Genomic DNA, 57671 nt, shown 5'->3' with positions numbered 1-57671 from the left:
CGCTTCGACGGTCTCCGAAGGGGTCGCTGCTATCGTTCGGCCCGGCTCTGGCACGATCTCGTGTGCCTCTATAAGCGTCGACTCAGTCTCGCGCGGACCCGGCACCTCCAGCGGTGCGCATCCGGTGAGGATGATGGATGCCGCAAGCGCGAGGCCCGTGACCAGTGAGAGAGTCCGCTTCTTCGTGATCATTGCGTCAGTGAAACCGCTGGCGGTGGATCGACGGTGGCGCACGAATGACCGGCAGGTGAACGAGGCGGCGGAGAAGTCTCCCTTCTCTCCAGTCCTCGGGACTTCCGCGAATCGAGCCCGATCAGCGAACGGCGATTGAACGCCGCTATACGCGGGGCACATCGAATCGGCAACCGTGGCTCGAGCCGCGGCATCCGTCCCCGCCACCAGGCTCGCAACGTGGTGGCTCCGTTTGCGGGTGAGTCTGACATTGAGCTCGAACAACGCGCCATGCTCGTGCTGGCCCAATCCACGGTATTTGTCCTCGTCTGAGCGGGCGGGATTCCACGGAAGATGGCAAACTCCTACAGGCCGCCCCGCCCAGCAAGCAGATCGTCTATCGGGCGATCAGGCGGTTCAGTGTGCGACTGCGGCCCTGCGTGCTTCGACGTCGACGAGGACATCGACATTGTCGGTTCGTTGATCGACAGACCCGCGGCCGCGCGGCAAACATTGGACGCCCTGATCCACAATCCCGGCAAGGAGTTGGGCAACGATATCCGGGTCGGGGTGCAGATATGGCCGATCCCAGAATGGGATCGTTGCTCGTGTCGTCGCGGTCAATCCGAGAGCATTCTGCCGCTGGAGCAGCGACTCCAGTGCGGCGGCGATGCCGAGCTGTCGACCGGCCAAGTCGTTGGCGCGGAGTGCAGAGTCAATCGCCTCACCCACCTCACCCGCGCACTCCAATGTCTGGAAGAGCGTGCCGAACCACTTTGCGTACGGTGGCCAGCGGCGTTCCAGCATGAACGCCATGTGCATTGCGGTGTGCACCAAACGAGCCGCGATGATGCGGGAGCCTGCGTCGTCACCGACGTCAGCTGCGCGTCCCATCAGCGGGAGTTCCTGCTCGATGCGAATCCAGTCGCAGGCGAGCACGTACCGCCAGATATCGTCGGGATACCATTCGAGCGCCCGTCGAGCTGAGACAAGTTCGTCGGAGGTCTCAGCGAAGAGCGGGCCGGCGACGACTTCGAGTGCAGCCTGCCCTGAGAGCGAAAGCCAATCGCGGGCGGACGCGCCCGCACGAGGATCGAAGCCTAAATGCGCGTTCAGGAAATCGGAAACGCTACTCACTTCGACCTGGTGCCGCTGCTCCGTCTGACCGGTGAAGGCGAATCGGATCGGCAACCCACGAAAGCTGTCGGGGAGAAGCCGCTCAAGCTCCAGGTCGACGTCAGCCACTGCGGCATCAGGCACGAACAGGTTCAGCCGCAAACCCCAGTCATGATCGCGTGATACGGCGTCGTCGAGACCGAGGACATCAGAGCCAGCGCCAAGCCGACCAGCGGTGTAAGAAAGATTGGGGAACTGCTCCGCCAGCATCGGTCCCACGACTTCGAGGAAATAGGCCCGCGAGAGGGCGAGGCCGCTCGTATCCATATCGGTCACCTTCCCATCTTGCACGCCCGACCAAGACCGGAAGCCCGTAAGGGCGGTCGCGCAGCGGGCGCCAGCTGGCCGCCGAGTGCACTCGCGGGGGCCGGCGAATGAGGTGCCCATTTACCCAGCCCGGTGAAAACGCCCGCAAGGGTGCGCCTACTGCAACGGCACGGTCGGCTCGTCCATGGAATCCACTCGTTCGGCTGCGGCGACCACCCGACTCACGTCGGGTCGACGGTCACATGGCACCGGGCATTCCACTCGGTCTCGCGCAGAGCGTAGACATCCGTGTCGGCCCACCGGCCCTTGAACCAGATGTTGGCGGCGAAGTGCGCCTCCTTGCGCATTCCGAGTCGACGGCAGAGCGCGACAGATGCCGCATTCCGCGGGTCCACCTCGGCGACGATGCGATGCAGGGCGATCGACTCGAATCCCAGCCGAAGCGCTTCCATCGCCGCCTCGGTCGCGTAGCCCTGGCCTGAGTGGTCGGGGTGGAACGCCCAGCCGATCTCGGCACACCCGTGCTCGGCGCGCTTGAGGCTGAAGTACAGATCCCCGATCACGCGCGCATCATCCCTGCGTTCCACCGCGAGTTCCAGGAAGTCGCCGTCGGATGCGAGGGGCGTCTGCTGCGACCACGTTGCGATCCTCGCGGCGGCGGTCCGGCGATCGCGCGGCTGGTAGAGGAGGTACTCGCAGACGTCGGCCCGTGACTGGTAGTCGAGGATGTCATCGAGGTCGGCCTCCCGCATGACGCGTAGCCGGAGGCGTTCGGTGAGTGTCTCCTCGAACTGGAACGGGAGGTAGAAGTCAGGACGCTCGCTCACGCCGCCGAGGCTAGGGGCGCCTCGAAGCGCGCGATCAGCATTACGACGTCGTGGGCGGGCTCCCGGCATGTGTGTATGTTCCGCGCGGAGATGACGCAATGGTGCCGAATCCGCGGTACTTGTCCGCCGCGGGGACGGCGGATTCCACGCTGGATGGCAATTTCCTACACATGGCTGGCATCGGCGAGAAGCACACCGCGCCCGAAAGCGGATCGCTGCGCGTGGTTCCTGCCGTGCTGGCGGTGGCAGGCTTGCGGGATGGATATCGATGCGATGAGCCGAGTCGTCGCCTCCGCTTCCGGTAGCGACGACGTTCGCGGCGTATGAGTGGAACGTCTCCCTGCGAACGGCAGCGGAAACGAGGCCGATGTAGTCGGCCGGCGCCCGGCATCGAGCTCGTGACTATGGGGAATGTGTGTGACCCAATCGAGAGATCGTTCCGAGTGCGGCCGCAGACCGCTTCGGCAATCTCGCTTTGGGAATGATGGACTTCGGCCCCGGGTAGCTCCGTGGAGCTACCCGGATCGGATACCTGAGGGTGACGACGGGCGAGCGATGAGCTTCATAGCGTGTGCGGCATGACATCACCCCTTTCGAATCCAGCACGAACGCGTTCTCAGTCGATCGGCCGCATCACGCTTCTCGTCGCGACGTTCCTCTTCGTGATGGTTGCCGTCAACACCGTCGCCTCCGCTCTCCCGAACCCGCTCGTCTCGCTCGTCGTGGGACCCGCCATGGGCGTACTCGTGCTGTGGCTGTACGCCTGGTCCGTCAGGCGCCTCGAAGCTCGTCCGGTCGTCGAGCTCGCTCGTCCACGCTTCAGCCGGCTGGCGGTCGGTGCGCTGGGTGGGCTCGCCCTCGCCACCGTCACGATCGGGATCATCGCGCTGCTCGGCGGCTATCAGATCACCGGTGCCGGCACGGCCGCCGGGGCGCTCACCGTCGTCGGAATGATGTGCGCGGTCGCGGTGACCGAAGAGGTGCTCTTCCGCGGCGTCATCCTGCAGCTGCTCGAGCGCGCGTTCGGCACGTGGATCGCCCTGGCCGGCTCCGGGGTGCTCTTCGGGCTCGTACACCTGCTCAACCCGGGCGCGACGCTGTGGGGCGCCGTGGCGATCGCCGTCGAAGCCGGGCTCATGCTCGGCGCCGCGTTCGTCGCGACGCGGTCGCTCTGGCTGCCCATAGGGTTGCACCTCGGCTGGAACGTCGCGATCGTCGCACTCTTCGGCACCGTATCGTCTGGTTCGGACGCGCAGGGCTCGTTGGTGGACGCCGTGACACAGGGGCCAGCCTGGCTCACCGGCGGCACGTTCGGTCCCGAGGCAAGCCTCGTCGCGGTCCTCGCGTGCTCGGCCGTGACGACGGCGCTGATGGTGTGGGCGCACCGCAACGGCCGCATCGTGCCCCGCCCGCGCCGACAGTTGGTGCTGCGGTGAATGACCCCGCGGCCATCGCGACCGCACACGCCGACCAGCCCAACAGCGGCAGCACAAGCACGGAGAGCACCTGGTTCCCATCAGCCGTCGCTGCGTAGGTTGGCCGATCTGGTCATGCCGGTGCAGCGCTGGAGGCGACAGATCCGTGTGCAGGTTTCGCGTGAAGATGGCGCTATCGAGCCAGATCCACGGCGTCCGGGGCAGAGCGGGCGGTATTCCACTGTAGATGGCGAATTCCTACACATTGCCGCCATCGGTGAGGGCCCGCTCGCCGCGAGCGGATTCGCTAGGGGGCACCAGTCTCTGAGACTTGCCAGGCCGGCAGGAGCACGGCGGTCCAGAGGCCGATCACGGCGATGAGAGAGAGGAAGGCAACGGCCGTTCCGCGCGGCCGCCAAAAGCCGCGCGGCCAGCCAGTTTCCCGTTTGATCGCGATCAGAGAGAAAGCCGTGAGCACGAGTGCCACCAGCGGTGGGATGGCCGCGGCGAAGGGGATCCAGATGAGGAACCAAGTCGCGAAGTAGAGCGGCAACGCCAAGACCACCGACCAGACGACGACTGCCCATGCGATCGCGGTGCCATCCTTGCGCGACGTGATGGCGGGCACCTGGCTGCGGCCTGTAAACGGTGGCATAGCAGTCACGCTAGCTACTCGACGACGACGACGTAGGCGTCGTGCGATTCCGCCCAGTCGGTCGCCGCCGCGACCAACGCGTCTCGGTCGCTGCTGCCTGCTAGCCCGGGCCCGCCGGATTCGTCGACGGTTGAGATCGTCCCCCAGACACCGAAGCCCTGGTAGACGATGACGACGGTCCGACCAAGCTCGTTCGCGTATGAGTTTGCGACCTCGCGGATGCTTCTTGTGCCCGCCATGGGCGCAAACTCGTCGGCGGTCTGTGTCTGGGCTGCGCCGGGCGCGGCGTCGGCGGCTATCTGATCGATGACTGGCTGCGGAAGGGGCTGCCCGGGTGTCACGACGACGACGGTGCCATCGTGAAGAGTGATGTCGCGGGGAGCGTGCCTCGCGAGCACCTGCTTCTCGAACTCGGAGAGCTCACCGTCCCCGTCCGAGTCCCCTTCGATTGGCGCGGCCTCCGTGGCTGCCGCCTGTGCGTCGGTGTCGGGCAGAAACGAGGCGTTCCCAGTGGTGCAGCCGGTGAGCACGGCGATCGTAAGCAGGCCTGAGACGGCTGCGCCGGCGGTGCGGATAGTGGTCACCCGGTGGTCCCCTCTAGTTGTGTGGCGAATATGCCATCTAGATGCCAAGTGTCGCGGAATTCGCCATCTTTTACGCGGAACCTACACAAGCTGTAGGTTCCAGGCGAAGATGTCACTGTGGGCGCCGAATCCACGGTACTTGTCTGCTCTGGGCGGTCGGAATCCGCGAAAGATGGCCAATTCCTACACCTGGCCACCTTCGACGAGCGAGCCACGCACCGTAAGCGATCGTTCAGCGTCCGCGTGGGTCGCATCGGAGCGATAGATTCGCCGGATGTACGAACTCTTCAACTTCGGCGCCATTTACGGCGCAATCTGGCTGATCTTCGCACTCGCGCTGCTGGCTGTGGTCGTCTGCCTGATCGTGTTCCTCATCTCAGCGACGAAGGCCACCGCCGCTGTCGCTCGTTACCGCCGAGTCCAGACGGAGCTGCTGCTTGCAGACGCCTCGGATGGTGGACCACTCGACGGCGACGACACGAGCCGGCCCGCGACCTGATCCGGCGCGTGGTTGCCGTAAGCGGGTCGGGCAGCGGGCCTGTGGCGGTGGCCGAGTGAGTTCACTGCATCTGGCGAAGGAGGTGTCCATTTGCCCGGCCCGATGAAGACGCCCGCACGGGTACGCTCACTTCGACGGCCACACGACCAGGGTCAACGACGGCTGCCGACGATCCGTCCGCCTCGATATCGACCGGGATGTAGGTTCTGCGCGAAGATGTCGCCCTGACGCCGAATCCACGGTATTTGTCCAGGTCTGAGCGTGCCGGAGGAAGATGGCCAATTCCGGCTCGCCGAGCTCGGTCGCACCAGCGACTGAGACGCCCGGGATGGCGCGCATCCGCCGACCGGTGGATGACCGACCGGTGGATGCGCGCATCGGTCGGCTGGAGGCTGCCGACAAGCGCGCGAACGCGGCAGGCTCGGGGCATGGACATGAGAGCGCCTGCAACGGGGAGAACGAGCGGAGTGAGCACGGATGCCGCGATCCAGGCATCGCACACGGGTCATGAGCACGGGTGGATCGTGGAGTCGGCGCACTCCACATCAGAGGGTCGGGTTCTTTACGTGCGATGCGCCGAGTGCGGAGTAAGACGGATCGACGTGCAGCAGTACCCAGACGCTCCGCCCACGGTGCTCAGCGTTAAGTTGCGCCAGCCTTCCGGCGGCGCCACGCCATGAGCCCGGTGGCGTCTACTGCAACGGCGTCGGCACCGATTGCTCATCCATCAATGGGATCAGCGGAAGACGAGCGGCAACTGTCGAGGGCGCCGAGCCGAGTCTCAGATACTTGTCATTTCGCCAAGTGCGTGACAAATCATCGGAGAAAATGACAGGTTGCGCGAGAACCTACACGGGATTCCGCGACAAATGGCGGATCCGCCATTTGCATGTCAAGTACCGCGGAATCCGCCATCTTCCCGTGGAATCTACAGCAGGCGCCTACGACTGCACCATGTCGGTGAACCGCGAGAAGTGCCCGTGGAACGCCACCGTAATGGTGCGGGTCGGGCCGTTGCGGTGCTTTGCGACGATGAGGTCGGCCTCGCCGGCTCGCGGGCTGTCGCGCTCGTAGGCGCTCTCGCGGTGCAACAGGATCACCATGTCGGCATCCTGCTCGATCGAGCCCGACTCGCGCAGGTCGCTGAGCGCGGGCATCTTGTCGGCGCGCTGTTCGGGGCCACGGTTCAGCTGCGACAGCGCGATCACGGGCACCTGCAGCTCTTTCGCGAGCAGCTTGAGCGCACGCGAGAACTCCGACACCTCCTGCTGGCGGCTCTCGACGCGCTTGCCGCTCGTCATGAGCTGCAGGTAGTCGATGACGACCATCTTGAGCCCGACGCGCTGCTTCAGCCGTCGGCACTTCGCCCGGATCTCGACGAGCGTCATGTTGGGGGAGTCGTCGAGGTAGAGCGGCGCATCGTTGATGCGGCCTCGCGTGGCGGCGATGGTCGTCCAGTCGCGGGAGTCGACGGTGCCCTTGCGCATCATCTGCAGGGGCACGGATGCCTCGGCTGAGAGCAGTCGCATGGCGATCTCGCTCTTGCCCATCTCGAGTGAGAAGAACACCGAGGGCAGGTCGTTCGTGATGGATGCCGCGCGGGCGAAGTCGAGCGCGAGCGTCGACTTTCCCATGGCGGGTCGCGCCGCGACGATGATCATCTGGCCGGGGTGGAACCCGTTGGTCAGGTCGTCGAGATCGGCGAACCCGGTGGGCACGCCGGTGAACTTGCCATCGGTGTGCTTGGCGGCTTCGATCTCATCGATCGCCGCGGTCACGGCGTCGGACAGCGGCACGTAGTCTTCGGTCTCGACCGAGCCGGTGACGCTGTAGATCTCGGCCTGGGCGTTGTTGACGAGGTCGGTGACCTCGCCCTCGCCCTGGTAGCCCATCTGCACGATGCGCGTGCCGGCCTCGACGAGCCGGCGCAGCAGGGCCCGCTCTGCGACGATCGACGAGTAGAAGCCGGCGTTCGCCGCGGTGGGCACGATGCTCGTGAGCGTGTGCAGGTACTCCACGCCGCCGGCGCGCTGCAAGTCGCCCGTCTTCGTGAGCTCGTCGGTGACGGCGATGACGTCGGTGGGCTCACCGTGCGAATAGAGCGTGAGGATCGCGTTGAAGACCACTTCGTGCTTCGGCACGTAGAAGTCGACGCCGCGCACGGTCTCGATGACGTCGGCGACGGCGTCTTTCGAGAGCATCATGCCGCCGAGTGCGCTCTGCTCGGCGAGGAGGTCGTGCGGAGGAACGCGTTCGCCCCGTCGGGCGGTACCGTCGTCGTCGGCCGGTTCAGCGAGCCCGATGTGCGCGATCGACAACTTCATGACCTCCGGTTCGGCTCGAACGGGCGAGCGACCCGCGCCCATCACCCAGTCTCCCGGGAGCCGCCGACATGGCTGGCCGACCGGATCTGCACAAGGGTGGGAAGGGACGCTGCTTCACGATAGGGAAGCCCTGTGGAGTGCACAACCTGGCCTGTGGATAACTCTGGGGACAAACTGGGCGAAACGCCGTGGAAGGTGTGCACTCAGCCTGTGGACAACTGTGGAATTCGTGTGAATTACACGACCTGAATTCCAAGACGACCGGGGATTTAATCTATGCACACCTGTGAGGGAAAACTTCTTTGAAAGTCCGTCCGGCCTGTGGGTCGACCTGTGTACAACGGACTCAGCAAACTCCAATATCAACTTGCGCGATCGGGGTCCGCGGGTGTACACGCACAACGACGAAACGGCGGCCCGGGCCGAAGCCCGAACCGCCGCTTGCGTGTGTGCTGCGAGTTACTTCGCCGCGACCACCTGAAGGGTGATCGTCGCCGAGAGCTCGTCGTGCAGACGAACCGTCGCCTCGTGGTCACCGGTCGCCTTGATGGGCGCCGTGATCTCGATCTTGCGCTTGTCGATCTCGCCGAGACCGGCGGCCGACACGGCAGCCGCGATGTCAGCCGTCTTGACGGAGCCGAAGAGGCGACCGCCGAGACCCGACTTGACGGCCAGCTTGACCTTGCCCGACTCGAGCTTGGCCTTGAGGGCCTGCGCGTCTTCGAGCGAGTGCAGCTCGCGGGCGATGCGGGCCGCCTTGATCTGCTCGACCTGCTTCTCGCCACCGCGCGACCACGCCACAGCGAAGCCCTTGGGAACGAGATAGTTGCGAGCGTAACCGCTCTTGACCTCGACGACGTCGCCGGCCGTGCCGAGGCCGGTGACCTCGTGCGTGAGAATTACCTTAGCCATTGTCGTGCTCCTTAACGGCCAGAGCCCGAGTAGGGCAGAAGGGCCATCTCGCGTGCGTTCTTGACGGCGCGGGCGATGAGGCGCTGCTCCTGCACGGAGACACCGGTGATACGGCGGGCGCGGATCTTTCCACGCTCGGAGATGAACTTGCGAAGCGTCGCGACATCCTTGTAATCGATGACACCGACCTTGATGGACTTCGCCGGGGCGGCGTTCTTCGCGCCCTTCCCGCGGGTCGGCTTGCGGCGGTCGCCGCTCGACTTTCCAGCCATTGTCTTTCCTGTCTTGGTTGAGTTCGCGGGGCGAGCAGGTCGCTCAGCGACCGGCTCGAATCCTGCTGAATATTAGAAGGGAGTCTCGTCGCCGTAGCTCGTGCCGGGGGTGTTCCAGACATCGCCGCCGCTGCCGCCGCCCTGGGGGGCTGCTGCTGCGGGAGTGCTGGGTGCCCACGGCTCGTCGGCACCGGCGCCGCCCCCGAAGGAGCCGCCTCCAGCGCCGCCTGCGCCACGGTTGGACTGGGCGCGCGTCACTGACGCGGTGGCGTAGCGCAGGCTCGGGCCGATCTCGTCGACCTCGAGTTCCATGGTGGTGCGCTTCTCGCCTTCCTTCGTCTCGTAGGAACGCTGCTTGAGACGCCCGGAAGCGATGACCCGGGAACCCTTGGTGAGTGAACCGGCGACGTGCTCGGCGAATTCACGCCAGACGCTCGCGCGCAGGAACAGCGCTTCACCGTCCTTCCACTCGTTCGCCTGACGGTCGAACGTGCGGGGAGTGGACGCAATGGTGAAGTTGGCAACCGCGAGGCCGTTCTGCGTGTAACGCAGCTCGGGATCTGCAGTGAGGTTGCCCACCACGGTGATGATGGTCTCGCCGGCCATGGGGACTAGTCGTCCTTCTTGGCCGAGGCGGGTGCGGCGGCAACAGCAGCGGCGGGAGCGGCAGCAGCAGCAGCCTTCGCGCCGGCACGCGCCGAAGCGGCGGCCTTCTTGGCGGCCTTCGCCTCCTGGGCCTTCTGGTGTGCGACGACCTGGGCGATCGCCTCTTCCGCACGCAGGACCTTGGTGCGCATGACGGCCTCGCTGAGGTTCAGCTGGCGGTCGAGCTCATCGGTGGTCTTGGACTCGGCGGTGAAGTCGACGACGGCGTAGATGCCCTCGTTCTTCTTGTTGATCTCGTACGCCAGACGACGACGTCCCCAGATGTCGACCTTGTCGACAGTGCCGCCATCGTTTCGGATGACGTTGAGGAACTTGTCAAGGCTGGGAGCAACGGTGCGCTCATCGATCTCTGGATCGAGGATAACCATCAGCTCGTATTGGTGCATGACTAACCCACCTCCTTCGGACTCAAACGGCTACAGGATCTCTGCAGCAGGAGGGTTGTGCATACGTCACGTCATGGAGGCCGCACAATCGCGGCACACGGGCAACCTAGACAGCATAGCGGATGCCCCGCATCCGCACCATTCGCGCGGTCGACCCCACTCACTCCGAACGGGCGGTCCACCAGGCGAGCAAGCGCTCGGTCGCGGCATCCGTGCCGATGGGCCCCTCATCGAGCCGCACCTCGAGCAGGTACCGATAGGCCTCGCCGACGACAGGCCCCGGCTTCACGTCGAGCAGCCGCATGATGTCTGCGCCGTCGAGCTCGGGCCGCACGGCCGCGAGTTCCTCCTCTTCAGCGAGCACCGCGATGCGCTCTTCGAGGTCGTCGTAGGCGAACGCGAGCTGGTCGGCCTTGCGTCGATTGCGGGTCGTCACGTCGGCCCGCGCGAGGATGTGCAGGCGCTCGAGCTGGTCGCCGGCGTCGCGCACGTACCGACGAACCGCTGAGTCGGTCCATGCGCCGTCGGTGTAGCCGAAGAAGCGCAGGTGCAGCTCGATGAGGCGCGAGACCGCGGCGATCGTGTCGTTGTCGAAACGCAGCGCGCGCAGTCGCTTGCGGGCGAGCTTCGCGCCGACCACGTCGTGGTGGTGGAAGCTCACGGCGCCGCCGGGCTCGAAGCGCCGCGTCGAGGGCTTGCCGATGTCGTGCAGCAGCGCGGCGAGCCGAACGATGAGGTCGGGGGAGTCGAGGACGCCGCGCGAGATCTCGTACTCGATGGCCTGGTCGAGCACGGTGAGGCTGTGCTCGTAGACGTCCTTGTGCCGGTGGTGCTCGTCGCGTTCGAGCGCGAGGGCGGGCAACTCGGGCAGCACGCGTTCGGCGAGCCCCGATTCCACGAGCAGGCGGATGCCGCCGCGAGGCGACCGCGTCGACAGCAGCTTCGAGAGCTCGTCGCGCACCCGCTCGGCCGAGATGCGATCGATCTCGGGCGCGAGCATCGTCATCGCCTGCAGGGTCGCCGACTCGACGGTGAACTCGAGCTGGGCCGAGAATCGTGCGGCACGCAGCATCCGCAGCGGGTCATCGCCGAACGACTGCTCGGGAGCGGCCGGCGTGCGCAGCACGCGGGCCACGAGGTCTTCGACGCCGCCAGACGGGTCGACGAGTTCGAGCTTCGGCAGCCGGAGGGCAAGCGCGTTGACCGAGAAATCGCGGCGCGCGAGGTCGTCGTCGAGACTCGAGCCGAAGACCACCTCGGGCTTGCGCGACGCCCCGTCGTAGGCGTCTGCGCGATACGTGGTGATCTCGACCTGCTCGCCGGCGATCTTGGCGCCGATGGTGCCGAACGCCCGGCCGATGTCCCAGATCGCCTCGGCGATGGGCTTCACGATCGCGAGAATCTCGTCGGGCGTGGCATCAGTCGTGAAGTCGAGGTCGTTGACCGCTCGACCGAGGAACGCATCGCGCACGGGGCCGCCGACGAGGGCGAGCTCGTGCCCCGATGCCTCGAACGCGGCGGCGAGCCGCGAAACGGTCGGCGAAGCCGCCAACTCGCCCAGCCGGTCGAGGGCCGCCGCGACACTCTGCATGTCCCTATGTTAAACGGCCGTCGCGGTCACCTGTGGACGGCCGGGCGAACGCCCTGCAGCCACGCCGTAGAATCGCCACCATGGTGTCCGAGTCGAACCGCGCGCGCCCTCGGCGTTCACGGGTCGAATCGACGGATGCCGCGCGCCGATGTTCCACGCGCGACGCCGCTGGCCCTCGCCGCGCGATCGCAGGTCTCGGCGCGATCGCCGCGGGCATCGCGATGCTGATGACGGCGCCGCTCGCGGCCCATGCTTCGTTCGACGCCTCGTTGGAGGCTTCGACACCAGCGCTGGCCGCGGCCGAGCGTTCGGTCGGCGGCGTCATCGTGCGCGTGGCACCGACGGTCGGCACCACGATCACGCCCGGCGCCCCGATCGCGCTCGAGGTCGAGGTCGAGAACGCGACCGCAGAGACGATCGCCGCCGGCAGCATCCGTCTGCTGCGATCGGCGGGCGCGATCGACCAGGTCGCCGAACTCGACGCGTGGGTCGCGCAGGGCCGTGAATCCGAGGCGGCCGGCGCTACCGCAGCCGATTCCGCTCCTGAGGGCACGGCCCAAGACCCTCTCGACGGTGTCGTCGTCGCAGAGGCCGAAGCCGGCGCACTCGCTCCAGGTGCCGTCGACGTCATCTCCGTCACCCTCCCTCCCGAGGCGATCGACGATGTCGACGACACCGCGGTGATCGGTCTCGGCGCAGAGCTCCACGTCGACGGCATGCTCGTGGCCTCCTCGACCGAGGCCTACGCCAACGCGGCGGCCGCGGCATCCGACCCGATCTCGCTCGCCCTCGCCTACCCCCTGACGGTGCCGGCGTCTGCGACCGGTCTCCTCGACGCCGACGACCTGGCGACCTGGACCTCGCCATTCGGCCTCCTGACCCGCCAGCTCGACGCCGTCGCCGGCCGCTCCGTCGCGATCGCCATCGACCCGCGCATCATCGCCTCGATCCGCGTTCTCGGCACCGCGGCGCCGCCCTCCGCCCTCGTGTGGCTCGATCGGCTCGCCGAGCTCCCCAACGAGATATTCCCGCTCGCGTATGCAGATGCCGACGTCGCTGCACAGGTGCAGCTCGGCCTTTCCGTCCCGATCGCGCCGACCTCGTTCACCGACGTCCTCGATCCGGCTGACTTCGATGGCGACGGTGCCGGCGCCGGCGACAACACGCCGCCCACCGACGCGACGCCCGCCCCCGACGAGGAGCCCACCGCCCCGCCCGCGGGTGAGCTGCCCACCACCGAACAACTGCTCGAGTGGCCGTATACGCGCGCCGACATCGCCTGGCCGGCCGATGACACCGTCGCCGCCGGAAACCTCGGCGTTCTCGCCGCCTCCGGTCTGACGACCGCCATCCTCGCGCCGGGCAACGTCGAAGCCGGCGAACCGTGGTCGAACGCCGCATCCAATGTCGACGCGTCGACCGCCGTGGTCGCCGACGCCAGACTCACCGAACCGCTGCGCGAGGCATCCGAGGCGCTCACCGACACCGAGTGGCGCGCGGCGACCGGGCTCCTCGGCGCCGAACTCGCACTCGGCAGCTCATCGACGAGCGCTCGACCGCTCACCCTGCTGGCGACGTTCGACCGCGGAGCCGGCACGCAATCGGCCAGGGTCACCGCCACGCTCGACGCACTCGCAGCCAACCCTGCGGTGGTGCCGGCCTCCATCTCCGACGCCATCGGCGCTCCCACGGTCGAACGCATGCTCGTCGACCTGCCCGAGACCGACCCGCGCCGGGCCAATGTTGATCGGCTCGTGCGCGCCGAGGCCGACATCACCGCCTTCTCCTCGATCCTCACCGACCCGCAGCAGCTGTCGGGGCCGGCACGTCGCGACCTGCTCGCGCTGCTCGATGTGGCCTGGCTCGACGATCGCCCAGCCTGGGATGCCGCGGTCGGTGAATGGCTGTTGACGCAGCGCAACACCCTCGGTGCGGTGTCCGTCGTACCGAGCAGCCAGATCAACGTGGTCTCGAGCGAGACGGGCGTGCCCACGACGATCCTCAATGCCCTGCCCTATCCCGTGACTGTCGTCGTCGACGTCGATCCTTCGAACGGTCGGCTCATCGTCGATGACCAGGCGACCGTCACGGTGGAACCCGAGTCGCGCCGCATCGTTCGCGTGCCCGTCGCCGCAGGCATCGGCAACGGCAAGGTCAACCTCACGGTGTCGCTCACCTCTCCCACCGGAGTGCCGATCGGAGCGCCGGTCGTGATCCCCGCGAACGTGCAGGCCGACTGGGAGGGCCTCGGCGCCGCCATCCTCGGCATCGTGGCCGTCGCCTTCTTCGGCATCGGCGTGTGGCGCAACATCCGTCGTCTTCGCAAGCAGCGCGCCGAGCGCGATGCGGCTGAGGCCTCGGGCACAACGGACGCCTCGGGAACGGCGGCTGCCGCCGAGGTGTCGGGTGCCGCGGATGCTCCTGTCGTCACCGACGCATCGGGCGCGATCACGAGCCCTGCCCCCACCGGCGAATCGGGCGACGAGCGCAACGATGGCTGACGACCGCATCGGGCGGGCGAGCGTCTTCCTCGCCTCTGGAACAATCGTCTCGCGCCTGCTCGGCTTCGTGAAGACCGCCCTGCTCGCTGCCGTCATCGGCGCAAGTGGTGCCGGCGCCAACGCGTTCGCCGCTGCGAACCAGCTCCCGAACACCATCTATGTCGTCGTGGCCGGCGGCGTGCTCAGCGCCGTGCTCGTGCCCCTCATCGTGCGATCGGCAGCACATGCCGACGGCGGCTCGGCGTATATCAACAAGGTCGTCACGCTGGGGTTCACCATCCTCGCCGGCGCTGCGGTGCTCGCTACCCTCCTGACCCCGGCGTTGACACTGCTGATCGGTTCACGAATGAGCGACGGCGTCTTCGCCCTCGCGGTGGCGTTCGGTTACTGGTGCCTCCCGCAGATCTTCTTCTACGGCATGTATTCACTCCTCGGCGAGGTGTTGAACGCACGTCGGGTGTTCGGTCCGTTCACCTGGGTGCCAGTGCTGAACAACCTCGTCGCACTGGCCGGTCTCGGGGTCTTCGTGCTGATCTTCGGCGCTGATCCCGATGGCGTTCGTTCGGCGGGGGAGTGGAGCGCGGGAATGATCGCTCTGCTCGCCGGCTCCGCGACCCTCGGCGTGGCGCTGCAGGCCCTCGTGCTGTTCTGGTTCTGGCGGCACGCCGGCTTGCGCTATCGGCCCGATTTCCAGTGGCGCGGGGTCGGCCTCCGTTCCACCGCGGGCATCGCCGGCTGGACGTTCGGAATGCTGCTCCTCACGACGATCGCAGGGTTCGTCGAGACCTCCGTCGTCGGTGTCTCGGCGAACGCGGGCGATGAAGCCTCGGTCTTCGTGCTGCAGACCGCATGGCTGATCTTCATGCTGCCGCATTCGGTGATCACGGTTTCGATCGCAACGGCCTATTTCACGCGCATGAGCGAGCATGCCGCCGTCGGCCAGATCGATCGGGTGCGCGCCGACCTCTCGAGTGCGGTGCGCGGCGTCGGTGTCATCATCGTCTGCGCGGCGGCGGTGCTCATCGTCTGCGCGTATCTCTTCGCGAGGGTCTTCACCGAGGTCGAACCACTGATCTGGTCGATGGGCAATGTCATCATCGCCTACGTCATCGGCCTCATCGGCTTCAGTGTGCTGTTCATCGTGCAACGCACGTACTACTCGCTGGGAGACACGAAGACGCCGTTCTTCTTCACACTCGTGCAGGTGGTGTTGTTCATCGCCGGGGCGCTCGCCTGCATCGCTCTCCCGAGCTCCTGGGTCGCGTTCGGAATCGCGACCGTCACCACCCTCGCCGGCGTCGTGCAGCTCATCATCGCCATCGTGCTGCTTCGCCGTCGCATCGGCCCCCTCGACGGTCGGCGCATTGCCAGCACCTTCCTCCGATCCGGTGTCGCGCTCATCCTCCCGGTGCTTGCCGGCGTGACGCTGCTCCTCGCCCTCGGCGGAACGCAGGCTTCCGGATTCGCACTCTCGAGTGTCTTCGGCGCGATCGTCTCCATGGCGATCATCGGATCCGTCATGGCGACGCTGTACTTCGGGGGTCTCTGGGTGCTGCACTCGCCCGAACTGCGCGGATTCGCGGCCCCGGTCATCGCACGCATCCGCCGTGGCTGAGGCAGGCGGCCCTGATGCGCGCACGGCGCTCGGGACGCGGCATCCGTCACACACTGGCTCACCAACATGCCGCGGAATAGCGTCCGCTTAGACTGTGTTGAGCATGTCGTGGCATCCGATTCGTTGAATGCTGCGAGTCACCAGCAACGACAGGAGCGGGTTTTGCGCGACATCATCATCATCGGTTCAGGACCGGCCGGTTTCACAGCGGCGATCTATGCCGCGCGCGCGCAACTGAACCCCCTGCTCATCGCGAGCTCGGTCGAGATCGGCGGCGAGCTGATGAACACGACCGAGGTCGAGAACTATCCCGGCTTCCCCGAGGGCATCATGGGTCCCGACCTCATGACGAAGTTCCAGGAACAGGCCGAGCGGTTCGGCACCGAGGTCGTCTACGACGACGTCGTCGAGCTCGAGCTCGACGGCCCCGTCAAGCGCGTCAAGCTGGGCAACGGTGACGAGCACGAGGCTGCCGCGGTCATCTACGCGACCGGGTCCGCCTATCGCAAGCTGGGCCTGCCCGAAGAAGAGGTCCTCTCGGGCCACGGTCTGTCGTGGTGCGCGACGTGCGACGGATTCTTCTTCCGCCAGAAGACCATCGCGGTCGTCGGCGGCGGCGACTCGGCGATGGAAGAGGCGACGTTCCTCACCCGCTTCGCCGACAAGGTCTACGTGATCCACCGCCGCGACTCCCTCAAGGCGTCGAAGATCATGCAGCAGCGTGCCTTCGACAACGAGAAGATCGAGTTCATCTGGAACGCCGAGATCGCCGCGATCCACGGCACCGATGCGGTCACCGGCGTCACCCTTCGCGACACCGTGACGGGCGATGAGCGCGGGCTCGACCTCGACGGACTCTTCGTCGCGATCGGCAACGACCCCCGCACGCACCTCGTGCACGGCAAGCTCGACCTCACGAGCGAGGGCACGATCGCCGTCGACGGTCGCACATCGAAGACCAACATCCCCGGCGTGTTCGCCGCCGGGGATGTCATCGACCCGCACTACCGCCAGGCGGTCACCGCTGCGGGTTCCGGCACCGTCGCGGCCCTCGATGCCGAGCACTACCTGGCCGCCCTCCCAAAAGCGCCTGAGGACGCGTCGGAATCGTCGGTCGCCGAGGCCGAATTCGCCGCGGTGAACTGAAGCTTGCGGCATCCGCAGCTCTGATCGTCCGTCCTATTCCTGATCTTCCGACGTCCATCAAAAGGAGAACGCAATGACTGCACGTGCAGTGACCGAGGCCACCTTCGAGCAGGAGGTCCTCAACAACGAGAAGGCGGTTCTCGTGGACTTCTGGGCCGAGTGGTGTGGCCCGTGCCGCGCAGTCAGCCCGATCCTCGACCAGATCGCGACCGAGCACGCCGACAAGCTCGACATCGTCAAGCTCAACGTCGACGAGAACCCCGGCCTCGCGATGAAGTACCAGATCACCGCGATTCCCGCGTTCAAGGTCTTCCAGAAGGGCGAGGTCGTCAAGACCGTCATCGGCGCCAAGCCGAAGCCCGCACTCGAGGCCGACCTCGCCGCCTACATCTCGTAGTCGGCGGTCGAACTTCAGACCCGTCCGGCGAAAGCCGGGCGGGTCTTTCGTTTCTCCCGCGACTCCGTTGCCTGAGCCTTCGCTCGCGAACCGGCGAACGGATGTCTCTCGGCGGGAGCGCCCCCGAACGACCACCCGAATCCCAGCAACTAGCATGGAAATCCTGAGCAGAACGGAAGCACGCAGTGACATCTGACGGCGTCCCCCAGCGGACCGGCAACAATCTCGACCCTTGGTACGCGAATTATGCCGAGCGAGCCGCCGGGCTTGCCGCCTCAGAAGTTCGAGCCCTCTTCGCCGTCGCCTCCCGACCCGAGGTGGTGTCGCTCGCCGGCGGCATGCCGTTCGTCTCGGCGCTGCCGCATGAACTCATCGTCTCCTCGATGGAGAAGGTCATGCGCGAGCAGGGTGCCGTGGCCCTGCAATATGGCTCTGGTCAGGGAATTCCGCAACTCCGCGAACAGATTCTCGAGGTGATGTCCCTTGAGGGCATCCGCGGTGCCGTCGACAACGTGGTGACCGCGACGGGCTCCCAGCAGGCACTCGACCTCGTTGCCAAGCTCTTCATCGACCCCGGAGACGTGATTCTCGCCGAGTCGCCGAGCTACGTCGGTGCACTCGGCATCTTCCGCTCGTACCAGGCGAACGTCATGCACGTCGCGATGGATGAGAACGGACTCATCCCCGAGGCGCTTCGGCAGACCATCGCCGCGCTTCGCGGCCAAGGGCGGCGCATCAAGTTCCTCTACACGATCCCGAACTTCCACAACCCTGCCGGCGTCACCCTGTCTGCCGAGCGACGACCCGAGATCCTCGAAATCTGCCGGTCGAACGAGATTCTCGTGCTCGAAGACAACCCCTATGGATTGCTGCACTTCGACGAGCCGGCGCCGAACGCACTGCGCTCACTCGACCCCGACGGGGTCATCTACCTCGGATCGTTCTCGAAGACGCTCGCTCCCGGATTCCGCGTCGGCTGGGCTCTCGCCCCGCATGCGATCCGCGAGAAGCTCATTCTCGCGGCCGAATCGGCGATTCTCTCGCCCAGTTCCTTCAGCCAGTTGGTCGTGTCGGAGTACCTGGCGACCACTGATTGGCGCGCCCAGATCGACACGTTCCGCGGCGTCTATCGCGAGCGAAAGAATGCGATGATCGACGCACTGGGGGAGTACCTGCCGCAGTTGAGTTGGACGAACCCCAATGGCGGGTTCTACGTCTGGGTCACCATGCCCGACGTGCTCGACTCGAAGCAGATGCTGCCTCGCGCCGTGAAGGAGTTGGTGGCCTATACGCCGGGCACTGCATTCTTCGCCGACGGACGCGGTCGGCACGCGATGCGCTTGTCATACTGCTATCCGACGCCCGAGGCGATCCGGCTCGGCATTCGTCGATTGGCGACCGTCGTGAACGGCGAGCTCGACCTGCTCGATACCTTCGCCGGCACCGGCACGCTGCAGCTTCCACCGAGCGCCGGCTACGATTCCGCACCGCCCTCCGACCTGAAGTAGTGGAGAAACACCTGATCATGAGCGATTCTTCCAATCTTTTCGTCGTCGTGCTCGCCGGCGGTATCTCGCACGAGCGCGACGTCTCGCTGCGCTCGGGTCGCCGAGTGGCCGAAGCGCTCACGGCGGCCGGGCACCGAGTCGAGCTTCGCGACCCTGACGCCGGGTTACTCCCGTACCTGGTCGGTGAGCGGCCCGATGTCGTCTTCCCCGCGCTGCACGGTTCGAGTGGTGAAGACGGCTCCCTGCTCGAACTCCTCGCTTCCATCGACATGCCGACGGTCGGATCGTCGGGTGCGGCCGCACGACAGGCGTGGTCGAAGCCGATCGCCAGTTCGCTGCTTGCAGCGGTCGGCGTCTCAGTTCCCGAATCCATCGTGCTCTCACACGAATCGTTCCGAGAGCTCGGCGCGGCGAGCGTACTTCGGGTCGTTCGATCGTCACTCGATGGCGATTTGGTTGTGAAGCCGGCCTCGGGCGGTTCGGCGCAGGGCGTCACCATCGTCGCGGATTCGAACGATCTGCCGCGCGCCATGGTCGAGGCGTTCACCTACGCCGAGGTCGCCGTCGTCGAGCGACGCATCGTCGGCACCGAGATCGCGGTCGCGGTCGTCGACTCGGGCGATGGCCCTCGAGCGCTCCCCGCTGTCGAGATCGAGCCGACCACCGGCGTCTACAGTTTCCAAGCGCGATACAACGCGGGGGAGACGACGTTCTATGCTCCATCGCGACTTGACGAGGCCGCAGTCACTGCAGTGATGGGTGCCGCGGTGCTCGCGCACCGCACACTCGGCCTTCGTGACCTGTCGCGTGTCGACTTCATCGTCGATGCAACGGGTACGCCGTGGTTCCTCGAGGCGAATGTGATTCCCGGCTTGACCGAGACATCGCTGGTGCCGCTCGCGATCGAGGCATCGGGCACGGATGCCTCGACGCTCTACAGCTCGCTCGTGCACGCCGCCCACGCTCGAGCGCGCTGACATCACGCGAGCACGGAAGGGCCGACCCGCTGGGCCGGCCCTTCTGTCGTTTCGCCGCCGGATGAGCGTGGAACTCACCGCGCCGACGCCCGAGAATGCGCTCGTTTCAGTTCGTCAGGAACGATTCTGCGGGCGAAGCACGGTCACACGCCTTCGAGATTCTCGCCGAGTTCCGTGAGGATCCGGCGAAGATCTTGCACCGTTGCGAAATCCACTGTGATCTGGCCTTTTCGAGCCCCCAGTGCAATCTTCACGCGCGTGTTCAGCCGATCCCCGAGGCGAGTCGCCAGATCTTCGAGAAAGTCCTGTCTCTTGCCGGCCGACGGCTTGGGTCGGGTCGACTTCGGGTCCTTCGTCGCGACCGCCTCGGCCGCGCGAACCGAAAGCTCCTCGTTGACGATCTTGTCCGCGAAGCGCTGCATCTCAGCGGCGTCATCGCCGATCGAGAGGATCGCTCGAGCGTGACCCGCGGTGAGCACGCCGGCCGCAACGCGAAGCTGCACCGGCTCGGGGAGCTTCAGAAGACGGAGCGTGTTCGAGATCTGCGGACGTGACCGACCGATGCGTGAGGCGAGCTGCTCTTGCGTGATGCCGAAGTCTGCGAGGAGCTGTTGGTACGCCGAAGCCTCTTCGAGTGGATTGAGCTGCGAGCGATGCAGGTTCTCGAGCAGCGCATCGCGCAGCATGTCTTCGTTCGCCGTGTCTTTGACCACCGCAGGAATCGAGTCGAGCCCGGCGGCCTTCGTCGCGCGGAGCCGACGCTCACCCATGACGAGCTCGTACTTGCCAGCGAGCTCGGGATGGCGCCGAACGACGATCGGTTGAAGAACACCGAACTCACGAACGCTGTGCACGAGTTCGGCGAGGTCGTCGGGGTCGAACACACTGCGCGGCTGCTGCGCGTTCGGAACGATGTCGTTCGGGTCGAGGCGCGCGAGGTGCGCTCCGGGAACCGCGAGCAGTCCGTCAGTGGCGACCGCTTGCTCCACGACCGCGACTGCGGCCGTGGGCTGCGCATCTGAATCGGGGAAGAAGACGTCGACCGGGCGCGCCCGAGTAGCGTCGTCACCGCTCGGGATCAGAGCGCCGATTCCACGACCGAGTCCGGTTCGCTTGGTTGCCATCAGTTCGACTCCTCGGGTTTCGCAGCTCCGCGATGTGCAATCTCGGCCGCTGCCTCTCGGTACGACAATGATCCGCTCGATGCATAGTCGTAGCTGATCACGCTCTGCCCATAGCTCGGCGCCTCGGAAACGCGCACCGAACGCGGGATGATCGTGGAGAGGGTCTGGGTGGGGAAGTGGTCGCGCACTTCTTGAGCGACCTGTTGGGCCAGGTTCGTGCGCGAGTCGTACATCGTCAGCAGGATCGTCGAGAGGCGAAGCTCGGGGTTGAGGTGCTTCTCGATGAGTTCGATGTTGCTGAGGAGCTGGGAGAGTCCCTCGAGCGCGTAGTACTCGCACTGAATCGGGATCAGCACCTCACGAGCCGCGACGAATGCGTTGATCGTGAGCAGCCCCAGGGAGGGCGGGCAATCGATGAAGACATAGTCGTACGGGCGCTCCATCGAGGCGAGGTGAGCATCCAGTGCGCGGCGAAGGCGCTGTTCGCGAGCGACGAGCGAAACGAGTTCGATCTCTGCGCCCGCCAGGTGGATGGTAGCCGGCACGCAATCGAGCAACTCGTGCTCGGTCGACGGCTGCACGACCTCTGCAAGGGCGACATCTGAGACGAGCACCTCGTAGACGCTCTTGCGCTCTGAACGATGGTCGACGCCAAGGGCGGTCGAGGCGTTGCCCTGCGGATCGAGATCGATCACGAGCACTCGAGCACCGGATCGAGCGAGTCCGGCGGCGAGATTCACGGCGGTCGTCGTCTTGCCGACGCCACCCTTCTGATTCGAGATGGTCAGCACGCGGGTCGAGGGAGGAAGTGGAAGTACCGCCTCTTCGAGCGCGATGCGCCGGCGCGTCTCGTCGGCGAGTTCGTAAGCCAGGGGAGTGCCTCCGTGATGTGAAGACGTTTCACGTGAAACATCTGGGTCTTGGGTTGGTGAAAGCGTGGCATTCGACGGAGCCTCGTCGTCGAGGCGAAGTCCGGTGTCAGGAGCAGCCTCTACGCCTGGCCGCGCCTCGCGCAGTGTACCTGTGGCGCCAATGAGGGGTGCTTCGCGGCCGGTGGTGACAGCAGAGGCAGGCGAAGCGCTATTGGAAGGGCTGAGATTCTGCGCCTCCACTCTCGTGTCGACGGTGTCTGCATGCTCAGCACCTTCGGCGACATCGGAGAGTTCATCGGGCCGCACTGGGAGCGTCGTCGACGTCTGGTCAGGCTCAGGTGCAGCATGCTCAGAAGGTGCAACGGGCTCGGAAGATGGCGTTGGCTCAGGGGGTGCAACGGGCTCGTTGGCCGTCTGAGCGCTCGCGCTCGGGTCTTCGTCGCGTGCAGACAGCGGCCGCGGCGGATGCAGTGCTGACGCCGTATCGGCGGTTGCATCACCGACGATCTCGCGGATGAGGTCTTCGAGGAGGCGATCGGGCGCCGCAGCCACACGGCGATCAACGTGCGCTTCATCTGGCGGAACCTCGTCAGAGAGAGCAGCAGCGGTCTCGGCATCCCAATCGATGCGCCCTCTCGAAGGAGTTGCAGCGCTGGGCGCGGGAGACTCGCTCCCGGGAGTATCACTCCGCGTGATCTGCTCGCCTTCCGCGACCGGCGCCCAGATTTCTGGCGCGATCACCTGGGCGACGGGAACGGGGGACTGTTCGGTCGGAGGAGCTGCTGATGCTGCTGTCTGCGCCGTCTCGCTGGGGAGGACTCCGCCACGGGATTCCGGACTCCAGGGGGACGGTTGCCGCGAGCTCGTCATCGGGTCACCGACCTCTCGCGGCGCGATCGGCGGATTGACGTCGGCGGGTGCAATCGGCGAACTCGAGAGAGAGTGCACGGTGCCATTCGGTGACTCATCCGGGGTAGGCAGAGGGCGCTTGCGGTGAAACCAGCCACGTCCCCCGCCCTGTGCCATACCGACTGCTCCAAACCCTTGGTGTCGAAAGGAATCTCCGGCGTTTTCCGGTGGTCTCGACCCGAGAGTCCAGCCTAACCGTCGCAACCGACTCTCAACCTGTTGACTGGCGAACTGCGCGAGATCCGGACCGATCGTCCGTGTAGAGGACGCTTTCGCCGCCTCGGCTCGATGTTTGGGGGAGTGCCGGCATGAGTGCAGGAGCGTCCTCTCCGCTGCGGCCTGTGATCTGGGATTGGGCGACGACCGGCACTCAGATCCCCAACCCCCATTCGGACGAATCTTGGCCAGGGGTCGGAGGGTGCGCTGCGATCGGAGGATGGGTGTGAGGTGGCGGGCGGGGCTCGCTCGCTCACCCGGCGCTGGCAGCCGCGGAGACCTTCGCAGGGAAACGACCCGTTATCGATCCTCACGTGGCGACCGCGTCGCGAGCGATCAATGTTTCACGTGAAACGCGCTCGGTGGGGGACGCCACCAGAACTCCAGCGCCAGCATTTCCGGAGCAGAGGCAACAGCGACTCCGCGGTTTGCGGCGGCAACCCTCTTGCGAGCGGGCCACTGAAAGTGGAAGTCGACGTGGTCACTTCCCAAGCCGACGTGGGCAAGCGGCGTGGGCACCGCGCCGTGCGCCCGGGTTCTCAGAGCAAGCACGCCGGGCAGAGGCCGGCTGCATCATTCGAAGATCGCGCGCATCTCTGTGCGATGTTTCACGTGAAACGCATGCCATGTCGGGATGGGCCGATACACGCGGGGCCCGGGAGCGGAGGGCAGTGCCGACACCGAGCCGCTGCGCCGAGCCTCGAGTCTTTGTACTCGGGTCTGGCCGCGCCTCGAGTCCTCTCACGCCTGGGATCCACTCACGCCGCGAGTCCACTCACGCCACGAGTGCCATCGCGCGCCTCGGTGCTCTCGCGCCTCGGGTTTCCTCATGCCTCGTGTCTCCGCGTTTGGGTCGTCGGTCTGGGTCCTCCGTGTGTCGGACGCTCAGTGGTCGTTGATCGAGGGGATGCTGCCGCGTCGGACAGGCCGGCCTCGTAGAAAGTTCCCGGACGCGAGACTGATGGTTGAGGGAGCGTGTACCGGTATCGGTGCGGGATTTCATGGCGGGATCTTCCCGAGGTGTTCGGGCCATGGCAGACGGTGTGGACGTGGCATCACCGGATGGCGACCGAGGCACATGGGACACGGTCCTAGCCATGCTGACCGCTGCCGCCGACGCTGCGGGCTTGATCGATTGGTCGCTCCCTGAGGCGGCGGTCTCATGCAGATGGTCGACTTTCGTGCCCGCAGAGCGGGCTGCGCCTCAGCCCGGGTTGACCAGTGACGCTGGCGGCCTCCGGCGCCCAGACGTCCGACCGGTCGGCCGGCTCTATCAAGTGGTCCAACGCGTCTCCCCCTGGACTCACGCAGCTTGGGCCAAGCGGGTTGCCCAATCCATCGGGCGCGAACCGTCTGTGGCCGATCGAGGACATGACAGGCCAGCCAGCTGATGGAGCCATGAATGGATGGCGGCACGATCAACCCTGCGCCCGTTGACCCCCTCCGCCCTGGTGCCCGAGCACGGCAATGACAGAGAGGTATCGCGCATGCTCGAGACGAGGACATCACTCAGCCGAGTCGGCTCGGTCAGGGCGTTGCCCCGATCGCGGCGCGCCACTCCCCAACGCTGGATCGTGCGCGCCGAGAGAACCTCGCGACGTGCGCCACTCGCGGCGCCGCACACCTCATCGCCGTGACTAAGCCGGGCGGCTCGATCAATCTCGATCGGTTGGGTCGAGGAACTCCACCACTGCGATCCTCTCGCCCAACTTCGTCATTGCGAGGAGATCGACGATGGATCGGATCCACTCGAACCGGCGGGCAGACCCGCATGTCGGTGCAGCCGGCGGCCCGAACGCATGCCGCAGACAAGAGTCGGCATGCCGTCTTCCACATGCTGCCTTGCGGCGTGCTGCCCACTTCGCCCTATCTGCGGATCCGCGCCGTGAACCGCTGGCGCTCCAATCGTTGAATGCCTGCGCCGTGATCGCCGCCATTGAGTTGCTGAATGTGAATTGGTCGCTTCGATCAGACGCCCGTGCCTTCGGTATGACGGTGCGCCAACGGACCCGGCAGCCCACAGAACCACGTCGACTCCGCAAGCGCGTTCGCCCGCGAACCACCCTTACCGAACCGAAGGACACCCGCTGGCGTCCATTGCCACTACCTCTGAGTGTGATGGATTGCCTCGTCGGCCAGGATCCGCCGGGGCCGATCACCCAGCAGGCTCGTCGTGCTGACATGGCCATCGCTTGCAGCCATGGGGCTTGCAAGCAAGAAGACGCTGAACGCTCTGTGTCTGAGGCAGACCCACGAACACGGGTGGCCCGAGCGGCCGATGGCGTGACCCGGCCTGCACCCGAGCCTGGCCGAAGTCACACCGAGCTCCACCACGTGGACTGACTGCGCAGGCAAGCGGAGGCGACAGGTGCATTACGGGGCCGTCGGCTTCACTCCCTTTGGTGTTGAGCGACAATCTCGCCTGCACCGCGGCCATACGATCTCGAACTGCCATCCGTTTCACGTGGAACGCTATGAGGGTTGGCGTGACAGGACGGGCTCAGCGCCTGATGATCGGCGCCTCGCGTTTCACGTGAAACGCGAGCACTTCGAGCAACGCCGAAAAGGTGGGGGACTCCGCGGAATTTAAATCCTCGGGCCTTGAACGCCTGCACTCGCACCAGCGGCACGGCAGTGGCTGGGAGGTTGATCCGCACCTCGAGCTCTTCGCCGCCCTTCAGGAAAGCGCGCGGGCACGAGTCCCTAGCCAAGGTCAACGATCACATGCCCACAACGCCGTCGGGGCACGCACCGTCCGCACGACGATCTGCATGCACGCGAACCTCACGAACGTGCCGACATGACCTCGCGTGCCTGGCGAAGCGAACAGTGAGGGTCAATCTCATACGGCGAACTCGCCAGGTCGCACGAACAAAGTCACCGAGCGGTCGCGCGGAAGACCCTGGTCACCTCGGAGACAAGGTCCTCACCGAGCACGAGCACCTCGACATCGTGCAATTGGTGCTTGCGGATGACCTTCTCGGCGGCTGCAATCTCGCCGTCGACGCCGGCGCCCTTCATGAGCACGAGTTCACCACCCGGCCGAAGCAGGGGAGCGGTCACTGGAATCAAGGTTCGCAGCGCACTCACGGCACGAGCCGTCACCTGATCGAGCGAGTCGAACAGCTTCGACTCCTCGGCTCGAGCCCGGACGACCGTCACGTTCTCGAGTCCGAGCGCCGTCGCCTGGCGCTCGAGCCAGGCGACTCGGCGTTCCATCGGTTCGATCAGCGTGAAGGACACGTCCGGTCGAATGATCGCGAGAACGAGACCGGGGAGACCTGCGCCCGAGCCGACGTCACCGACTCGCCCGGGTCGAAGCAACGGCGCCACGAGCGCGCTGTTCAGCACGTGCCTGGTCCAGAGTCTCGGCAACTCGAGCGGGCCGATCAACCCGAGCTCTTCTCCGTGGCGTGCGAGCGCGTTCGTGAACGCGCGGCCCGACTCGATGTGCTCACCGAAGATCGACGCAGCTGCGGCGGGCTCGGATTCCAGCTCGAGCTCGACGTCGTTGTTCATCGTTTCACGTGAAACATCAGCCGACTCGGGTGATGACCGTGTGACGCTCGCCACCCTCGCCACGCGACTCGGAGTGCAGCCCACGCTCAGCGACGAGATCGTGCACGAGCTTGCGCTCGTATGACGACATCGGGGGAAGGGAGGCTTCGGCCGCGCCACCCTCGATGCGCTCGGCTGCGCGCTCGACAAGACTCGCGAGCTCGTCGCGCCGCGCGTCACGCGAGCCGCCGATGTCGAGGATCAGGCGTGAGAACGCGCCAGTTTTCGTCTGCACGGCGAGCCGGGTGAGCTCTTGGAAGGCGCTCACGGTCTCGGGCTTCGAGAGCAGGTTGAGGTTCGCTCCCTCACCGGCGTTCACGGACACGTACGCGCGGCCGTTGCGAGCGTCGATATCGATGTCTCCATCGAGATCCATGATGTCGAGGAGTTCTTCGATGTAGTCGGCCGCGATGTCGCCCTCTTCTTCGAGCTGCGCAGTCGATCGATCAGCGGTGTCGTTCTGTACGTCGGTCATGGGTCTACTTCCCCTGCTTCTTCGCGCGGTTCTTGCCCACGGGCTGCTGGCGCTGGGTCTTCTTCGGTTCCTGGGGCTCGGACTCGGCCGGCTTCTCTTCGACGACGAGCTTGCCCTTTCGGGCAAGGCGCTCTTCACGAGCCTTCGCCGCTTCGCTGCCCGGCGTGGGCATGTTGCGGATGACCACGAACTGCTGACCCATGGTCCAGAAGTTCGAGACCAGCCAGTAGAACATGACGCCGATGGGGAAGGCCACACCCGAGAAGGCGAACACGAGGGGGAGCAGGTACAACAGGATGCGCTGCTGCCGGAACATCGGGCTCGCCTTGGTCTCGGGCGACATGTTCTTCGACACGATCTGCAGCTGCGTGATGAACTGCGAGGCGGTCATCAGCACGATCATGACGCTCGCCACCACCATGACCTGCCACGGCTGGAAGCCGTTGTTCCACGCGTTGATGAACGTCTCGTTGAGGGGTGCACCCAAGAACACAGCGTTCGAGAACGAGTCGGCGAGCGCGGGCGTGAGGAGGCCGACCCCGCCGCGGTCGGAATGGATCGAGGCGTCGTTGAGCACCGAGAAGAGACCGAAGAAGATAGGCATCTGCAGCAAGAGCGGCAAGCACGACGCGAGGGGGTTCGTGCCGGTCTTCTTGTACAGCTCCATCGTCTCGCGCGACATGGCCTCACGCGAGAACTGGTCTTTCTTGCCCTTGTACTTGTCTTGGATCTTCTTGAGTTGCGGCGCCACCTCGAGCATGCGGCGCTGGCTCTTGATCTGACGGACGAAGATCGGGATAAGCGCAGCTCGCACCACGATGACGAGACCGACGATCGACAGCACCCAGGTGAGCCCGGCATCGGGGTCGAGCCCGATGAATGTCCACAAGGAGTGGAACGCGACGAGGATCAGCTCGATGACCCATTTGATGGGCCAGAGGACAATGCTGATGATGTCCATGTGGTTGAGTCAGTCCTTTCGGGACACAGTGGGGGAGGAGTGCGCGAAGTCGTGCGAGTGGGTGTGCTCGTGAGGTGCAGCGGCAAATGTCTGTGCTGCGGCATCCGTCGTTGGGAAGCCTGCGGGAACCACCCATCCGAAGCCCGTCACGCGGTAGCGCGAATGACGAGCGGCGCGAACATCGTCGATGCCGCCGGCGGTCCAGGGGTTGCAGCGAAGAATGCGCCAAGCCGTGAGTGCTGAACCGATGACGAGTCCTCGCTGCTGCACCGAATCCAGGCCGTAGGCAGAACACGAGGGGTAGTACCGGCAGACGTCACCGTAAAGCGGCGAGATCGCGGCGCGGTACCCACGAATGAGGAGCACCCCGAGATTGCGGGGGATGAGCGCGGCGAAGAGCACGGCGTTCTTCACGCTAGTGGCCCTTCTCCTGTGTCGAGCCGGCCGAAGCCCGTGCGCGTCGTCGCGCGAGAGCAGTGAGCACCTCGGCGCGAATCTCGCTCCACTCGGCGTGCGAAGCCGACGGCAACGCACGTACGACCACGTCGATATCGGCGATGCCGTCGCCCAGCGCTTCATGGCATACGGCTTTGAGTCGCCGCCGCACGCGATTGCGACGGACGGCGCCGCCGACCTTCTTCGAGACGATGAAGCCGAAGCGCGCGTCAGTGCCCGACTCCCGTGAGCGCACATAGCTCACGGTGTGGGCACCGGCGACCTTCGCACCCCGGCGGACGATGACTCGATAGTCGTCGGCGCTCGTGATGCGATTGGCTTTGGCGAGCACCGAAGAACTATGCGGAGAGTTCGGTGCGACCCTTGCCGCGGCGTGCCGACAGGATGGCACGGCCGGCGCGGGTGCGCATGCGAAGACGGAAGCCGTGCTTCTTGGCGCGACGACGGTTGTTCGGCTGGAAAGTACGCTTGCTCATTCTTCTTCTCCGGCGTTCGGATCTCCTCGCCGGAATCGCTCTACAGCGCGATGGCGGGAAAACTGGGTGCCCTGACGGGCTGGGGTCAACTGATTAAAACTACGGCCTCGCGGCCTCGCGGTCAAACTGAACGGCATTCGACCGAGCGCAGTGCAAAAGAGACAGTATCGCTCCAACCTCGGGATCGCCTGTGGAACGACACGCCGACGCGATCGAATCCCTCAAGCGGCATTTGTCGCGGGCGGCTTCTTTGGATAGCGTTTGACACCAGTTATCCCCAGCTCGGTGCGCGGAATCTCGGGCTTCTTCCGAATTCTCCCCACAGGGAGTGGATAACCTACTGAACACTCGCCTCACGCCGCTTGCTCCGTCGATCGGGGGATCGATGAGCGGCAGACGACGGCACCGGATTGAATGCGGGGAACGATGACAGAACAGCCCATCTCGGATACGTGGGCGACGATCCTCGATCGGCTGTCAGACGACGACGCGATCACCCCGATGCTGCAGGGTTTCCTCAACCTGGTCGAACCCAAGGGCATCGCGGCCGGCACCTTCTACCTCGAGGTGCCGAACGACTTCACCGCGAGCATGCTGAACCAGCGCATGCGCGTCTCGCTGCTCTCGGCGATGAGTGTCGTCGAGGCACCGTCACCGGTGACGTCGTTCTACGTGGTCGTCAATCCCGAGCTCGAAGAGGCCAGGGCGCCCGAGCCGCAGTCGCCGTTCGTCGACGAGATGCTCGACCCGGTCGAGACGCCGGCCTCGCCGCAGTCGGTGTTCGAGAACACGAGCCCTGTGGCGTCGCGCGACACCCGGCTCAACCCGAAGTACGCCTTCGACAGCTTCGTCATCGGGCAGTCCAACCGCTTCGCCCATGCTGCGGCGGTCGCCGTGGCCGAGGCTCCGGCCAAGGCGTACAACCCGCTCTTCATCTACGGTGACTCGGGCCTCGGCAAGACCCACCTGCTGCACGCCATCGGCCATTACGCGATGAGCCTGTACCCGGGCATCCGGGTTCGGTACGTGAGTTCCGAGGAGTTCACGAACGACTTCATCAACTCGATCGCGAACAACCGCGGTTCCCTCTTCCAGCAGCGCTACCGCAACATCGACATCCTGCTGATCGACGACATCCAGTTCCTGCAGGGCAAGGCCGAGACGCAAGAGGCGTTCTTCCACACCTTCAACACGCTGCACGACCACAACAAGCAGGTCGTGATCACGAGCGATGTGCCGCCCAAGCACCTCACGGGCTTCGAAGACCGCATGCGCAGCCGCTTCGAGTGGGGCCTCATCACCGATGTGCAGGCGCCCGACCTCGAGACCCGCATCGCGATCCTGCGCAAGAAGGCGCAGTCCGAGCGCCTACAGGTGCCCGACGACATCCTCGAGTACATGGCGTCGAAGGTCTCGAGCAACATCCGCGAGCTCGAGGGCACGCTCATCAGGGTCACGGCGTTCGCGAGCCTGAACCGCACGCCCGTCGACATGCCGCTCGTGCAGACGGTTCTGAAAGACCTGATCTCGGATGACTCGGACAACGTGGTCTCGCCGGTCGACATCATCACCGCCACCGCTGACTACTTCAAACTGACGGTCGACGACCTCTACGGCTCGAGCCGCTCGCAGGCGGTGGCAACCGCTCGACAGATCGCGATGTACCTGTGTCGCGAGCTCACGAGCCTGTCGTTGCCGAAGATCGGCCAGCTCTTCGGCAACCGCGACCACACGACGGTGATGTACGCGAACAAGAAGATCTCGGAACTCATGAAGGAGCGTCGCTCCATCTACAACCAGGTCACCGAGCTGACTGCGCGCATCAAGCAGGTCAGCCGCTACCGCTGAGCCGGATCCGCCCGAGCCTTGCCGAGTTCCGACGCGCCCGGAAATCCGGTCGTGCGACGGGTCTGAACGGCACCAGAACGGCGCCCGCAGGCCCGTTCGGACCGATTCCCACAGTTGTGGAGAACCTGTGGATTGTTAACGAGCAACCGCCCAGTACCTGTTGAGACAGCCGCCCCGCCTGTGCAGAACAGTGTCATGCGTTTCGCATCGGCCTTCGGCATGCGCTCATGAACCCACACACTGTGCACAGATCGGATGCCCCACGTTCGGCGTCGTTCCGCGGGTCTCCGAACACCATCCACAGTTTCCACAGCGGTTAACACTGTTAAGAGTTAATGGTTTAAGGGGAGATTCCCACAACCTCGAGATGAGCCGCCGTCGCTCGACGCTCGTGGGAGCAGCGCGCCAAATCGAATCGCCCCGCGGTGAGCTGATCTGTGCGGATAGCATGGGAGCCACCCAGCGACATCCACGACGGGAGAACCGTGAAGTTCCAGGTCAACCGCGACGTCTTCAGTGAGGCCGTTTCCTTCGCCGTCAAACTGCTGCCCCAGCGCACCACGTTGCCGATCCTGTCGGGCGTGCTGATCCAGGCGAACGCCGACGGCCTCGTGCTCTCCTCCTTCGACTACGAGGTCTCATCCCAGACCGAGATCCAGGCCGACGTCGAAGAGCAGGGCACGGTGCTCGTGTCGGGTCGACTGCTCGCCGAGATCGCCGGCCGACTGCCGAACGCGCCCGTGCGGGTCGCGACCGAAGAGAGCCGTATCTCGGTGAGCTGCGGCTCGGCGAGTTTCACGCTGCTGTCGATGCCGGTCGAGGAATATCCCTCGATTCCCGAGATCGGTGCACAGTCCGGCGTCGTTCCCGCCGAGGAGTTCGCCGCGGCCGTCGCACAGGTCGCCGTCGCCGCGTCACGTGACGATGTCACGCCGGTCATCACGGGCGTGCAGCTCGAGGTTCGCGAGAACAACCTGAGCCTCGTCGCCACCGACCGCTACCGCGTCGCAGTGCGCGAGCTCGATTGGGACGGCGGCACCGTTGCGAGCGAAGAGACCGTCACGGCACTCGTTCCGGCTCGGACCCTGCAAGAGGTCGGCAAGACGTTCGGGCACTCGGGCACGATCTCAGTCTCGATCACGAGCCGCGACGACCGCGAACTCATCGCCTTCAGCGCCGAGAAGAAGACCGTCACGTCGCTGCTGATCAAGGGCAACTTCCCGCCGGTGCGCCGGCTCTTCCCCGAGACGGTCGAGAACTACGCGGTGGTCAACACCGCCGAACTGATCGAAGCCACCCGACGAGTTGCGCTCGTGCTCGAGCGCGAGGCGGCCCTGCGCTACAGCTTCACCACCGATGGGCTGACGCTCGAGGCCATCGGCAGCGAGCAGGCCCAGGCATCGGAGTCGATCGACGCGATCCTCACCGGCGACGACACCGTCGTGTCGCTGAAGCCGCAGTTCCTGCTCGACGGGCTCGGGGCCGTGCACTCGGAGTTCGTGCGGGTCTCGTTCACCAAGACCGAGAATCCCAACAAGCCCGGCCCCGTGCTGATCACGAGCCAGTCTTCGCGCGAGCAGGCCGGCGCCGACAGTTACCGCTACCTGCTGCAGCCGAACCTGCTGCTGCGCTGACGCCAGTCGAGCGGCGGATCGAGTAGGCGCGCCAGCGCCGTATCGAGATCTAGCGACGAAGGAGCGTATCGAGACCCGCGGTGGCGATCCCGATACGTTCGCTGGCGCTCACTACTCGATCAGCGCCCGTCGTCGGCGGTGCGGGGTAGCGTGGTGAATTGCGATTCCGGCCGCCACGCGGCATCCGGATGCCTCGTCGTCGAAGGGAGCCCAGCGTGCACGTCGCCCGGCTCTCGCTGACCGACTACCGCAATTACGAGCGCGCCGAACTCGAACTCGGGCCCGGGGCCACGGTGCTCGTGGGCCGCAACGGCCAGGGCAAGACCAACCTCGTCGAGGCGATCGGCTATCTCGCGACGCTCGGTTCGCACCGGGTCTCGGGCGACCAGGCGCTGATCAGGGCAGGTGCCGACGCCGCGATCGTTCGCGCACTGCTCTCGCACGGCGATCGCGAGCTGCTCGTCGAACTGCAGTTGAATCGGCAAGGCGCCAACCGAGCGCAACTCAATCGATCGCCGGTGAAGACGCGTGAACTGCCGCGCTACGCCCACAGCGTGCTCTTCGCCCCCGAAGACCTCGCGATCGTTCGGGGCGAGCCATCGGTGCGTCGCCGACTGCTCGACGAACTGCTCGTGCAGCGCACACCCCGGCTCGCGGGCGTCATGGCCGACTACGAGCGGGTGCTGAAGCAGCGCAACTCGCTGCTGAAGAGCGCCCGCGCCCGCGGCATCGCCGCCGACAAGCTCACGACGCTCGACATCTGGGACGAACGACTCGTGACCATCGGCTCCGAGCTCATCGACCAGCGCCTGGCACTCGTCGCCGAGCTGCGCGAACCACTCGCGGCCGCGTATCGATCGATCGTCGACGCCGACCATGCACCGGGAATGACCCCGTTGCTCTCGATCGACGGTGCCGACCCCGACGCCGATGCCGAGGCATCCGCTGCCATCACCGAAACCGCATCGAGCACGCGCGAGCGATTCGCCGAGGCCGTGCAGTCCCTTCGATCCAAAGAGCTCGAGCGCGGCGTCACGCTCGTCGGGCCGCACCGCGACGATGTCGTGCTGCTGCTCAACGGGCTGCCGGCCAAGGGCTACGCGAGTCACGGCGAGTCCTGGTCGTTCGCCCTCGCGTTGCGGCTGGCATCGGCCGAGCTCCTGCGGCGCGATTCGATGACGGGTGACCCGGTACTCGTGCTCGACGACGTCTTCGCCGAACTCGACCGCCTTCGGCGGGAGCGACTCGCGAGCGCCATCGTGGGATTCGAGCAGGTGCTTGTGACCGCCGCCGTGCTCGAAGACGTGCCGGCACCGCTCACCGCCCGCATCGTGCACATCGAGGCCGGTCGCATCGTCGACGGCGATGAGGTGCTCTCGCCGAGCACGTCGGGCACTGCACACACCGATAGCGAGATCAGCGATGTCTGAGGCCGCGCGCGTCTACCAGCACTTCCGCGAGATCTTCGGCGGTGAGCCGCGCACTCGCACGGGCCGACCGGGCCGGGTGCGTACGCGCGAGGTATCGGGCAGCGAGCCCTTCACCCCGGGCCGCGACCCGAAGCCGCTCGCCGACACGATCGACTCGCTGAGCACCCAGCTCGGCTGGAACGGCCCGCTCTCGCAGCACGACGTGCTCGCGTCGTGGGCCGATATCGCCGGTGAAGAGACGGCACGTCACTCCGAACCGATCGCGATCGAGGGCGGCATGCTGCAGGTGCGGTGCGAATCGACCGCCTGGGCCACCCAGCTGCGCATGATGCGCACGCAACTCCTCACCGAGATCATGACCAGGTTCCCCGGCGCCGGCGTCGAGTCCATCCGCTTCCAAGGGCCCGATGCCCCCACCTGGAAAAGGGGCCCCAGATCGGTTCCAGGGCGTGGCCCGCGCGATACTTACGGCTAGGCAGGCAAATTCGGTCACTTCCGATCTGTTATCGCCCCAGATCGGCGCTTCGCGGCACCCGGCGACCCTCGATTTGATAGGATCGAGAGTCGCCAGAATGACGGTCAGGAGCCCGATTCACACATGACAGCGGAACCGACGAAGGCCCAGCAGACACCGGCTTACGGTGCTGATGAGATCCAGGTACTCGAGGGCCTCGAAGCGGTTCGCAAGCGGCCGGGTATGTACATCGGCTCGACGGGTCCCCGAGGCCTGCACCATCTCGTCTCCGAGATCGTCGACAACTCGGTCGACGAAGCGCTTGCGGGCTATGCCACCACCATCGACGTCACGATCCTGCCCGACGGCGGTGTGCGCGTCATCGACGACGGCCGCGGCATGCCGGTCGACCTGCACAAGACCGAGGGCCGCTCGGCGGTCGAGGTCATCCACACGGTGCTGCACGCCGGCGGCAAGTTCGGCGGCGGCGGGTACGCGGTTTCAGGCGGACTGCATGGCGTCGGTGCATCCGTCGTCAACGCACTCTCGACCAGATTCGACGTCGCCGTGCGCCGACAGGGGCATGTCTGGCGCCAGTCGTACACCATCGGTGTGCCCGACGCACCGCTCTCGAAAGACGAGCCGAGCGACGAGACCGGCACGACGACCACGTTCTGGCCGAGCGCCGAGATCTTCGAGACCATCGAGTTCGACTACGAGACGCTGCGCGCCCGATTCCAGCAGATGGCCTTCCTCAACAAGGGCCTGCGCATCACCCTGACCGATGAGCGCGTCGGCCATGTCGAGATCGATCCCGACGACACGGCGGCCAACGAAGCGGATGCCGCGTCGCCCGGACAGCGAACCGACACGTTCCTCTACGAGCGAGGGCTCGTCGACTACGTCGAGTACCTGAACCGCTCGAAGAAGTCCGACGTCGTGAACGACGAGATCATCTCGTTCGAGACCGAAGACACCGAGCGCAAGATCGCGCTCGAGGTCGCGATGCAGTGGACGACGTCGTACACCGAGTCGGTGCACACCTACGCGAACACGATCAACACGCACGAGGGCGGCACCCACGAAGAGGGGTTCCGGTCGGCACTCACGACGCTCGTGAACAAGTACGCCCGCGAGAAGGGCATCATCAAGGAGAAAGACGACAACCTCTCCGGTGACGATGTGCGCGAGGGACTCACGGCCGTCATCTCGGTCAAGCTCGCCGAACCGCAGTTCGAGGGCCAGACGAAGACGAAGCTCGGCAACACCGAGGTGAAGTCGTTCGTGCAGAAGGTCACCTCCGACCAGCTCGGCGACTGGTTCGAGCGCAACCCCACGCAGGCTCGCGACGTCATCCGCAAGGCCATCCAGGCGGCGACCGCCCGCCTCGCGGCGCGCAAGGCGCGCGAGGCGACCCGGCGCAAGGGGTTGCTCGAGTCGGGCGGCATGCCGGGCAAGCTGAAGGACTGCTCGTCGAAAGACCCCTCGCTCTCCGAGATCTTCATCGTCGAGGGCGACTCGGCCGGCGGCTCGGCCGTGCAGGGCCGAAACCCCGAGACGCAGGCGATCCTGCCGCTGCGCGGCAAGATCCTCAACGTCGAGAAGGCCAGACTCGACCGCGCTCTCGGCAACGCCGAGGTGCAGGCGATGATCACCGCCTTCGGCGCCGGCATCGGTGAGGACTTCAACACCGAGAAGGCCAGGTACCACAAGATCGTGCTCATGGCCGACGCCGATGTCGACGGCCAGCACATCACGACGTTGCTGCTCACGCTGCTCTTCCGCTACATGCGGCCGCTCATCGAGTTCGGCTACGTCTACCTGGCGCAGCCGCCGCTCTACCGGCTCAAGTGGACGAACGCCGACCACGAATACGTCTACTCCGATAAAGAGCGCGATGCGCTGCTCGATGCCGGTGCGGCCGCCGGCAAGCGCATCCCGAAGGACAACGGCGTGCAGCGCTACAAGGGCCTCGGCGAGATGAACCACCAGGAACTGTGGGAGACCACGATGAACCCCGAGACCCGCACGCTGCTGCAGGTCACCATGGACGATGCGGCCGCCGCCGACGAGATCTTCTCCACGCTGATGGGTGAAGACGTCGAGAGCCGCCGCAACTTCATCCAGAAGAACGCGAAGGACGTGCGTTTCCTTGACATCTGATGTGATCAACCCCGGCGACGAGGGTTACGACGGCCCCGGCGTGCACGGCAGGATCGACCAGGTCGACCTGCAGCTCGAGATGCAGCGCTCATACCTCGACTATGCGATGAGCGTCATCGTCGGGCGCGCGCTGCCTGACGTGCGCGACGGCCTGAAGCCCGTGCACCGCCGCGTCATCTACGCGATGTACGACGGCGGCTACCGGCCCGACCGCGCCTTTTCGAAGTGCGCGCGTGTGGTCGGCGACGTCATGGGCCAGTTCCACCCCCACGGTGACACGGCGATCTACGACGCCCTCGTGCGTCTCGTGCAGCCCTGGAGCCTGCGGTACCCGCTGGCACTCGGCCAAGGAAACTTCGGATCGCCCGGCAACGATGGCGCGGCGGCGCCGCGATACACCGAGACGAAGATGGCTCCGCTCGCGCTCGAGATGGTTCGAGACATCGAGAAGGAGACCGTCGACTTCCAGGACAACTACGACGGCCGCACGCAAGAGCCCGCGATCCTGCCCGCCCGTTTCCCGAACCTCCTCGTCAACGGATCCGTCGGCATCGCCGTCGGCATGGCGACGAACATCCCGCCGCACAACCTGCGCGAAGTGGCATCCGGTGCCCAGTGGTACCTCGAGCACCCGGATGCCTCGCGCGAGGAGCTGCAGGAGGCGCTGATCCAGCGCATCAAGGGTCCCGACTTCCCGACCGGCGCGCAGATCCTCGGCGTCAAGGGCATCAACGACGCCTATCGCACAGGCCGCGGCTCGATCACGATGCGCGCCGTCGTCTCGGTCGAAGAGCTGCAGGGTCGCACCTGCCTCGTGATCACCGAGCTGCCCTACCAGGTGAACCCCGACAACCTCGCGGTGAAGATCGCCGATCTCGTGAAAGACGGCAAGGTCGGCGGCATCGCCGACATCCGTGACGAGACCTCGGGCCGCACCGGTCAGCGCCTCGTGATCGTGCTGAAGCGCGACGCCGTCGCGAAGGTCGTGCTCAACAACCTCTACAAGCACACCCAGCTGCAAGACAACTTCGGCGCGAACATGCTCGCGATCGTCGACGGCATTCCGCGCACGCTCTCAATCGACGGGTTCATCGCGCACTGGGTCGACCACCAGATCGAGGTCATCGTTCGGCGCACGCAGTTCCTGCTGCGCGAGGCCGAGGCGCGCATGCACATCCTGCGCGCCTACCTCAAGGCGCTCGACGCCCTCGACGAGGTCATCGCACTCATCCGCCGTTCGCCCACCGTCGAAGAGGCGCGCGACGGCCTGATGGAGCTGCTCGACATCGACGAGCTGCAGGCGAAGGCCATCCTCGAGATGCAGCTTCGTCGTCTCGCCGCCCTCGAGCGGCAGAAGATCATGGACGATGCCGCCGAACTCGCCGAGATGATCGTCGACTACGAGTCGATCCTCGCGTCGCCCGAACGCCAGCGCACGATCGTCTCCGAAGAGCTCGCCGAGATCGTGGCGAAGTACGGCGATGAGCGTCGCACGCACATCATGCCCGGCTTCGACGGCGACATGGCGGTCGAAGACCTCATCCCCGAAGAGGAGATGGTGGTCACCGTCACCCGCGGCGGCTACGTCAAGCGCACACGCAGCGACAACTACCGCTCGCAGCACCGCGGCGGCAAGGGAGTCAAGGGCGCGCAGCTGCGCGCCGACGATGTCGTCGAGCATTTCTTCGTCACCACGACGCATCACTGGCTGCTGTTCTTCACGAACATGGGCCGGGTCTACCGCGCGAAGGCGTACGAGATCCAAGAGGCCGGCCGTGACGCCAAGGGTCAGCACGTCGCGAACCTGCTCGAGATGCAGCCCGACGAGCAGATCGCCGAGATTCTCGATATCCGCGACTACGCGGTCGCGCAGTACCTCGTGCTCGCGACCCGCGACGGACTGGTGAAGAAGACCGACCTCACGGCGTACGACACCAACCGTTCGCGCGGCGTCATCGCGATCAACCTTCGCGAGGGCGACGAGCTCGTATCGGCGATGCTCGCCGACGAGCACGACGAGATCCTCCTCGTCTCGAAGAAGGGCATGTCGCTGCGCTTCGAGGCGACCGACGAGGCGCTCCGCCCCATGGGCCGGTCCACCTCCGGCGTCAAGGGCATGTCGTTCCGTGCCGGCGACCAGTTGCTCGAGGCATCCGTCGTGGCCGGTTCGTTCGCCGAGGCGGATGGCGAGGCCGCACCTGCGGCCGCCGCCGCCGGCTCCGTGGAGTCCACCGAGTCGGATGTCACGACTGACGACGACGGCGCCAGGTTCGTGTTCGTCGTCACCGAGGGCGGGTATGCCAAGCGCACCGCCGTCGACCAGTACCGACTGCAGAACCGCGGCGGACTCGGCATCAAGGTGGCCAAGCTGAGTGACGATCGCGGCGATCTCGCCGGCGCCCTGATCGTCGGCCGAGACGACGAGGTGCTTGTGGTTCTTGCCAGTGGCAAGGTGGTACGCTCTGACGTCGCCGAGGTTCCCGCCAAGGGCAGGGACACGATGGGTGTCGTGTTCGCGAAGTTCGCGGACGACGACCGAATCATCGCCATCGCGAAGAATTCCGAACGGAATCTCGTGGAGGAGGCCGCAGAGTCCGAAGCGGCCGAGCCCGCGCGAGAGGAGTAGCCGTACATGAGTAGCGTCGCCGACAAGCTGGCCCGCAAATCGAATCGAAAGACGCCTGCCAAGCAGGTGCGCCTTCGGCTCGTCTACATCGACTTCTGGTCGGCGGTGAAGTTGTCGTTCCTCGTCGCGGTGTGCCTCGCAGTCGTCAGCATCGTCGCCACGTTCCTCATCTATACGGTGTTGAACTCGACCGGCATCTTCGAGAAGCTCAACGAGCTGGTGCAGGATGTCGCGGGAGCGGGCGGTGACCTCACGACGATCCTGTCGCTCGGCAACGTCATGGGCTTCGCCGTCGTCGCGGCGCTGCTCAACCTGGTCGTGACGACCGCGCTCGGCGCCATTCTCGCCGTGCTCTACAACCTCAGCGTCAAGATCACCGGCGGAATTCTCGTCGGCTTCACCAACAACTGACGCCGGCTTCGGCCGATTCGGAGATTCCTGCCACGTCCGGTAGTCTTTCCTTCGGCCGAAATTCGGGGATATAGCTCAGGCGGTTAGAGCGCTTCGCTGATAACGAAGAGGTCCGAGGTTCAAGTCCTCGTATCCCCACTCCACACAATTTCATACCTCTGGGATGCCACGGCATCCCGCTCGGGGCCTTAGCTCAGTTGGTAGAGCGCCTGCTTTGCAAGCAGGATGTCGGGAGTTCGATTCTCCCAGGCTCCACAGTTTTCTCTCCAGAGTCGTCACTTCTCGCGCGTCTCTCTTCGCGCGCAGCCGTCGCTCGACCACCGCGACGGCAACTCCGTTCGGTGTGCTCGCCAGGGCTGCCGCTACAGTGTCCCAATGGACATCCGCATCGCCGCGTACGGGGTCATCATCCGAGACGACCGCATTCTGCTGTCGCATTGGAACGAGCACGGTCGCTCGGGCTGGACGTTGCCGGGCGGCGGCATCGAGGGTGCGGAGCACCCCCACACGGCTGCGCAACGCGAGATTCGCGAAGAGACGGGCTACGAGGCATCCGTCGATCGACTGCTCGGCATCGACACGATGATCGTGCCCGCGTCGAAGCGTCACACCGGGGCCGCGCCGCTCTATGCGATGCGTGTCGTCTACCGGGCGAGCGTCGTCGGCGGCGAGTTGCGCAATGAGATCGGCGGCTCGAGCGACGAGGCTCGGTGGTTCGGTCTCGAGGAGGTGCCGCGTCTCAAGCGGGTGAGCCTGCTCGATATCGCGCTTCGCCTGAATGCGGCCGAGCCGCTCGACGGCGTGCCGCCGGCTACGGGCGGGTAGTGCCGCGCGGTCGTCTCGTCAACGGTCCGGCCGAGCCGGTCGAACCGTTCGCGACACGACCGCGAGGTGCCGAGCGCCCCGGGGGTCGAAGTCGTCGCAAGGGCGACGTCCTCGTCCCGCGGGGGCCGGCCATGAGGGTGCGTGATGATCTGCATGGGATCAGATCATCGATTGTGCGATGAGCGCGATGCGCTGGAACTCAGCGGCCTGCAGGCGTGCTGCGACCAGTTCGTTGCGACGGCGATCGGTGTTGGCCGCGTAGCTGCGCTGCTCGTCTTGACGACGACCCCATGCGATGAGGGCGAGCCCGGCACGACGTGCCACGCGCTCGCGCAGACGGCGTGCATCGGCACGGAGGGTGACGGTCTGCGCCTGGGAGGTGCGACCGACGGTGAGAGTACTCGTATTCACGGTGGTTCCTTCTGGTGTTGGTGTTGGTGTTGGTGCTGGGTGTTGCGGTGCGATGTTCAGTTGTGGGCACGCGCTCGTCGGTGTCAGGGTCCGAGTTGCTCGCGCAGTGTGAGCGCGAGAGCACGGACGATCGTGATCGATCGAGCAGCAGGTCGGAGGTCCCGGGGCCGAGAGCGCCGCTGATGACGGCGGGCGCGACGCGCGCTCGAGGTCGAGCGCCGGCATGCGTGACCGGGATGCTTGTGTCGCCGGAGCATCCGATCGTCGTGAACGACGATTCGACGACCGAGAGGTCGCCATCGGAGGCGCGGCGATGGCCGCAGGTCACGCCCGAGGGGCGGAGGTGACGGTCAGGCGCGAGTGCGCGTGCCGTCGGGGCGAACTGCTAGCAGGCCCGAGACGAAAGGAGGACTCCCGTGTGGGCCGCGGTAAACGCTGGCGTGAAGATGTGCTTCATCATGGGTATCAACTCCTCTCAATTCTGCGTATGAACAACGGTTCTAGACACTAGCGGGATTCTCACGTCGACCGCAAGGTGAATTCACAGATTCGTTCAGAATCAGTGCGGCCGCCGGTGCTTGAGGCCCGTGGGACGACGATGGCCCCGCCTGGATCAGGCGGGGCCATCGGTGGTGCTGGGAGCGATCAGACGTCGCTCGGCGATGCCGGGGTCGGCTCGTCGTCGGCGACCCAGAGCTCGTCGTCGGCGCGGAACGTCTGCCAGACGGCGTAGGCGACACCGGCGGCGGCGATGATGCCGGCGCCGATCGCGAGATACGTGCCGACGCCGGGGCTGTTCTTCTGCTTGACGACGGCCGCCGCGCGGGGCGATACCCGCTCGATCGCACGGCGCACACGAGCGTCGTTGGCGATGTCGCCGATCGAGAGCACGGAACCGAGCGCATTGCCGACCGTGCGCTCGACGGTGTCGCCGGCGGTGCGGGCGACTCGGCCGGCCTGCTGAACCCCCGGCCGAACGTAGCTCTCATACCCCGTGCGAACGCGGGGCACGACCTCTTCGCGCGTGAGCTGGCCGAGCTGGCGGCTCGCCTCGCGAGCGACGGCGTTGGCGTGCTCGAGCACGTGCTGCTGGTCCTCCCAGAGTTCCCCAGCGTGGCTCTGCAGTCGCTTGAGTTCCTTCCGGCGCTTGCGTGACAGGCTCATCTCGACCTCCATCGTTGTGAGCGAACCACTCCATCTTGCCACCGAAACGGCTGGAAGCGGGGTGGGAGTCCGAATACGGCATGCCGCTTGACGAATCGGCGCGTGACAGAATATGAGGATGCCGATTCCCACCGCAGTTGCGACGCTCAACACCAACCACGGACCCATCAAGGTCGACCTCTACGGCGACCACGCCCCGAAGACGGTCAAGAACTTCGTCGGCCTCGCCACCGGCGAGATCGAGTGGACGCACCCCGCCACCGGCGAGAAGTCCACCGCTCCGCTTTACGACGGGGTCATCTTCCACCGCATCATCCCCGGGTTCATGATCCAGGGCGGCGACCCGCTCGGTCAGGGCGTCGGCGGCCCCGGCTACCAGTTCGACGACGAGATCAACCCCGAGCTCGACTTCACCGAGCCCTACGTGCTCGCCATGGCCAACGCCGGCATCCAGATGGGACGCGGCACCAACGGCTCGCAGTTCTTCATCACCACCGGCCCCACCACGTGGCTGCAGGGCAAGCACTCCATCTTCGGCAAGGTGAACGACGAGGCGAGCCGCGCGGTCGTCGACCGACTCGGCGCCGTCGCCACCGATGGTCGCGACAAGCCCCTCGAAGACGTCGTCATCGAGAGCGTCACCGTCGAGCAGCTCTGATCCGCGGGTGAGCGACTCGGGGCCTGATCGGGCGAACTTCTGTTATCGGCATCCCGATCGACAGAGCTACATCCTGTGCCAACGGTGCGGGCGCACGATCTGCCCCGAGTGCCAGACCCAAGCGGCCGTCGGGGTGGTCTGCCCCGAATGCATGCGCGAACAGCGCGCCACTGCGCCGCGAACGAAGCCGGCGGTGCTGACCCGCATGCGCTCGGCCGCCGGCCGTGGCGCTCCCGTCGTGACGTATTCCCTCATCGGCATCACGTTCGCGGTCTTCCTGCTGCAACTCGTGCCCGGGCTCGCGATCACTGATCGGCTGCTCTACGCCGGTGTGTACTCGCTGCCGGGCAACCTCGAGCCGTGGCGCATGATCACCTCGATCTTCGTGCACTCGACCGGCCTGATCTTCCACGTGCTGCTGAACATGTACACGCTGTGGATCTTCGGGCAACTGCTCGAGGGGCTGCTCGGCCGCTGGCGGTTCCTGGCGCTGTACCTCATCGCCGGCCTGGGCGGCTCGGTCGGCGTGCTGTGGCTCGGCGACCCTCGCGTCGCAGTGGTCGGTGCCTCCGGCGCCATCTTCGGCCTGATGGGCGCGTTCCTCGTGATCCAGCGCCGACTCGGCGGGCAGACGACGCAGCTCTTCGTGCTGCTCGGCATCAACCTCGTGATCGGCTTCGTTCCCGGGTTCAACATCGCGTGGCAGGCACACCTCGGCGGCCTCGCCGTCGGCGCGCTGATCGGGTTCATCTTCATCGAGACGCGCAAGCGATCGCAGCAGAAACTGCAGATCTGGCTGCTCGTCGGGGTGGCGCTCGTGCTGCTGCTCCTGAGCTTGCGGTACTTCTTCCTGCCCATCGGCTGACGCCGTGCGAAGTTATCCACAGCAGTTTCCACAGCTGGGGAGAGTTACACAGGTGTAATTGTCGTCATTTCGGGGGACGCGGCCGTTCGCCCGTTTTCCACACCTGTGGATAACTGCGCCCGACGGGCACGTCGACTCCGATCGCGCGACACGAAGAGAGGGGCGGATGCCGCAGCATCCGCCCCTCTCTGTCGTGAGGTCGTGCCGGCTATCGCCAGCGAGTGGTCATGAGGAAGCCGATGAAGGCGATGCCGAAGCCGATAAGGATGTTCCACGAGCCGAGGTCGGCGATGGGGAACGCGCCTTGGCTCACGTAGAACACGATGATCCAGGCGAGCCCGACGAGCATGAAGCCGAACATGACGGGCTTGAACCACACCGGGTTCGGAGCCTCTTCGCCGCTCGCCTGTTCTGCGCGCGCGGGCTTCGTTGATTTCGTACGTGCCATGCGGGTGATTCTAGCCGAGCTTGGCCCTGCGAACACATTCGTCTCCGGGCAGCGCGGGCTAGAATCACCCCTATGTCCGAGTCGCACCCCGAAGCCCGGCGCGAGCGCCGCTCGGCGCATGGCCGGCGCAACCGGGTGAGCGTCGTCGGAGTGCTCGGTGAACTGCTGCTCACGGCCGGTGTGCTGATCCTCATGTTCCTCGGCTGGCAGCTGTGGTGGAACGACGCGATCATGGCCGGTCAGCAGTCGTCTGCGGCATCCGAACGCAGCAGTGAGTGGCTCGAGCAGGCGCGCGAGACGCAGGGCGAGACCCCGCCGCCGGCGCCGGCAGACTACGGCGAGCCCGTCGTCGACGCCACCGACTACGGCAACGGCGATCCCTTCGCCGTGATGTACGTGCCGCGCTTCGGCGAAGACTCGCAGCGCAACATCGCCGAGGGCTACGGGCTCGATGTGCTCAACAGCTTCGATCTCGGCGTCGGGCACTACCCCGACACGCAGATGCCCGGTGAGGTCGGCAACTTCGCGATCGCCGCCCACCGGAGTGCCTACGGCGGTGGCATGCACGAGATCGAGCAATTGCAGCTCGGTGACGCGATCTACATCCAGACCAAAGACGGCTGGTACACCTACCGGTTCCGCGACTTCGAGTACGTCACGCCAGAGACAGTCGACGTGCTGGCACCCGTGCCGCATCACCCCGAGCTCGCCGCGGCCGACCGCATCGTCACGCTCACGAGCTGCAACCCGTTGTTCTCGACCGCTGAGCGCATCATCGCCTACGGCGTGCTCGAGTCGTGGCAGCCGGGTTCGGCCGGCCCGCCGGCCGAGATCGCCGAGACCGTCGCCACCTGGGGGAACTAGACATGTACGGTGCACTCTGGCGCATCCTGCCCGGGCCGGTCTGGCTCCGCATCATCCTGGTGCTGCTGCTCGTCGCAGCCGCCGTCTTCGCGCTGTTCACCTGGGTGTTCCCCTGGGTCGACGGCATCCTCAACCCGATCAACGTCACGGTGGAATGAATGACCCGCATCCTCGTCATCGACAACTACGACAGCTTCGTCTACACGCTCAACGGCTATCTGCAAGAGCTCGGTGCTGAGACCGAGGTCGTGCGCAACGACGCATTCGACGTCGCCGAGGTGCCCGCGCGCATCGCCGCGTACGACGCCGTGCTGATCTCACCGGGGCCGGGCAAGCCATCGGATGCCGGTGTGTCGATCCCGATCGTCGAGGCCGCCCTCGGCACTGGTCAACCCGTTCTGGGCGTCTGCCTCGGGCACCAGGCGATCGCAGAGGCGTTCGGGGCCGTCGTGACGAACGCCGAGGAGCTCATGCACGGCAAGACCTCGCAGATCACCCACGACGCCAGCTCGTTCTACCACGGGGTACCCCAGCCGTTCATCGCGACGAGGTACCACTCGCTCGCCGTCGTCGACGACACGGTGCCGGCATCGCTCGTGGTGACGAGCCGCACGCAGGGCGGGGTGATCATGGGCCTCCGGCACGTGACCGCGCCGATCTACGGTGTGCAGTTCCACCCCGAGTCGGTGCTGACCGAGGGCGGCTACCGCATGCTCGGCAACTGGCTCGCCGTCGCCGGCCTGCCCGAGGCTCGCGAGCGTGCCGTGGGCCTCAGCCCGCTCGTGCGGGCGAACGCGACGAGTTCGAGCGTCTAGCGGAGCGGGGGGCCGCGGGTTTCGAGACGGCGCTGGCGCGCCTCCTCAACCCACGGGCAGGTCAGCCGGCGCAGTAGGTGAGCTCGATCGACGAGTGCTGCGGCACGTCGCCCGGAGCCATCGACTGCTGTGTGACCGGGGAGCCCGGCTGCGACTTGCACGCCGGGTCGGGCTTCGGTACCGCCGTCAACTGCAGGTTCTCGGCAGCGAGGTACGAGGATGCCGCGGTCAACGTCTGGCCGGTCAGGTCGGGGAGGGTCACCTTGCCGCTCGAGATGCGGAAGTCGACGGTCGACCCGGCCTCGACCGATGCCCCCGCCTCGGGCGTGGTGCCGAGCACGGTGTCGGCCGGCACGGTCGGCGACGGTTCGCTCGTCTCGGCACCGGCCACGAGACCGGCCGCGACGAGATCGGCCTTCGCCTGTTCGAGTGGCTTGTTCTGCAGATCGGGCACGGCGACGGCCTGCCTGCCGCTCGACACGAAGACAGTGACGGCTGTGCCCTCATCGACGGTCTCGCCCGCGGGCGGGTCGGTCTTGATGACCTGGTCGGCCGGTACCGTCTCGTCGGTCGCGTCGACGCGCGTCGCAGGCAACGCGAGCTCTTGCAGCTGCTCGACCGCCTCTTCATAGGTGAGCCCGGTGAGCACCGGGATCTCTTTGACGTTCGACGGCAGCTGATCGGTCGGCTGGAGGTTGAACGCCCAGTACATGACGGCGATCACGATGACGATCACGCCGATGATGCCAGACCAGATCCAGATCGCCGGCGGGCGGCGCTGGGTGCGGGTCATCGTCTCGTCTTCGGCGAGCTGGCGCAGGGCGAGCTCGGAGCTCGACAACGAGGCCGTGGGAGCACCGAAGAGCATCGTGGCCTGATCGGGTTCGCGATGCACGGGCACGCGACCGGCCGCCGCCGTGTCGACGTCGGCCCGGAACTCGGCGGCCGTCTGGTACCGCTGGTCGCGGTTCTTCGCGAGAGCGTGCAGTACGACCGCATCGAGCGCCGGGGACACCTTGGGATTGATGACGCTCGGCTTTACCGGCCGCTCGCTGACGTGCTGGTAGGCGACCGCGACGGGCGTGTCGCCGCGGAACGGCGGACGACCCGTGAGCATCTCGAAGAGTACGACACCGGTGGAGTACAGGTCGGTGCGGGCGTCGACGGTCTCGCCCTTCGCCTGCTCGGGCGAGAAGTACGACGCCGTACCGAGAATCGCCGTGGTCTGGGCGACGGTCGTCGACGAGTCGGAGACGGCTCGGGCGATGCCGAAGTCCATGACCTTCACCTGACCGGTGGTCGTGATCATGATGTTGCCCGGCTTGATGTCGCGGTGCACCACGCCGGCACGATGCGAGTACTCGAGCGCGGTCAGCACGCCGTCGATGACCCGCACGGCCGCGGCGGCCTCGAGCGGGCCGTCGTGGATGATGTCTTGCAGGAGCCGCCCCTCGACGAACTCCATGACGATGAAGGGCAGCTGCACCTCTTGGCCCGACGCATCGACGACGGTCTCTTCGCCGGCGTCGAACACACGCACGATGGTGGGATGCGCCATGCGGGCCGCCGACTGCGCCTCTTGGCGGAATCGCATGCGGAACGCGGGGTCGATCGCGAGCTGCGGCTTCAGCAGCTTGATCGCGACCTGGCGGCCCAATCGGGTGTCGGAGCCCACGTGAACGTCGGACATGCCGCCGCGCCCGATGAGGGCGCCGACGCGGTACCGACCCGCGAGCACTCGTCCTTCATCGTTCACCGTGGTTCCATCCCTCTCTTCGAGCTGTGCTTTCTGCTCGGGTCTACAGACCCGGGGCCGGCGTGACGGTCACGGTGGCGGACGGTGAGGAGGGGGACGCCACCGAGCCGCAGTAGTACACGTAGGTGACCGTGAGCGGGCCGCTCGTCTCATCGGTCGTCTGGATGATCGCTTCGGTGGCGCCGGCGGCCGAAGGCTGAACCGTCGGAGCACCGGTGCCGGTGACCGACACCTGGTAGCCCGACAGCGTCTGGCCGGCCGGGCAGCTCTGCGCATCCCACGACACGGTGAACGTGTCGCCGGCGTCGATGGTCGCCGGGTTCACGCGCGGTGCGGCCGACGGGGCTCCAGGTGCCTCGGGGTTCGCGTAGTAGGTGATCGTGACCTCGGAGCCGATCTGCATGTTGCCCGTGGGGTTCACGTCGTAGACACGGCCCGCCTCGTCGGCCGTCGCCGCGGGGTTGCCCTCGACCGCGTTCGCGACCATGCCGAGGCCCTCGAGCTTGGCGCGCGCCTCATCGACGGTCAGGCCGAGGTAATCTTCGCGATTGACCTGCGCGGTCGTCGGTGCGGGAGGCGTGGTCTGCGTCGGTGGCGGCGTCGACGTGGTCGACGGAGGCGTGCTCGGAGGGGTCGACGGCGCCTCCTTCTCGCCCCCGTTCATCGCGAGTGCGATGATCGTGCCGATGAGCACCATCGCCAGCAGCGCGATGAGCACGATGAGCGGCCAGGTCCAGGGACTGCGCTTCTTCTTTTCTTCGACCGGCTCGTCGACGTCGGTCGCCACGCCGGAGGCCGACGGCATGACCGTCGTGGCAGCGGTGGCGCCCGACTGCGGCAGCAGCATGGTCGCGGCCGTGACACCGGCGGCACCGAGCACGGCGGGCACGGCCGCGGCGGCAGCCTGCACATCGCCCCGACGCAGCGCCGTCGCGGCACGCGCGAGGTGCGCGGCAGACTGCGGCCGATCGGCAGGGTTCTTCGCGATGCATCCGTAGACCAGATTGCGCACCGGCTCGGAGACCGTGACCGGCAGATCGGGCGGGGTCTCGTTGATCTGCGCCATCGCGATGGCGACCTGCGACTCGCCCGTGAACGGGCGGCGGCCGGCGAGCGCCTCGTAGGCGACGATGCCGAGGGAGTAGATGTCGGTGGTGGGCGACGCCGGGTGACCCGACGCCTGCTCGGGCGAGAGGTACTGCACGGTGCCCATGACCTGACCGGTGGCGGTCAGCGGCACCTGGTCGGCGATGCGCGCGATGCCGAAGTCGGTGATCTTGACCCGGCCGTCGGGCGTGATGAGCAGGTTGCCGGGCTTGATGTCGCGGTGCACGAGGCCGGCGGCGTGCGCCGCCTGCAGGGCCGCCGCGGTCTGCGCGACGATGTCGAGCACCTTGTCGGTGGAGAGCACGTGCTCGCGCTCGAGAATGGTCGAGAGCGCCTCGCCCGGCACGAGCTCCATGACGAGGTACGCGCTGCCGTCTTCTTCTCCGTAGTCGAAGACGTTGGCGATGCCCTCGTGGTTGACGAGCGCGGCGTGACGGGCCTCGGCGCGGAATCGCTCGAGGAAGCCGGGGTCGCCGAGGTACTCGTCTTTCAGGATCTTGATCGCGACCTGGCGGCCGATGACGAGATCGGTGGCCTGCCACACTTCGCCCATGCCGCCGATCGCGATGCGGGACTGCAGTTCGTAGCGCCCTCCGAAGGTGAGCCCTGCGCTCGGTCTCATTTGTTCAGCACCGCCTCTAGTACCTGCTTTGCGATGGGTGCGGCTATGAGATTGCCGTACCCCTCCTGACCAAGTCCCCCGCCATCCTCAACGAGCACTGTGATCGCGTACTGAGGATTGTCGGCGGGGGCAAAACCGGTGAACCAGAGAGTGTAGGGGTCACTCTCGCCGTTCTCCGCTGTACCTGTCTTACCGGCCACGCTGACGCCGTCTATTCTTGCATTACTCGCGGCACCGTTCTCGACGCCGTTGATCATCATGCCAACCATCGTGTTCGCCGTCTCCTCGCTGATCGCACGGCCGAACTCACGGGGCTCGAACTCCTGCAGCGGCGTGAAGTCGGGTGCGGTGATCTGGTCGACGAGGTTCGGGTTCATCACGATGCCGCCGTTGGCGATCGCGGCCGACACCATCGCCATCTGCATCGGCGTGGCACGCACCTCGTACTGCCCGAACGCCGAGAGCGCCGTCTGCGCGTCGTCGAGCACTCGCGGGTAGACGCTCGGCTCGGTCGCCGTCGGGATCTCGAACTCCGAGTTGAACCCGAACTTCTCGGCCTGCTCGCGAATGGCGGCGTCGCCGAGTTCGATGCCGAGCTCGGCGAAGGGGATGTTGCACGACAGCCGCAGCGCCGTGGCCAGGCTGACGGTGGCGCCACCGCCGCAGTCGCCGCCCTCGGTGTTGCGCACCACCGAGTCGGTGCCGGGCAGGGTGAAGCTCGACGGATTGGGCAGCTGGCTCTCGGGCGTGTACTTGCCCGACTCGAGCGCTGCAGCGACGACCACGAGCTTGAACACCGAACCGGGCGGGTTCATGTCGCCGCCGGTGGCCCGGTTGAAGAGGGGGTCGCCCGGGTCGGCCAGCAGACCTTCGTAGGTCGCGATGACCTGCTCGCTGTCGTGCACGGCCATCGTGTTCGGTTCGTAGGTGGGCTTGGTGACCATCGCGAGGATGCGGCCGGTCGACGGCTCGGTGACGATGACGGCGCCCGACTGCTCGCCGAGGGCGTCCCATGCGGCCTGCTGCGCGACCGGGTCGATCGCGACCTCGACCGAGGCCCCCATCGGGTCTTGGCCCGAGATCAGTCGGTTGAGCGAGTCGAAGAACTGGCTCGACGACTGCCCGCTGAGGTAGTCGTTGAGCGACCGCTCGAGGCCCGTGGCCTCGCCGTTCACGGGGATGAACCCGGTGACGGGCGCGTACAACGGCCCGTTGGCGTAGACCCGCTGGAACTTGTAGTTGTCGTCGGAGGGCTGCGACGAGGCGATGGGCTCGCCATCGACGAGGATCGGCCCGCGCTCGATCGAGTAACTCTCGTAGAGGGTGCGCGAATTACGCGAATCGGCCTCGAGGGCCTCGGCCTGCACGTACTGGATGATCGTCGACGAGACGAGCAGGGTGAGGAACATGAGCAGGGCCACGATCGAGACGCGCTTGAGTTCTCGGTTCATCCGTCGATCACCAGCCTTGGGTGGTTGCGCACGGTATCGGAGAGCCGCAGCAGCAGGGCCACGATGATCCAGTTGGCGACGAGCGATGAACCACCGGCCGCGAGGAACGGCGTGGTGAGGCCGGTGAGCGGGATGACCCGGGTCACGCCACCGACGACGATGAAGACCTGCAGCGCGACCACGAACGCGAGGCCCACGCCGAGCAGCTTGCCGAAGTCGTCTTGGCCGGCGAAGCCGATGCGGAACCCGCGGGCGACGAAGAGCAGATAGAGCGCGAGGATCGCGAAGATGCCGGCGAGCCCGAGCTCTTCGCCGAGGCTCGCGATGATGTAGTCGCTCTGCGGCACGGGGGTGAGGTCGGGCCGGCCCTGGCCCCAGCCCGTGCCGATCAAGCCGCCGTTGGCGAGCCCGAAGAGGCCCTGCACGAGTTGATAGCTGCCGCCGGGGTCGGCGTTGAATCGCGCGTCGCTGAACGGGTCGAGCCAATTCGCGAAGCGATTGCCGACGTAGTCGAGGGTCTGGCTGGCGATGATGGCGCCGCCGATGAAGAGGCTCAGCCCGAGCACGACCCACGACAGCCGGCTCGTGGCGACGTAGAGCATCACGAGGAAGAGGCCGAAGTACAGGAGCGCGGTGCCGAGGTCGCGCTGGAACACGATCACGGCCATCGACAGGGCCCACACGATGAGGAGCGGCCCGAGGTCGCGGGCACGCGGGAACTGCATGCCGAGGAACTTCGTGCCCACCATCGACAGCGAGTCGCGGTTGCGCACGAGGTAGCCCGCGAAGAAGACGGCGAGGGCGATCTTCGCGATCTCACCGGGCTGGAACGTGGCGATGTCACCGAAGCCGATCCAGACCCTGGCGCCGTACACCTCGCGGCCGAGCCCGGGCACGAGCGGCAGCAGCAGGAGGATGATCGCGACGAGTCCGGCGAGGTACGTGTAGCGGAACAGGACGCGATGGTTGCGGATGACGAGGATCGTCGCGATGGCGCAGATGATCGCGATCGCGCTCCACGCGATCTGGCGCACGGCGGCCGACTCCCAGCCGGCATCTCCCTCGGCGATGTCGATGCGGTAGATCATGGCGATGCCGAGGCCGTTGAGCACGGTCGCGATCGGCAGCAGGAACGGGTCGGCGTCGCGAGCGACGAAGCGCATCGCGATGTGCAGCCCGAACACGAGGAGCGACAGGCCTGCGCCGAGCAGCACGAGCTGCGTGTCGACCCGGCCGAGCGCGCCGAGCTGCACGAGCACGATGGCCGCGGCGTTGATGAAGCACGCCACGATGAGCAGCCAGAACTCGAGGTTGCGCAGTTTCTGCGGCATCCGGATGCGTCGGATGCCCTCTGGCGGCGTCGCGGTGCGCGCCGACGCCGGGCGTGCGTCACTCAACGGAGTCCTCCAGCCGTTGCACGATGCGATACGCCTCTGAGAAGGAGCCCGCGCTGATGGTCTGCTCGACCCGCTGCTGGTCGTAGGTGCGCAACTCGGCCACGTCGAGCGACGTCTCGGTATGCAGTTCGTGCAGTGAGATCGGCCCGAGGTCTTGCTGGATGCCCTGGAAGATCGCGACCCTGCCGTTGGACTCGCCCACGTAGTAGCGAGTCTGGGTCCACTGGTAGCCGAGCACGAACGTGATCACGATCGCCCCGATGAGCAGCACGATCCAGAAGCTCCACATCCAGCGGCGACGGCGTCGACGACGTGCATCTTCTTCGATGATCTCGTCGAAGAAGTCGGCCGAGTCGGGCTCGAAGTGCGTCTCTTGCACGGGGTGCGGACGGAAGGGCGTGAGGCGGATGCCGCGGCCGCGAACCGGCTCGGGCTGGCCGAAGGCGAGCGGAGCGGCGGCCGAGCCGACGATGAGCGGCGGGGTCGCGGGGGCCGGGGGCTCGCCGATGTCGAGGATCACGACGGTCACATTGTCGGGGGCGCCGCCGTCGAGCGAGGCCTTCACGAGGCGGTCGGCGACCTGCTTGGCACCGGCCTCGGCCGACATGAACTCGTGGATGTCGTCGAAGGAGACGACGCCCGAGAGGCCGTCGGAGCACAGCATCCACCGGTCGCCGGCCCGGGTGTCGAGCACCATCGAGTCGATCTCGGGGGAGGCCTCGACGTCTCCGAGCACGCGCATCAGCACCGAGCGTCTCGGGTGCACCATCGCCTCTTCGGCGGTGATGCGGCCGGCGTCGACGAGTCGCTGCACGAAGGTGTGGTCGGTCGAGATCTGGCTGAGCTCGCCCGACCGCAGCAGGTAGATGCGCGAGTCGCCGATGTGGGAGATCACGACGCGGTCGCCGACGAGCAGCATCGCGCTGACCGTCGTGCCCATGCCCGTGAGCTCCGAGTGATCGGCGACGGTTGCGGCGAGCTGCCGGTTCGCCGCGATCAGCGCACCCTCGAGGGAGGCCGCGGCTTCGGTGGTGTTGTCGTAGTCGACATCGGCGTCGGCGATGCGACGGGTTGCGATCGCACTCGCGACGTCACCGCCGGCGTGGCCGCCCATGCCGTCGGCGACCAGGAACAGCCGGCGTCCGGCGTAGCCGGAATCCTGGTTGTTCGAGCGGATGCGCCCGACATGCGAGACCGCTGCGCTCGCCTTGACCGTCGCCATGGGCTACCGCCGCAGCTCGAACGTCGTCGCTCCGACCTTGACGGTGGCTCCGAGCGGGATCGGGGTGGGCACGGTCACTCGGGAGCCGTTGAGGAAGGTGCCGTTCGTCGAATCGAGGTCTTGAATCATCCAGCGCCCGTTCCACTGCATCAACCGGGCGTGATGGGTCGAGGTGTAGTCGTCGCGGATGATGATGGCCGAATCGCTCGATCGACCGATGGTGATCTCGTCGTGCCCGAGCGGGAATTCGGCGCCGCTCTTCGTGCCGCTCGTGATGACGAGTCGCGTCGCGTTCTCGCTCGAGGCGAGCTCGCCGTTGGCGCCGCCGGATGCCGCGGGCGCGTGCGCGACCGGAGCGGTGGGTGCTGCAGCCGCCGGGACGGGCGAGCTCGGGAACGCGGAGGCGGCTGCCGGTGCCGCCACGGCTGCAGCGTCGGGCTGCAGCTTTCGCACGCGCTGCCCGAAGAGGTCGCTGCGCAGCGCATAGACGATCGCGAAGATGAACACCCAGAGCAGCAGCAGGAAGCCGAGCTGGAGCACGAGAAGAGTCAGTTCGCTCATTCGCCGGGCCCCCAGAACCCGCCCATGTCGTGGCGTTCGGTCGCCGGGTCGCGTCGGCGTGCCTCGCCGCCGCCCCCGCCGGATGCCTGCGCGAGCACGCGGAAGACGATGCGCGAGCGGCCGATCGTGATGACCGAATCGGGTTCGAGGATCGCCTCTTTGACAGGGGCGCCGTTGAGCTGGCTCCCGTTGGTGGAACCGAGGTCGCGCACGCGCGCCCGGCTGCCGTCCCACTGCACCTCGGCGTGCCGCCGTGATGCACCGGAGTCGTCGAGCGTGATGTCGGCCTCGCTGCCGCGACCGATGACGGTGCGACCCTTGAGGATCGGGTAGCGCTTGCCGTTGACGTCGAGCACGGGGGTCCAGGCGACCTGGCCCTTCACGTTCTGCGAGTCGACCTGCACCATGCCGACGGCGAGCCCTTCATCGGGCTGGAGCGAGATCGTGATGCCGCCGGCGAACTGGAAATGCTGGCTGGCCGCGTGCTTCTGCACCAGGTCGGTGAGTTCGTCGGTGAGCGCCGGGCCGAGGCCGGCCATGCGGTCGAAGTCGACGCGCGCCATGCGCACGACGAAGCTGTTGGGAACGAGCACGCGGTCGCGTGAGACGACCGCAGCCTTCGTGTCGATCTCGCGCTTGAGGGCTGACGTGATCTCGACGGGTTGCAGCCCCGAGCGGAAGGTCTTCGCGAACGCGCCGTTGACGGCTCGCTCGAGACCCTTCTCGAAGTTGTCCAGTAGGCCCACAGGTCTCCCGTTCCAGTTGTACTCCGGCTCAGCCGTGACTGTGACATGGTAGCCCGAAGGGCTGTGAAGACTCGCGAATCAGTCGATCTGGATCGTCGAGTCGGCCTCATCCACGTCGAGCGACAGCGTCGGGATCGACGCCGTGAGCAGCGTGCCGTCGGAACGGCGCGACCCCGTGACGTCGCGCATCGTGGGCGCGCCGTACAGGCGCGGCCCCTGGCCGTCGACCGGCACCGAGACATCCGTGCCCGTCGTGACGATGACATCGACACCGCGCACCCGCACCCGCGCTTCGATGCCCGCTTCGACCGAGAACGTGATCGATTCGGGGTCGAGGGTCACGCGCAGCCGCGTGCCGCGCAGGGTGATGCGGAACGTGAGCCGCGACCAGCCGTCGGGCAGCCGCGGATCGAACGTGAAGACGCCGTTGTGGTCGCGGAATCCGCCGAAGCCCGAGACGAGCGCGCTCCAGACGCCGCCGGTGGATGCCACGTGCACGCCGTCGGCCGCGTTGTGATGCAGGTCGGCGAGGTCGACGAAGAGCGCGGAGCGGAAGTACCGCACCGCGAGCTCGTGGTAGCCGACCTCGGCCGCGATGATCGACTGCACGACCGCCGACAGCGTCGAGTCGCCGGTGGTCAGCGGGTCGTAGTACTCGAAGTTGGCCCGTTTCGCCTCGGTCGAGAAGCGGTCGCCCTGCAGATAGAGGGCGAGCACGACGTCGGCCTGCTTCAGCACCTGGAAGCGGTAGATCACGAGCGGGTGGTAGTGCAGGAGCAGCGGCCGGCGATCTTCGGGCGTGTTCTCGAGGTCCCACAGCTCCTTCTGGAGGAACTGCGAATCCTGCGGGTGGATGCCGAGCTGCTCGTCGAACGGGATGTGCATGTGCGCGGCGGCGCGGCGCCAGCTCGCGACCTCTGCGGGCGTCACCTCGAGGCGCTCGACGAGGCGGTGATAGGCGACGGGGTCGAGCACCTGCAGGTTGTCGACGGCGGATGCCGCGGCGGCGAGGTTCGCCCGCGCCATGACGTTCGTGTAGAGGTTGTCGTTGACGACGGTGGTGTACTCGTCGGGCCCGGTGACGCCGTGGATGTGGAAGATGTCGTCGGTGTTGTTCGACCGCCAGAAGCCGAGGTCCTCCCACATGCGAGCGGTCTCGACGAGGATGTCGATCGCTCCGCGTCCCAGGAAGTCCTGATCGCCGGTGGCGGCCACGTACTGGCACAACGCATAGGAGATGTCGGCATCGATGTGGTACTGCGCGGTGCCGGCCGCGTAGTAGGCGCTCGACTCCTGCCCGTTGATCGTGCGCCACGGGAACAGGGCTCCGAGCTGGTTCAGCTCCTGCGCGCGGGCGCGGGCGGCAGGCAGCATCCGTTGCCGGAATCGCAGCACGTTGCGCGCGACGATCGGGGCCGTGTAGCTGAGGAACGGGAGGACGTAGACCTCGCTGTCCCAGAAGTAGTGACCGCCGTAGCCCGAGCCGCTCACGCCCTTGGCGGCGACGCCGTCGCCGTCGGTGCGCGCGGTGGCCTGCGCCAGCTGGAAGAGGTTCCACCGGGTCGCCTGCTGGATGGCCGCCTGACCCTCGATCTCGACATCGGATCGGGCCCAGAAGTCGTCGAGCCACGCTCGCTGCTGCGAGAACAGCGCCGCCACGCCCTGCTCGACCCCGCGGTCGAGGGTGCGATCGCACCGGTCGACGAGCTCTCGGGTCGGCACCGTGCGGGCCGTGTGGTAGCTGATCGTCTTCGTCACACGGATCGGCTGACCCTGTTTCGCCTGCACCCGGTACGTGTGCTTGGCCAGGTCGTCGCCGATCGAGCTCGACTCGTTGTACTCGTTCTCGGTCGCGATCTGGTGCTCGGCGCCGACGGCGATCGTCATGCCCGAATTCGTGGTCTGATACCCGAGCACGTACCGGCCGTTCTCGGCGCGCTTCACCCGCGGCTGCAGCACCCGCTCGTTGAACATCTCGGCCTTGCGCGGGTCGAAGCTGCCGATCGCCTCGGGCACGCCCGAGCGGTACTCGTCGCGACCGTCTTGGCGGTTCAGGATCTGGCTCGAGATGGTGACTGCGGCATCGGCGTCGAGCATCTCGACCTCGTAGTCGATCAGCGCGAGATGCCGGTCGGTGAAACTGACCATGCGCCGGCTCGTGATCAGCACGCGCTTGCCCGAAGGTGTGCGCCACACGATCGAACGGCTGAGCGCGCCCAGGCGGAAGTCGAGCCGGCGCTCGTAGGAGAGGATCTCGGCGACCGTGAGCACGAGCGGCTCGTCGTCGACGTAGAGGCGGATGACCTTCGCGTCGGGCGCGTTCACGATCGTCTGGCCGACTCGGGCGAAGCCGAACGCCTCTTCGGCGTGCCGGATCGGCCAGGTCTCGTGGAACCCGTTCAGGAAGGTGCCGTGCACGTGGCCGTCGCGGCCCTCTTCGACGTTGCCGCGCAGGCCGAGGTAGCCGTTGCCGACGGAGAAGAGCGTCTCGGTTCGGCCCATGTCGGCCTCGCCGAACTCGGTCTCGACGAGCGCCCACTCGTCGATGGGGAACCGGGTGCGGTTCAGCGGGTCGTGGTCGGCGAACCTCATTCGCGTTCCTCTCGGGTGGTGGTGTTCGCGGGGGAGTCGTGGTGCGGGAGCAGGGGGATGAGCTCGTCGAGCTCGTCGACCACGAGGTCGGCGCCGAGCTCTTCGAGGGCCTCGCGGCCGACGCCGCGATCGACGCCGATGACGACGCCGAAGTCGCCTTCGGCCCCGGCCTTCACGCCGGACTCGGCGTCTTCGACGACCGCGCAGGCCGTGGTCGGCAGGCCGAGCAGCTCGGCGGCGCGCTCGAAGGTGTCGGGGGCCGGCTTGCCGGGGATGCCGTCGCGCGCCGCGACGGCACCGTCGACGACGACCTCGAAGCGATCGGCGAGCCCCGCGGCGGCCAGCACCGAGGGCGCGTTCTTCGAGCTCGAGACGACGGCCACGAGGCATCCGCTCGCCTGCACCGCGTCGAGGAACGCCACGCTCGCCGGGTAGGCGGCCACTCCCTCTTCGGCGAGCGTCTCGTTGAACGCCTCGTTCTTGCGGTTGCCGAGTCCGTGCACGGTGTCTTCGGCCGGGGAGTCGGTCACCTCGCCCTCCGGCACGCGGATGCCGCGGCTCTCGAGCAGGCTGCGCACGCCGTCGTAGCGGGGCTTGCCGTCGATGTATGAGAAGTAGTCGGCCTCTTCATAGGGCGCGGCGCCGTGCTGCTCGAGGTACGGGGT

General features: G+C 66.4%; 52 protein-coding genes, 2 tRNA genes and 1 pseudogene (2 of these 55 only partly in view). 24 read left to right on the top strand and 31 right to left on the bottom strand.

Annotated elements, in window-relative coordinates:
* From H521_RS24935 to H521_RS22040, 3 genes are all read right to left on the bottom strand, one after another.
* Positions 1–456: the 5' portion of a hypothetical protein gene (locus H521_RS24935; protein ID WP_156891299.1), read on the bottom strand. Its footprint begins 465 nt before the window's first position; only the first 456 of its 921 coding nucleotides appear in the window; it begins with the start codon at positions 454–456; its stop codon lies beyond the left edge, outside the window.
* Positions 457–588: 132 nt separating this feature from the next.
* Positions 589–1614 (bottom strand): DUF4037 domain-containing protein, encoded by a 1026-nt coding sequence (locus H521_RS22045; protein ID WP_022892399.1) that lies wholly within the window; start codon positions 1612–1614, stop codon positions 589–591.
* A 221-nt stretch (positions 1615–1835) separates the two neighbouring features.
* Positions 1836–2441, bottom strand: a complete 606-nt coding sequence (locus tag H521_RS22040) for a GNAT family N-acetyltransferase (RefSeq protein ID WP_022892398.1) — start codon at positions 2439–2441, stop codon at positions 1836–1838.
* A gap of 578 nt (positions 2442–3019) precedes the next feature.
* On the opposite strand from H521_RS22040, the gene H521_RS22035 reads away from it, so the two are divergent.
* Positions 3020–3877: a CPBP family intramembrane glutamic endopeptidase gene (locus H521_RS22035; RefSeq protein ID WP_022892397.1), complete on the top strand. Its 858-nt coding sequence runs from the start codon at positions 3020–3022 to the stop codon at positions 3875–3877.
* A gap of 286 nt (positions 3878–4163) precedes the next feature.
* On the opposite strand, the gene H521_RS0107420 is transcribed toward H521_RS22035, so the two are convergent.
* Together H521_RS0107420 and H521_RS0107415 are read right to left on the bottom strand one after the other, a co-directional pair.
* Positions 4164–4484: a hypothetical protein gene (locus H521_RS0107420; protein ID WP_022892396.1), complete on the bottom strand. Its 321-nt coding sequence runs from the start codon at positions 4482–4484 to the stop codon at positions 4164–4166.
* Positions 4485–4525: 41 nt separating this feature from the next.
* A complete protein-coding gene (locus H521_RS0107415) occupies positions 4526–5095 on the bottom strand; it encodes a hypothetical protein (protein ID WP_022892395.1) in 570 nt (189 codons plus the stop codon).
* 274 nt (positions 5096–5369) lie between these two features.
* On the opposite strand from H521_RS0107415, the gene H521_RS0107410 reads away from it, so the two are divergent.
* Positions 5370–5594, top strand: coding sequence for a hypothetical protein (locus H521_RS0107410; protein ID WP_022892394.1), 225 nt, complete (start codon positions 5370–5372; stop codon positions 5592–5594).
* Between the two features lie 941 nt (positions 5595–6535).
* On the opposite strand, the gene dnaB is transcribed toward H521_RS0107410, so the two are convergent.
* The 6 genes from dnaB to H521_RS0107380 form a co-directional block, all read right to left on the bottom strand.
* Entirely contained in the window at positions 6536–7912 is a 1377-nt protein-coding gene (gene dnaB / locus H521_RS0107405) for a replicative DNA helicase (RefSeq protein WP_026482035.1), read from the bottom strand.
* A 465-nt stretch (positions 7913–8377) separates the two neighbouring features.
* Positions 8378–8830: a 50S ribosomal protein L9 gene (rplI, locus tag H521_RS0107400; protein WP_022892392.1), complete on the bottom strand. Its 453-nt coding sequence runs from the start codon at positions 8828–8830 to the stop codon at positions 8378–8380.
* An 11-nt stretch (positions 8831–8841) separates the two neighbouring features.
* Positions 8842–9102: a 30S ribosomal protein S18 gene (gene rpsR / locus H521_RS0107395; RefSeq protein WP_022892391.1), complete on the bottom strand. Its 261-nt coding sequence runs from the start codon at positions 9100–9102 to the stop codon at positions 8842–8844.
* A gap of 72 nt (positions 9103–9174) precedes the next feature.
* Positions 9175–9708 (bottom strand): single-stranded DNA-binding protein, encoded by a 534-nt coding sequence (locus tag H521_RS0107390; RefSeq protein ID WP_022892390.1) that lies wholly within the window; start codon positions 9706–9708, stop codon positions 9175–9177.
* 5 nt (positions 9709–9713) lie between these two features.
* On the bottom strand, positions 9714–10154 hold the full coding sequence (gene rpsF / locus H521_RS0107385) for a 30S ribosomal protein S6 (RefSeq protein ID WP_026482034.1): 441 nt from the start codon (positions 10152–10154) through the stop codon (positions 9714–9716).
* A gap of 160 nt (positions 10155–10314) precedes the next feature.
* Complete coding sequence (locus H521_RS0107380; protein WP_022892389.1) at positions 10315–11745, bottom strand: CCA tRNA nucleotidyltransferase; 1431 nt, start codon at positions 11743–11745, stop codon at positions 10315–10317.
* An 80-nt stretch (positions 11746–11825) separates the two neighbouring features.
* On the opposite strand from H521_RS0107380, the gene H521_RS22030 reads away from it, so the two are divergent.
* From H521_RS22030 to H521_RS0107350, 6 genes are all read left to right on the top strand, one after another.
* The gene (locus H521_RS22030; protein ID WP_022892388.1) at positions 11826–14246 is read left to right on the top strand and encodes a DUF6049 family protein; all 2421 of its coding nucleotides are present in this window, start codon (positions 11826–11828) and stop codon (positions 14244–14246) included.
* On the top strand, positions 14239–15861 hold the full coding sequence (gene murJ / locus H521_RS0107370) for a murein biosynthesis integral membrane protein MurJ (RefSeq protein WP_022892387.1): 1623 nt from the start codon (positions 14239–14241) through the stop codon (positions 15859–15861). The genes H521_RS22030 and murJ overlap by 8 nt, the downstream gene beginning before the upstream one ends.
* A 162-nt stretch (positions 15862–16023) precedes the next feature.
* Positions 16024–17007, top strand: a complete 984-nt coding sequence (gene trxB, locus H521_RS0107365; protein WP_022892386.1) for a thioredoxin-disulfide reductase — start codon at positions 16024–16026, stop codon at positions 17005–17007.
* Positions 17008–17080: 73 nt separating this feature from the next.
* Entirely contained in the window at positions 17081–17404 is a 324-nt protein-coding gene (gene trxA / locus H521_RS0107360) for a thioredoxin (RefSeq protein ID WP_022892385.1), read from the top strand.
* Positions 17405–17589: 185 nt separating this feature from the next.
* Positions 17590–18912 carry an aminotransferase-like domain-containing protein gene (locus H521_RS0107355; protein WP_022892384.1) on the top strand — a complete coding sequence of 441 codons (1323 nt, stop codon included), beginning with the start codon at positions 17590–17592 and terminating at the stop codon, positions 18910–18912.
* A gap of 17 nt (positions 18913–18929) precedes the next feature.
* Positions 18930–19889 carry a D-alanine--D-alanine ligase family protein gene (locus tag H521_RS0107350; protein ID WP_026482033.1) on the top strand — a complete coding sequence of 320 codons (960 nt, stop codon included), beginning with the start codon at positions 18930–18932 and terminating at the stop codon, positions 19887–19889.
* Between the two features lie 143 nt (positions 19890–20032).
* Here H521_RS0107350 and H521_RS0107345 read toward each other — a convergent pair whose 3' ends face one another.
* A complete protein-coding gene (locus H521_RS0107345) occupies positions 20033–21013 on the bottom strand; it encodes a ParB/RepB/Spo0J family partition protein (RefSeq protein ID WP_022892382.1) in 981 nt (326 codons plus the stop codon).
* On the bottom strand, positions 21013–21885 hold the full coding sequence (locus H521_RS26385) for a ParA family protein (protein WP_040424127.1): 873 nt from the start codon (positions 21883–21885) through the stop codon (positions 21013–21015). The genes H521_RS0107345 and H521_RS26385 overlap by 1 nt, the downstream gene beginning before the upstream one ends.
* Before the next feature lie 1954 nt (positions 21886–23839).
* Here H521_RS26385 and H521_RS25415 point away from each other — a divergent pair.
* Positions 23840–24155: pseudogene (locus tag H521_RS25415) on the top strand (transposase); the annotation flags it as partial.
* Positions 24156–25887: 1732 nt separating this feature from the next.
* Here H521_RS25415 and rsmG read toward each other — a convergent pair.
* From rsmG to rpmH, 6 genes are read right to left on the bottom strand one after another with little or no spacing between them, the layout of a single operon-like run.
* On the bottom strand, positions 25888–26529 hold the full coding sequence (rsmG, locus tag H521_RS0107335) for a 16S rRNA (guanine(527)-N(7))-methyltransferase RsmG (protein WP_022892380.1): 642 nt from the start codon (positions 26527–26529) through the stop codon (positions 25888–25890).
* A gap of 16 nt (positions 26530–26545) precedes the next feature.
* A complete protein-coding gene (locus tag H521_RS0107330) occupies positions 26546–27043 on the bottom strand; it encodes a Jag family protein (protein ID WP_022892379.1) in 498 nt (165 codons plus the stop codon).
* 4 nt (positions 27044–27047) lie between these two features.
* Complete coding sequence (yidC, locus tag H521_RS0107325) at positions 27048–28004, bottom strand: membrane protein insertase YidC (RefSeq protein WP_022892378.1); 957 nt, start codon at positions 28002–28004, stop codon at positions 27048–27050.
* Between the two features lie 9 nt (positions 28005–28013).
* Positions 28014–28418, bottom strand: a complete 405-nt coding sequence (gene yidD, locus H521_RS25410; protein WP_022892377.1) for a membrane protein insertion efficiency factor YidD — start codon at positions 28416–28418, stop codon at positions 28014–28016.
* A gap of 1 nt (position 28419) precedes the next feature.
* Positions 28420–28791: a ribonuclease P protein component gene (rnpA, locus tag H521_RS0107315; protein WP_022892376.1), complete on the bottom strand. Its 372-nt coding sequence runs from the start codon at positions 28789–28791 to the stop codon at positions 28420–28422.
* 7 nt (positions 28792–28798) lie between these two features.
* Entirely contained in the window at positions 28799–28936 is a 138-nt protein-coding gene (gene rpmH / locus H521_RS0107310) for a 50S ribosomal protein L34 (RefSeq protein ID WP_022892375.1), read from the bottom strand.
* Between the two features lie 426 nt (positions 28937–29362).
* On the opposite strand from rpmH, the gene dnaA reads away from it, so the two are divergent.
* From dnaA to H521_RS0107260, 10 genes are all read left to right on the top strand, one after another.
* Positions 29363–30784, top strand: a complete 1422-nt coding sequence (gene dnaA / locus H521_RS0107305) for a chromosomal replication initiator protein DnaA (protein ID WP_026482032.1) — start codon at positions 29363–29365, stop codon at positions 30782–30784.
* A gap of 485 nt (positions 30785–31269) precedes the next feature.
* Positions 31270–32418, top strand: a complete 1149-nt coding sequence (gene dnaN / locus H521_RS0107300) for a DNA polymerase III subunit beta (protein WP_022892373.1) — start codon at positions 31270–31272, stop codon at positions 32416–32418.
* A 215-nt stretch (positions 32419–32633) separates the two neighbouring features.
* Entirely contained in the window at positions 32634–33848 is a 1215-nt protein-coding gene (gene recF, locus H521_RS22015) for a DNA replication/repair protein RecF (RefSeq protein WP_022892372.1), read from the top strand.
* Positions 33841–34323, top strand: a complete 483-nt coding sequence (locus H521_RS0107290) for a DciA family protein (protein WP_022892371.1) — start codon at positions 33841–33843, stop codon at positions 34321–34323. Before recF ends, H521_RS0107290 begins: the two co-directional genes overlap by 8 nt.
* Before the next feature lie 123 nt (positions 34324–34446).
* On the top strand, positions 34447–36465 hold the full coding sequence (gene gyrB, locus H521_RS0107285; RefSeq protein WP_022892370.1) for a DNA topoisomerase (ATP-hydrolyzing) subunit B: 2019 nt from the start codon (positions 34447–34449) through the stop codon (positions 36463–36465).
* Positions 36455–39091: a DNA gyrase subunit A gene (gyrA, locus tag H521_RS0107280; protein WP_245560948.1), complete on the top strand. Its 2637-nt coding sequence runs from the start codon at positions 36455–36457 to the stop codon at positions 39089–39091. Before gyrB ends, gyrA begins: the two co-directional genes overlap by 11 nt.
* A gap of 6 nt (positions 39092–39097) precedes the next feature.
* Positions 39098–39502: a DUF3566 domain-containing protein gene (locus H521_RS0107275; protein ID WP_022892368.1), complete on the top strand. Its 405-nt coding sequence runs from the start codon at positions 39098–39100 to the stop codon at positions 39500–39502.
* Between the two features lie 64 nt (positions 39503–39566).
* Positions 39567–39640: transfer RNA gene (locus tag H521_RS0107270), tRNA-Ile, on the top strand.
* Between the two features lie 44 nt (positions 39641–39684).
* Positions 39685–39757: transfer RNA gene (locus tag H521_RS0107265), tRNA-Ala, on the top strand.
* 120 nt (positions 39758–39877) lie between these two features.
* Complete coding sequence (locus tag H521_RS0107260; protein ID WP_026482029.1) at positions 39878–40327, top strand: NUDIX hydrolase; 450 nt, start codon at positions 39878–39880, stop codon at positions 40325–40327.
* Positions 40328–40486: 159 nt separating this feature from the next.
* Here the strand turns inward: H521_RS0107260 and H521_RS0107255 are convergent, their stop codons facing one another.
* Both H521_RS0107255 and H521_RS0107250 read right to left on the bottom strand, forming a co-directional pair.
* Positions 40487–40738, bottom strand: coding sequence for a hypothetical protein (locus H521_RS0107255; RefSeq protein WP_022892367.1), 252 nt, complete (start codon positions 40736–40738; stop codon positions 40487–40489).
* A 645-nt stretch (positions 40739–41383) separates the two neighbouring features.
* Positions 41384–41902, bottom strand: a complete 519-nt coding sequence (locus H521_RS0107250) for a hypothetical protein (RefSeq protein WP_026482028.1) — start codon at positions 41900–41902, stop codon at positions 41384–41386.
* 118 nt (positions 41903–42020) lie between these two features.
* Here H521_RS0107250 and H521_RS0107245 point away from each other — a divergent pair, with 118 nt between their 5' ends.
* The gene (locus H521_RS0107245) at positions 42021–42560 is read left to right on the top strand and encodes a peptidylprolyl isomerase (RefSeq protein ID WP_022892365.1); all 540 of its coding nucleotides are present in this window, start codon (positions 42021–42023) and stop codon (positions 42558–42560) included.
* A 151-nt stretch (positions 42561–42711) separates the two neighbouring features.
* Positions 42712–43425: a rhomboid family intramembrane serine protease gene (locus H521_RS0107240; RefSeq protein ID WP_026482027.1), complete on the top strand. Its 714-nt coding sequence runs from the start codon at positions 42712–42714 to the stop codon at positions 43423–43425.
* A gap of 208 nt (positions 43426–43633) precedes the next feature.
* On the opposite strand, the gene H521_RS0107235 is transcribed toward H521_RS0107240, so the two are convergent.
* A complete protein-coding gene (locus H521_RS0107235; protein ID WP_022892363.1) occupies positions 43634–43873 on the bottom strand; it encodes a cell division protein CrgA in 240 nt (79 codons plus the stop codon).
* Between the two features lie 72 nt (positions 43874–43945).
* Between H521_RS0107235 and H521_RS22010 the strand changes: the two genes are divergently transcribed.
* Genes H521_RS22010 through H521_RS0107220 form a run of 3 tightly spaced genes read left to right on the top strand, consistent with a single transcriptional unit; the run spans position 43946 to position 45552 of the window.
* Positions 43946–44737 carry a class E sortase gene (locus H521_RS22010; protein ID WP_022892362.1) on the top strand — a complete coding sequence of 264 codons (792 nt, stop codon included), beginning with the start codon at positions 43946–43948 and terminating at the stop codon, positions 44735–44737.
* A gap of 2 nt (positions 44738–44739) precedes the next feature.
* A complete protein-coding gene (locus tag H521_RS26065; protein WP_022892361.1) occupies positions 44740–44895 on the top strand; it encodes a hypothetical protein in 156 nt (51 codons plus the stop codon).
* Positions 44896–45552 carry an anthranilate synthase component II gene (locus H521_RS0107220; protein ID WP_022892360.1) on the top strand — a complete coding sequence of 219 codons (657 nt, stop codon included), beginning with the start codon at positions 44896–44898 and terminating at the stop codon, positions 45550–45552.
* Positions 45553–45613: 61 nt separating this feature from the next.
* Here the strand turns inward: H521_RS0107220 and pknB are convergent, their stop codons facing one another.
* The 9 genes from pknB to H521_RS21995 all read right to left on the bottom strand — a co-directional run.
* Positions 45614–47308, bottom strand: coding sequence for a Stk1 family PASTA domain-containing Ser/Thr kinase (pknB, locus tag H521_RS0107215; protein WP_022892359.1), 1695 nt, complete (start codon positions 47306–47308; stop codon positions 45614–45616).
* Between the two features lie 43 nt (positions 47309–47351).
* A complete protein-coding gene (locus H521_RS22000) occupies positions 47352–49037 on the bottom strand; it encodes a protein kinase domain-containing protein (protein WP_022892358.1) in 1686 nt (561 codons plus the stop codon).
* On the bottom strand, positions 49034–50488 hold the full coding sequence (locus tag H521_RS0107205; RefSeq protein WP_022892357.1) for a peptidoglycan D,D-transpeptidase FtsI family protein: 1455 nt from the start codon (positions 50486–50488) through the stop codon (positions 49034–49036). The genes H521_RS22000 and H521_RS0107205 overlap by 4 nt, the downstream gene beginning before the upstream one ends.
* Complete coding sequence (locus H521_RS0107200) at positions 50485–51819, bottom strand: FtsW/RodA/SpoVE family cell cycle protein (protein WP_022892356.1); 1335 nt, start codon at positions 51817–51819, stop codon at positions 50485–50487. The genes H521_RS0107205 and H521_RS0107200 overlap by 4 nt, the downstream gene beginning before the upstream one ends.
* Positions 51820–51877: 58 nt before the next feature.
* The gene (locus H521_RS0107195; protein WP_022892355.1) at positions 51878–53107 is read right to left on the bottom strand and encodes a PP2C family protein-serine/threonine phosphatase; all 1230 of its coding nucleotides are present in this window, start codon (positions 53105–53107) and stop codon (positions 51878–51880) included.
* A 3-nt stretch (positions 53108–53110) separates the two neighbouring features.
* The gene (locus H521_RS0107190; RefSeq protein WP_022892354.1) at positions 53111–53668 is read right to left on the bottom strand and encodes an FHA domain-containing protein FhaB/FipA; all 558 of its coding nucleotides are present in this window, start codon (positions 53666–53668) and stop codon (positions 53111–53113) included.
* Positions 53665–54414 (bottom strand): FHA domain-containing protein, encoded by a 750-nt coding sequence (locus tag H521_RS0107185; RefSeq protein WP_022892353.1) that lies wholly within the window; start codon positions 54412–54414, stop codon positions 53665–53667. Before H521_RS0107185 ends, H521_RS0107190 begins: the two co-directional genes overlap by 4 nt.
* A 78-nt stretch (positions 54415–54492) precedes the next feature.
* Entirely contained in the window at positions 54493–57006 is a 2514-nt protein-coding gene (locus tag H521_RS0107180; RefSeq protein ID WP_022892352.1) for a glycoside hydrolase family 65 protein, read from the bottom strand.
* Positions 57003–57671, bottom strand: the 3' portion of a protein-coding gene (locus tag H521_RS21995) for an HAD family hydrolase (RefSeq protein ID WP_022892351.1). 171 nt of this gene lie beyond the right edge of the window; 669 of the gene's 840 nt are visible here — the last part of the coding sequence; the start codon falls outside the window, past its right edge — the gene reads right to left on this strand; its stop codon occupies positions 57003–57005. Before H521_RS21995 ends, H521_RS0107180 begins: the two co-directional genes overlap by 4 nt.

Source organism: Agromyces subbeticus DSM 16689 (genome assembly GCF_000421565.1).
Lineage (GTDB): Bacteria > Actinomycetota > Actinomycetes > Actinomycetales > Microbacteriaceae > Agromyces > Agromyces subbeticus.
This window is presented reverse-complemented; position numbering and strand designations above follow the sequence as displayed.

Coding starts and splice junctions, on each gene's coding strand:
- H521_RS22045 (WP_022892399.1), bottom strand. CDS start 1,614: ATGGATACGAGCGGCCTCGCCCTCTCGCGGGCCTATTTCCTCGAAGTC.
- H521_RS22035 (WP_022892397.1), top strand. CDS start 3,020: ATGACATCACCCCTTTCGAATCCAGCACGAACGCGTTCTCAGTCGATC.
- H521_RS0107410 (WP_022892394.1), top strand. CDS start 5,370: ATGTACGAACTCTTCAACTTCGGCGCCATTTACGGCGCAATCTGGCTG.
- rplI (WP_022892392.1), bottom strand. CDS start 8,830: ATGGCTAAGGTAATTCTCACGCACGAGGTCACCGGCCTCGGCACGGCC.
- rpsR (WP_022892391.1), bottom strand. CDS start 9,102: ATGGCTGGAAAGTCGAGCGGCGACCGCCGCAAGCCGACCCGCGGGAAG.
- H521_RS0107390 (WP_022892390.1), bottom strand. CDS start 9,708: ATGGCCGGCGAGACCATCATCACCGTGGTGGGCAACCTCACTGCAGAT.
- rpsF (WP_026482034.1), bottom strand. CDS start 10,154: ATGCACCAATACGAGCTGATGGTTATCCTCGATCCAGAGATCGATGAG.
- H521_RS0107380 (WP_022892389.1), bottom strand. CDS start 11,745: ATGCAGAGTGTCGCGGCGGCCCTCGACCGGCTGGGCGAGTTGGCGGCT.
- H521_RS22030 (WP_022892388.1), top strand. CDS start 11,826: ATGGTGTCCGAGTCGAACCGCGCGCGCCCTCGGCGTTCACGGGTCGAA.
- murJ (WP_022892387.1), top strand. CDS start 14,239: ATGGCTGACGACCGCATCGGGCGGGCGAGCGTCTTCCTCGCCTCTGGA.
- trxA (WP_022892385.1), top strand. CDS start 17,081: ATGACTGCACGTGCAGTGACCGAGGCCACCTTCGAGCAGGAGGTCCTC.
- H521_RS0107350 (WP_026482033.1), top strand. CDS start 18,930: ATGAGCGATTCTTCCAATCTTTTCGTCGTCGTGCTCGCCGGCGGTATC.
- H521_RS0107345 (WP_022892382.1), bottom strand. CDS start 21,013: ATGGCAACCAAGCGAACCGGACTCGGTCGTGGAATCGGCGCTCTGATC.
- rsmG (WP_022892380.1), bottom strand. CDS start 26,529: ATGAACAACGACGTCGAGCTCGAGCTGGAATCCGAGCCCGCCGCAGCT.
- H521_RS0107330 (WP_022892379.1), bottom strand. CDS start 27,043: ATGACCGACGTACAGAACGACACCGCTGATCGATCGACTGCGCAGCTC.
- yidC (WP_022892378.1), bottom strand. CDS start 28,004: ATGGACATCATCAGCATTGTCCTCTGGCCCATCAAATGGGTCATCGAG.
- rpmH (WP_022892375.1), bottom strand. CDS start 28,936: ATGAGCAAGCGTACTTTCCAGCCGAACAACCGTCGTCGCGCCAAGAAG.
- dnaA (WP_026482032.1), top strand. CDS start 29,363: ATGACAGAACAGCCCATCTCGGATACGTGGGCGACGATCCTCGATCGG.
- H521_RS0107290 (WP_022892371.1), top strand. CDS start 33,841: ATGTCTGAGGCCGCGCGCGTCTACCAGCACTTCCGCGAGATCTTCGGC.
- gyrB (WP_022892370.1), top strand. CDS start 34,447: ATGACAGCGGAACCGACGAAGGCCCAGCAGACACCGGCTTACGGTGCT.
- H521_RS0107275 (WP_022892368.1), top strand. CDS start 39,098: ATGAGTAGCGTCGCCGACAAGCTGGCCCGCAAATCGAATCGAAAGACG.
- H521_RS0107260 (WP_026482029.1), top strand. CDS start 39,878: ATGGACATCCGCATCGCCGCGTACGGGGTCATCATCCGAGACGACCGC.
- H521_RS0107250 (WP_026482028.1), bottom strand. CDS start 41,902: ATGAGCCTGTCACGCAAGCGCCGGAAGGAACTCAAGCGACTGCAGAGC.
- H521_RS0107245 (WP_022892365.1), top strand. CDS start 42,021: ATGCCGATTCCCACCGCAGTTGCGACGCTCAACACCAACCACGGACCC.
- H521_RS0107240 (WP_026482027.1), top strand. CDS start 42,712: ATGCGCGAACAGCGCGCCACTGCGCCGCGAACGAAGCCGGCGGTGCTG.
- H521_RS0107235 (WP_022892363.1), bottom strand. CDS start 43,873: ATGGCACGTACGAAATCAACGAAGCCCGCGCGCGCAGAACAGGCGAGC.
- H521_RS22010 (WP_022892362.1), top strand. CDS start 43,946: ATGTCCGAGTCGCACCCCGAAGCCCGGCGCGAGCGCCGCTCGGCGCAT.
- H521_RS26065 (WP_022892361.1), top strand. CDS start 44,740: ATGTACGGTGCACTCTGGCGCATCCTGCCCGGGCCGGTCTGGCTCCGC.
- H521_RS0107220 (WP_022892360.1), top strand. CDS start 44,896: ATGACCCGCATCCTCGTCATCGACAACTACGACAGCTTCGTCTACACG.
- H521_RS22000 (WP_022892358.1), bottom strand. CDS start 49,037: ATGAGACCGAGCGCAGGGCTCACCTTCGGAGGGCGCTACGAACTGCAG.
- H521_RS0107205 (WP_022892357.1), bottom strand. CDS start 50,488: ATGAACCGAGAACTCAAGCGCGTCTCGATCGTGGCCCTGCTCATGTTC.
- H521_RS0107200 (WP_022892356.1), bottom strand. CDS start 51,819: ATGCCGCAGAAACTGCGCAACCTCGAGTTCTGGCTGCTCATCGTGGCG.
- H521_RS0107195 (WP_022892355.1), bottom strand. CDS start 53,107: ATGGCGACGGTCAAGGCGAGCGCAGCGGTCTCGCATGTCGGGCGCATC.
- H521_RS0107190 (WP_022892354.1), bottom strand. CDS start 53,668: ATGAGCGAACTGACTCTTCTCGTGCTCCAGCTCGGCTTCCTGCTGCTG.
- H521_RS0107180 (WP_022892352.1), bottom strand. CDS start 57,006: ATGAGGTTCGCCGACCACGACCCGCTGAACCGCACCCGGTTCCCCATC.